Annotated in this window: 52 protein-coding genes, 2 tRNA genes and 2 pseudogenes (1 of these 56 only partly in view); 21 read left to right on the forward strand and 35 right to left on the reverse strand. The window is 60.8% G+C overall.

The window, feature by feature from the left end; genetic code table 11:
- Window positions 1-35: 35 nt before the first annotated feature.
- From D0N36_RS20200 to D0N36_RS02440, 3 genes are all read right to left on the reverse strand, one after another.
- Window positions 36-230: a UvrD-helicase domain-containing protein gene (locus tag D0N36_RS20200; RefSeq protein WP_116939464.1), complete on the reverse strand. Its 195-nt coding sequence runs from the start codon at window positions 228-230 to the stop codon at window positions 36-38.
- Window positions 231-321: 91 nt separating this feature from the next.
- The gene (locus D0N36_RS02435; RefSeq protein ID WP_116939465.1) at window positions 322-939 is read right to left on the reverse strand and encodes a hypothetical protein; all 618 of its coding nucleotides are present in this window, start codon (window positions 937-939) and stop codon (window positions 322-324) included.
- A 47-nt stretch (window positions 940-986) separates the two neighbouring features.
- Complete coding sequence (locus tag D0N36_RS02440; RefSeq protein ID WP_116939466.1) at window positions 987-1409, reverse strand: acyl-CoA thioesterase; 423 nt, start codon at window positions 1407-1409, stop codon at window positions 987-989.
- A 238-nt stretch (window positions 1410-1647) separates the two neighbouring features.
- Between D0N36_RS02440 and D0N36_RS02445 the strand changes: the two genes are divergently transcribed.
- Together D0N36_RS02445 and D0N36_RS02450 are read left to right on the forward strand one after the other, a co-directional pair.
- Window positions 1648-1839 (forward strand): cold-shock protein, encoded by a 192-nt coding sequence (locus D0N36_RS02445; RefSeq protein ID WP_019947277.1) that lies wholly within the window; start codon window positions 1648-1650, stop codon window positions 1837-1839.
- Window positions 1840-2368: 529 nt separating this feature from the next.
- Window positions 2369-4261: a DEAD/DEAH box helicase gene (locus tag D0N36_RS02450; protein ID WP_317191427.1), complete on the forward strand. Its 1893-nt coding sequence runs from the start codon at window positions 2369-2371 to the stop codon at window positions 4259-4261.
- A gap of 171 nt (window positions 4262-4432) precedes the next feature.
- Here D0N36_RS02450 and D0N36_RS02455 read toward each other — a convergent pair whose 3' ends face one another.
- The 4 genes from D0N36_RS02455 to D0N36_RS02465 form a co-directional block, all read right to left on the reverse strand.
- On the reverse strand, window positions 4433-4879 hold the full coding sequence (locus tag D0N36_RS02455) for a PA2169 family four-helix-bundle protein (RefSeq protein WP_116939467.1): 447 nt from the start codon (window positions 4877-4879) through the stop codon (window positions 4433-4435).
- Between the two features lie 66 nt (window positions 4880-4945).
- Window positions 4946-5647, reverse strand: coding sequence for an aminoacetone oxidase family FAD-binding enzyme (locus tag D0N36_RS20050; RefSeq protein ID WP_317191428.1), 702 nt, complete (start codon window positions 5645-5647; stop codon window positions 4946-4948).
- Window positions 5575-6201, reverse strand: a complete 627-nt coding sequence (locus tag D0N36_RS20055) for an NAD(P)/FAD-dependent oxidoreductase (RefSeq protein WP_317191429.1) — start codon at window positions 6199-6201, stop codon at window positions 5575-5577. The genes D0N36_RS20050 and D0N36_RS20055 overlap by 73 nt, the downstream gene beginning before the upstream one ends.
- A gap of 35 nt (window positions 6202-6236) precedes the next feature.
- Complete coding sequence (locus tag D0N36_RS02465) at window positions 6237-7082, reverse strand: NAD(P)H-binding protein (RefSeq protein ID WP_116939468.1); 846 nt, start codon at window positions 7080-7082, stop codon at window positions 6237-6239.
- Window positions 7083-7259: 177 nt separating this feature from the next.
- Between D0N36_RS02465 and D0N36_RS02470 the strand changes: the two genes are divergently transcribed.
- Entirely contained in the window at window positions 7260-8141 is an 882-nt protein-coding gene (locus tag D0N36_RS02470) for an SDR family oxidoreductase (RefSeq protein ID WP_116939469.1), read from the forward strand.
- 91 nt (window positions 8142-8232) lie between these two features.
- Here D0N36_RS02470 and D0N36_RS02475 read toward each other — a convergent pair whose 3' ends face one another.
- The gene (locus D0N36_RS02475; RefSeq protein ID WP_116939470.1) at window positions 8233-9084 is read right to left on the reverse strand and encodes a DUF1571 domain-containing protein; all 852 of its coding nucleotides are present in this window, start codon (window positions 9082-9084) and stop codon (window positions 8233-8235) included.
- Window positions 9085-9269: 185 nt separating this feature from the next.
- On the opposite strand from D0N36_RS02475, the gene D0N36_RS02480 reads away from it, so the two are divergent.
- A complete protein-coding gene (locus D0N36_RS02480; RefSeq protein ID WP_116939471.1) occupies window positions 9270-10028 on the forward strand; it encodes a glycosyltransferase family 2 protein in 759 nt (252 codons plus the stop codon).
- 118 nt (window positions 10029-10146) lie between these two features.
- Here the strand turns inward: D0N36_RS02480 and D0N36_RS02485 are convergent, their stop codons facing one another.
- From D0N36_RS02485 to D0N36_RS02495, 3 genes are all read right to left on the reverse strand, one after another.
- Complete coding sequence (locus tag D0N36_RS02485) at window positions 10147-11424, reverse strand: metal-dependent hydrolase family protein (RefSeq protein ID WP_410504149.1); 1278 nt, start codon at window positions 11422-11424, stop codon at window positions 10147-10149.
- Between the two features lie 160 nt (window positions 11425-11584).
- Window positions 11585-13828, reverse strand: coding sequence for a S46 family peptidase (locus D0N36_RS02490; RefSeq protein WP_116939472.1), 2244 nt, complete (start codon window positions 13826-13828; stop codon window positions 11585-11587).
- A 255-nt stretch (window positions 13829-14083) separates the two neighbouring features.
- A complete protein-coding gene (locus D0N36_RS02495; RefSeq protein WP_116939473.1) occupies window positions 14084-14602 on the reverse strand; it encodes a YkvA family protein in 519 nt (172 codons plus the stop codon).
- A gap of 106 nt (window positions 14603-14708) precedes the next feature.
- Between D0N36_RS02495 and D0N36_RS02500 the strand changes: the two genes are divergently transcribed.
- Complete coding sequence (locus tag D0N36_RS02500; RefSeq protein WP_116939474.1) at window positions 14709-15239, forward strand: DinB family protein; 531 nt, start codon at window positions 14709-14711, stop codon at window positions 15237-15239.
- 286 nt (window positions 15240-15525) lie between these two features.
- On the opposite strand, the gene D0N36_RS02505 is transcribed toward D0N36_RS02500, so the two are convergent.
- From D0N36_RS02505 to D0N36_RS02525, 6 genes and pseudogenes are all read right to left on the reverse strand, one after another.
- Entirely contained in the window at window positions 15526-16164 is a 639-nt protein-coding gene (locus D0N36_RS02505; protein WP_116939475.1) for an AlbA family DNA-binding domain-containing protein, read from the reverse strand.
- A gap of 83 nt (window positions 16165-16247) precedes the next feature.
- Window positions 16248-17123 carry an SDR family NAD(P)-dependent oxidoreductase gene (locus tag D0N36_RS02510; RefSeq protein ID WP_116939476.1) on the reverse strand — a complete coding sequence of 292 codons (876 nt, stop codon included), beginning with the start codon at window positions 17121-17123 and terminating at the stop codon, window positions 16248-16250.
- A 173-nt stretch (window positions 17124-17296) separates the two neighbouring features.
- Window positions 17297-17500 carry a hypothetical protein gene (locus D0N36_RS02515; RefSeq protein WP_199798297.1) on the reverse strand — a complete coding sequence of 68 codons (204 nt, stop codon included), beginning with the start codon at window positions 17498-17500 and terminating at the stop codon, window positions 17297-17299.
- A 99-nt stretch (window positions 17501-17599) separates the two neighbouring features.
- Window positions 17600-17770: pseudogene (locus D0N36_RS20205) on the reverse strand (hypothetical protein); the annotation flags it as partial.
- Between the two features lie 370 nt (window positions 17771-18140).
- Window positions 18141-18641, reverse strand: a pseudogene (locus tag D0N36_RS20210) (leucine-rich repeat domain-containing protein); the annotation flags it as partial.
- Window positions 18642-18817: 176 nt separating this feature from the next.
- Window positions 18818-19240 (reverse strand): DUF3127 domain-containing protein, encoded by a 423-nt coding sequence (locus D0N36_RS02525; protein WP_116939477.1) that lies wholly within the window; start codon window positions 19238-19240, stop codon window positions 18818-18820.
- 169 nt (window positions 19241-19409) lie between these two features.
- Here D0N36_RS02525 and D0N36_RS02530 point away from each other — a divergent pair, with 169 nt between their 5' ends.
- Window positions 19410-20375, forward strand: coding sequence for an isoaspartyl peptidase/L-asparaginase family protein (locus D0N36_RS02530; RefSeq protein ID WP_116939478.1), 966 nt, complete (start codon window positions 19410-19412; stop codon window positions 20373-20375).
- 182 nt (window positions 20376-20557) lie between these two features.
- Here D0N36_RS02530 and D0N36_RS02535 read toward each other — a convergent pair whose 3' ends face one another.
- A complete protein-coding gene (locus D0N36_RS02535; RefSeq protein ID WP_116939479.1) occupies window positions 20558-21487 on the reverse strand; it encodes a cyanophycinase in 930 nt (309 codons plus the stop codon).
- A gap of 209 nt (window positions 21488-21696) precedes the next feature.
- The gene (locus D0N36_RS02540) at window positions 21697-23523 is read right to left on the reverse strand and encodes a M1 family metallopeptidase (RefSeq protein WP_116939591.1); all 1827 of its coding nucleotides are present in this window, start codon (window positions 23521-23523) and stop codon (window positions 21697-21699) included.
- Between the two features lie 339 nt (window positions 23524-23862).
- Between D0N36_RS02540 and D0N36_RS02545 the strand changes: the two genes are divergently transcribed.
- The 3 genes from D0N36_RS02545 (at window position 23863) to D0N36_RS02555 (ending at window position 27837) form a co-directional block, all read left to right on the forward strand.
- Window positions 23863-25635, forward strand: coding sequence for a L,D-transpeptidase family protein (locus D0N36_RS02545; protein ID WP_116939480.1), 1773 nt, complete (start codon window positions 23863-23865; stop codon window positions 25633-25635).
- A gap of 417 nt (window positions 25636-26052) precedes the next feature.
- Window positions 26053-26622, forward strand: a complete 570-nt coding sequence (locus D0N36_RS02550; RefSeq protein WP_116939481.1) for a helix-turn-helix domain-containing protein — start codon at window positions 26053-26055, stop codon at window positions 26620-26622.
- Between the two features lie 1044 nt (window positions 26623-27666).
- A complete protein-coding gene (locus tag D0N36_RS02555) occupies window positions 27667-27837 on the forward strand; it encodes a hypothetical protein (RefSeq protein ID WP_190242483.1) in 171 nt (56 codons plus the stop codon).
- A gap of 95 nt (window positions 27838-27932) precedes the next feature.
- Here D0N36_RS02555 and D0N36_RS02560 read toward each other — a convergent pair whose 3' ends face one another.
- On the reverse strand, window positions 27933-28412 hold the full coding sequence (locus D0N36_RS02560) for a hypothetical protein (RefSeq protein WP_116939482.1): 480 nt from the start codon (window positions 28410-28412) through the stop codon (window positions 27933-27935).
- 236 nt (window positions 28413-28648) lie between these two features.
- Window positions 28649-30073 (reverse strand): DEAD/DEAH box helicase, encoded by a 1425-nt coding sequence (locus D0N36_RS02565; RefSeq protein WP_116939483.1) that lies wholly within the window; start codon window positions 30071-30073, stop codon window positions 28649-28651.
- A gap of 214 nt (window positions 30074-30287) precedes the next feature.
- On the opposite strand from D0N36_RS02565, the gene D0N36_RS02570 reads away from it, so the two are divergent.
- Window positions 30288-30800, forward strand: a complete 513-nt coding sequence (locus D0N36_RS02570; protein WP_116939484.1) for an NUDIX hydrolase — start codon at window positions 30288-30290, stop codon at window positions 30798-30800.
- A gap of 81 nt (window positions 30801-30881) precedes the next feature.
- Here D0N36_RS02570 and D0N36_RS02575 read toward each other — a convergent pair whose 3' ends face one another.
- Window positions 30882-31442, reverse strand: a complete 561-nt coding sequence (locus tag D0N36_RS02575; protein WP_116939485.1) for a hypothetical protein — start codon at window positions 31440-31442, stop codon at window positions 30882-30884.
- Between the two features lie 202 nt (window positions 31443-31644).
- Between D0N36_RS02575 and D0N36_RS02580 the strand changes: the two genes are divergently transcribed.
- Entirely contained in the window at window positions 31645-33666 is a 2022-nt protein-coding gene (locus tag D0N36_RS02580) for an OmpA family protein (RefSeq protein ID WP_116939486.1), read from the forward strand.
- Window positions 33667-33737: 71 nt separating this feature from the next.
- Here the strand turns inward: D0N36_RS02580 and D0N36_RS02585 are convergent, their stop codons facing one another.
- The 4 genes from D0N36_RS02585 to D0N36_RS02600 all read right to left on the reverse strand — a co-directional run bounded on the left by D0N36_RS02585 (window position 33738) and on the right by D0N36_RS02600 (window position 36072).
- Window positions 33738-34784 (reverse strand): S41 family peptidase, encoded by a 1047-nt coding sequence (locus D0N36_RS02585; RefSeq protein WP_116939487.1) that lies wholly within the window; start codon window positions 34782-34784, stop codon window positions 33738-33740.
- A gap of 289 nt (window positions 34785-35073) precedes the next feature.
- Window positions 35074-35358 (reverse strand): hypothetical protein, encoded by a 285-nt coding sequence (locus tag D0N36_RS02590; RefSeq protein WP_116939488.1) that lies wholly within the window; start codon window positions 35356-35358, stop codon window positions 35074-35076.
- Between the two features lie 214 nt (window positions 35359-35572).
- A tRNA-Asp gene (locus tag D0N36_RS02595) sits at window positions 35573-35646 on the reverse strand.
- 352 nt (window positions 35647-35998) lie between these two features.
- Window positions 35999-36072 (reverse strand) — tRNA-Asp (locus D0N36_RS02600).
- Between the two features lie 252 nt (window positions 36073-36324).
- Here D0N36_RS02600 and D0N36_RS02605 point away from each other — a divergent pair.
- The 5 genes from D0N36_RS02605 to D0N36_RS02625 all read left to right on the forward strand — a co-directional run bounded on the left by D0N36_RS02605 (window position 36325) and on the right by D0N36_RS02625 (window position 40460).
- Complete coding sequence (locus D0N36_RS02605) at window positions 36325-37272, forward strand: acetyl-CoA carboxylase carboxyltransferase subunit alpha (RefSeq protein ID WP_190242484.1); 948 nt, start codon at window positions 36325-36327, stop codon at window positions 37270-37272.
- A gap of 94 nt (window positions 37273-37366) precedes the next feature.
- A complete protein-coding gene (locus tag D0N36_RS02610) occupies window positions 37367-38215 on the forward strand; it encodes an MBL fold metallo-hydrolase (protein WP_116939490.1) in 849 nt (282 codons plus the stop codon).
- Window positions 38216-38298: 83 nt separating this feature from the next.
- Window positions 38299-39102, forward strand: a complete 804-nt coding sequence (locus D0N36_RS02615; RefSeq protein WP_116939491.1) for a patatin-like phospholipase family protein — start codon at window positions 38299-38301, stop codon at window positions 39100-39102.
- 135 nt (window positions 39103-39237) lie between these two features.
- Window positions 39238-39807, forward strand: a complete 570-nt coding sequence (locus D0N36_RS02620) for a 1-acyl-sn-glycerol-3-phosphate acyltransferase (RefSeq protein WP_116939492.1) — start codon at window positions 39238-39240, stop codon at window positions 39805-39807.
- 71 nt (window positions 39808-39878) lie between these two features.
- Entirely contained in the window at window positions 39879-40460 is a 582-nt protein-coding gene (locus D0N36_RS02625) for a hypothetical protein (protein ID WP_147320717.1), read from the forward strand.
- 113 nt (window positions 40461-40573) lie between these two features.
- On the opposite strand, the gene D0N36_RS02630 is transcribed toward D0N36_RS02625, so the two are convergent.
- On the reverse strand, window positions 40574-41245 hold the full coding sequence (locus tag D0N36_RS02630) for a DUF4159 domain-containing protein (protein ID WP_116939494.1): 672 nt from the start codon (window positions 41243-41245) through the stop codon (window positions 40574-40576).
- A gap of 113 nt (window positions 41246-41358) precedes the next feature.
- On the opposite strand from D0N36_RS02630, the gene D0N36_RS02635 reads away from it, so the two are divergent.
- From D0N36_RS02635 to D0N36_RS02645, 3 genes are all read left to right on the forward strand, one after another.
- A complete protein-coding gene (locus tag D0N36_RS02635) occupies window positions 41359-42063 on the forward strand; it encodes a hypothetical protein (protein ID WP_116939495.1) in 705 nt (234 codons plus the stop codon).
- 91 nt (window positions 42064-42154) lie between these two features.
- Window positions 42155-42871 (forward strand): hypothetical protein, encoded by a 717-nt coding sequence (locus tag D0N36_RS02640; protein ID WP_116939496.1) that lies wholly within the window; start codon window positions 42155-42157, stop codon window positions 42869-42871.
- A 91-nt stretch (window positions 42872-42962) separates the two neighbouring features.
- Window positions 42963-44396, forward strand: coding sequence for an RtcB family protein (locus D0N36_RS02645; protein ID WP_116939497.1), 1434 nt, complete (start codon window positions 42963-42965; stop codon window positions 44394-44396).
- Here the strand turns inward: D0N36_RS02645 and D0N36_RS02650 are convergent.
- Window positions 44363-45112 (reverse strand): 16S rRNA (uracil(1498)-N(3))-methyltransferase, encoded by a 750-nt coding sequence (locus tag D0N36_RS02650; RefSeq protein ID WP_116939498.1) that lies wholly within the window; start codon window positions 45110-45112, stop codon window positions 44363-44365. The two genes, D0N36_RS02645 and D0N36_RS02650, sit on opposite strands and share 34 nt — an antisense overlap.
- Before the next feature lie 145 nt (window positions 45113-45257).
- Between D0N36_RS02650 and D0N36_RS02655 the strand changes: the two genes are divergently transcribed.
- Window positions 45258-46523 (forward strand): SDR family oxidoreductase, encoded by a 1266-nt coding sequence (locus tag D0N36_RS02655; protein ID WP_116939499.1) that lies wholly within the window; start codon window positions 45258-45260, stop codon window positions 46521-46523.
- A gap of 130 nt (window positions 46524-46653) precedes the next feature.
- Here the strand turns inward: D0N36_RS02655 and D0N36_RS02660 are convergent, their stop codons facing one another.
- Entirely contained in the window at window positions 46654-47439 is a 786-nt protein-coding gene (locus tag D0N36_RS02660) for a S1/P1 nuclease (protein ID WP_116939500.1), read from the reverse strand.
- Window positions 47440-47593: 154 nt separating this feature from the next.
- A complete protein-coding gene (pckA, locus tag D0N36_RS02665; protein ID WP_116939501.1) occupies window positions 47594-49210 on the reverse strand; it encodes a phosphoenolpyruvate carboxykinase (ATP) in 1617 nt (538 codons plus the stop codon).
- A 257-nt stretch (window positions 49211-49467) separates the two neighbouring features.
- Between pckA and D0N36_RS02670 the strand changes: the two genes are divergently transcribed.
- Complete coding sequence (locus tag D0N36_RS02670) at window positions 49468-51090, forward strand: peptide MFS transporter (RefSeq protein ID WP_116939502.1); 1623 nt, start codon at window positions 49468-49470, stop codon at window positions 51088-51090.
- 168 nt (window positions 51091-51258) lie between these two features.
- On the opposite strand, the gene D0N36_RS02675 is transcribed toward D0N36_RS02670, so the two are convergent.
- From D0N36_RS02675 to D0N36_RS02695, 5 genes are all read right to left on the reverse strand, one after another.
- Window positions 51259-52098 carry an aldo/keto reductase gene (locus D0N36_RS02675; RefSeq protein WP_116939503.1) on the reverse strand — a complete coding sequence of 280 codons (840 nt, stop codon included), beginning with the start codon at window positions 52096-52098 and terminating at the stop codon, window positions 51259-51261.
- 149 nt (window positions 52099-52247) lie between these two features.
- Complete coding sequence (gene groL / locus D0N36_RS02680; RefSeq protein WP_116939504.1) at window positions 52248-53888, reverse strand: chaperonin GroEL; 1641 nt, start codon at window positions 53886-53888, stop codon at window positions 52248-52250.
- A 50-nt stretch (window positions 53889-53938) separates the two neighbouring features.
- Complete coding sequence (groES, locus tag D0N36_RS02685; RefSeq protein WP_092737305.1) at window positions 53939-54229, reverse strand: co-chaperone GroES; 291 nt, start codon at window positions 54227-54229, stop codon at window positions 53939-53941.
- Window positions 54230-54577: 348 nt separating this feature from the next.
- Complete coding sequence (gene secG, locus D0N36_RS02690) at window positions 54578-54940, reverse strand: preprotein translocase subunit SecG (protein WP_116939505.1); 363 nt, start codon at window positions 54938-54940, stop codon at window positions 54578-54580.
- Window positions 54941-55372, reverse strand: the end of a protein-coding gene (locus tag D0N36_RS02695) for a hypothetical protein (protein ID WP_116939506.1). 1032 nt of this gene lie beyond the right edge of the window; only the last 432 of its 1464 coding nucleotides appear in the window; its start codon lies beyond the right edge, outside the window; it ends in the stop codon at window positions 54941-54943. It lies immediately after the preceding gene.

Raw genomic sequence — 55372 nt, forward strand, 5'->3', positions numbered from 1 at the left:
GGGGGAGGATAGCATTGACTCTTTACCAATCTGCTTCACAGTTGCCGGCTACGGCTAGGGTAATAATGTCGGTCAATGGCGAGTAGTGCTGGCCCTGGGGGCAGGCGCCCAAACCGCCGCAGTGCCTCCAGAATCCGCTTTTTCATCTCGCCCGCCGCGTCGTTGGTGAACGTAATGGCCAGAATCCGCTTGAAATAGCCCGCGTCCTCCGAACCCAGCGCCAGCTTCAGGTATTACTTAGTGAGCTGGTAGGTTTTGCCCGAGCCAGCTGAGGAGGAGGAGATGCGGAAGGTGGGTTTATCGGGGTGGGGCATAGGGTGTTTATTTGTCGTCGTGGGCCGTTAGACGCTTCTTATTGAGGTTCTCTCGTCGCTCTGAGCGGATTTCTTGTTTTTCAGTTTGCTGCTTTTCTCTTTGTTGCTCTTCTCTTTCAAATTCTCTATCAAACCGCTTCCAATATTCCTTATTTAGTCCCTCCCACAATATTTTCCGCTCACTTACCAGAGTGTCTTGAGTGTACTGATAGCTTCCTTTATAATCTAGGAGCATACCGTCGACCACTTTATCAGTTCCTCCGGCGCATGCACACCGCCATGCGTATTCTGCCGTGTCAGATTGATGCTCAACTAACAGTGGAAGTAAGTCCACTTCCGGTTTTTCTGACAAAGCCCTGAAGGAATAGACTCGCACTGCGGGTGAACGATGCTTGAGTAGAGCAGTCAATTCGGCAGATGTACATCGATTTCGCAGCGAATCAAATCGAAGATATTGCTTGGGAGTATAAGCAGACTTGCTCACCAATATGCATTTAACAAGGCCCACATAGGCTATCTGCTTCGTTACTCTTTTGACGAAAGTCTTGTGGCTGGCTGTCGTTTGAGCTTGGGGCGAGTAGAACGGTAGCAATACGGTAATGAAGATAATAAAGCGAGTGAGCATAGTGCAAGATAGTCAGACACAGACGGAAATATAACGAACAGCCACCTCTAAACCGGCCCCCACAAATAGTCCCGCATGCCGGACTCAATCCGCATCGGCCGCTTGCTAATGGGGTCCAGTAGTACCCATTGCGTCTCGGCTTCGCAGAGCAGCTTGCCATCGGTGGCTCGCTCGATGCGGACGAACCGCTGGCACTGGGCGCCGCGTACTTCGCCAATCCAGGTGGTGCAGCGCAGCTCGTCGCCTAGCAGGGCCGGATGGCGGTACTGGATGCGGTGCTCGCGCACCACCCATATATAGGCGTGCCCGGGCGTGCCGGCGGGGTAGGCGGCGTGCCAGTGGGCAGTAGCCGTGTCCTGCACCCAGCGCACGTACTGCACATTGTTGGCGTGGTCGAGGTCGTCGATGTCGGCGGGCTGCACCGTTAGGGTGTGGGCGAAGCGAAAGGCGGGGGCAGTAGGCGTATCCATTGTTTCCAAAGGTACAGCCGCCGGGCAGTTAGCCTCAGAAGGCGGGCTAGGCACACTAAAAATTCGGGCTTGTCGTTGCGCCAGGCTTCCAGTTCTAAAATATACCTGTATATTTGATCCAAGTTAAGAAAAAGCGGCTTCGTTGCCCGGTTGAGTTCCTCCTAAAAAGATAGCCTAATCAAGTTCAGGCTGCTTTTCTTGCTACAAAATATCCATCATCATCAAGAGTAGAGTACCCATGCAGACAGGAACTGTAAAATTCTTCAACGAGACCAAAGGTTTTGGTTTCATCAAAGTGGACGAGACCGGCGAAGACGTTTTCGTACACGTGACCGAGTGCATCGACGAAATCCGCGACCAGGACAAAGTTGAATTCGAAATCGCCCAGGGCCGCAAAGGCCCGAACGCCGTTAAAGTAAAGCTCGCCTAAGCGAACTTTCTTTTCGGATAGCATCGAAAGCAGGCTCCCCCGGGGAGCCTGCTTTTTTCGTTAGCGGTTGGTAGAGCAGCCTTGAACGAGTGTCACGCTGCGCCTGTGGCGTATCGAGCCAGTGTCGGAGCGTAGGCAAAGCATCTCTACCGCTGCGTTGCAGTAGATAACCAAGCGAGTGTATTAGCGTTGCAGTAGAGATACTTCGGCTACGGCTTACGCCTTTACTCAGCAGAGCTATTCTTGAAAACCTGTAATTCATTCGCTTTTTCCGGTAAAAAACCATACCTTTGCACCCGCATTTGAGAACGGCCACGTTCCGCGCAGCTTAGAGCTGCCTATAGAAACTTGTTGGGCCGGCTTTGTCTTCCGTCCGTTATTCCGTCACTCGTCGTCGTTGTGGAGAGAGTGGGAGAAGAGCGTCGCTGAATCCGCTGTTTTCAGAGCTTATCTCTCTCACTCCATTAACACTGACATGGACCAGGAAACACCAAAAACCAAGTTCAGCGAGCTGACCCTCTCTGAAGAAATGCAACGCGCCATTGCTGAAGTAGGCTACGAAGAAGCCTCGCCTATTCAGGCCGCTGGTATTCCCGTGCTGCTCGCCGGCCGCGACGTAATCGGCCAGGCCCAGACGGGCACCGGCAAAACGGCCGCCTTCGCCATCCCTGCTATCGAACTGGTCGACACCGATTCGCGCGAAGTGCAGTGCCTCGTGCTCTGCCCCACCCGCGAACTGGCGGTGCAGGTTTCGGGCGAAATTCAGAAGCTCGGCAAGTACAAGCGTAATCTTGCGGTAGTGCCGATTTACGGTGGCTCGTCGTACGACCGCCAGTTCCGCGCCCTCGAGCGCGGTGTGCAGATCGTAATCGGCACGCCCGGTCGCGTAATGGACCACATCGAGCGCGGCACGCTGAAGCTGGAAAACTGCAAAATGATCATCCTCGATGAGGCCGACGAAATGCTCGACATGGGCTTCCGCGACGATATCGAGACGGTGCTCAAGAAAATGCCTGAAGAGCGCCAGACGGTCTTTTTCTCCGCCACGATGAGCAAGCCCATCCTGGAGATGACCAAGCGCTACCAGAAGGACCCACAAATTGTGAAGGTGAATCATCAGGAGATGACCGTCACCAACATCGAGCAGAGCTACTTCGAGGTGCGTGGTCCTCAGAAAAAGGACGTGCTGACCCGTCTCATTGATATGTACAATATCAAGTCGGGCATCGTGTTCGCCAACACCAAGCGCATGGTCGACGACATCGTGGGCGACCTGCAGGCCAAAGGCTACTTCGCCGAGGGTCTGCACGGCGACATGGGCCAGCAGCAGCGCCAGAACACGCTCGACAAGTTCCGCAAGGGCACGCTCGAAATTCTGGTAGCCACCGACGTAGCCGCCCGCGGCATCGACGTGGAGAATGTGGAAGTAGTAGTAAACTACGACCTGCCCGCCGACGAGGAGTACTATGTGCACCGTATCGGCCGCACCGGCCGGGCCGGCAAGCAGGGCAAGGCCTTCACCTTCGTGAGCGGCCGCGACATCTACAAGCTGCGCGACATCATGCGCTTCACCAAGGCCACCATCAAGCAGGAGCGCGTGCCTTCGTTTGAGGACGTGTCGGAGGTGAAAACCACGCTTATGCTCGCTTCGATTAAAGACGTAATTGAAAAGGGCAACCTCGACAAGTACGTGAGCCGCGTACAGCGCCTCATCGACCAGAGCATCGACGAAAGCATCACTTCCCTCGACATCGCAGCTGCATTGCTGAAGATGACGATGAAGGAGGACAAGCGGGCCCAGGAAAGCCTCGACGCCAGCCGCACCCAGGGTGCTGCCCGCGCCGGCTTCACCCGCCTGTTCGTAACGATGGGCAAGAAGGATCGTCTGCATCCCCGCGACATCGTAGACCTGATTGCCGAAAACACCAGCCTCACGGCCAGCAAAGTGGGCGACATCGCCCTCTACGACAAGTTCAGCTTCGTGGAAGTACCGAACGAGTTTGTGGAGGAAATTGTGGCCCAGCTTGGCCGCAGCTCCATCCAGGGCCGTCCGGTAGCCTTCAACATTGCTACGCCCGTTCAGGAAGGTGATGCCCAGCAGGAAGGCGGCAACCGCGGTGGCGGCGACCGTCCGCGCGGGGTCCCGGTGGTTTCGGTGGTGGTGAGCGTCGCGAAGGCGGCGGCTCGTACGGCGGTGGCAACCGCGGCGGCGGCTCCTACGGCGGCGACCGTCGCGAAGGCGGCAGCAGCTACGGCGGCGGTAAAAGTGGCGGCTCGTACAGTGGCGGCGGTAGCCGCTACGGCAGCAACCGTGAAGGTGGCAGCGGTGGTTCATATGGCGGCAACCGCGGCGGCAGCAGCTTCGGCGGCGGCTACAAAGGCAAGCGCCGCGACGAATAAATTATTGATCTACGCTGATTAATCAGCGTAGATTAGCTAAATAAAGCAAAGAGCCCCTGTCTTACTGAGATAGGGGCTCTTTGCTTTTAAGCTTTGTAAAGAATTGCTTGCCTACTCCAAAAACAAAAAGAGGACGCTTCCGGAGAAGCGTCCTCTTTTGCTTGGAACTGATAGCAGAACGCTAATCAGTAGTTTATTTGGAGGCGTCGCGGAGGCCCCGGATATGGTCGTGGGCTTCTTTGATGCCGGCGGCCTGCTTGTCGATAACGGTTTTAAGGGCGGCCGGCACGTCCTGCATTTTCGTGGCCTTCTCGTAGGCAGCTTTAGCGTAATCTTCGCCCCGCTCACACTCGGCCAGAATCGCGTGACGGTCCTTGCCGGTTACGAGGCCTTTGAGGTTGATGAAGGCGCGGTGCACGGCGCTGGTGATGGACGACTCCTCGTCGGGCTTGAGGTCGAGCTTGAACATCTGGTCTTCCAGCTCCGTGATGTAGCTGGCGCGCTGGGCAGCGTACTTCTTGAAAAGGTCTTTCAGGTCAGCGCCCTCTACGTCGGTTATTGCCTCGGCGTAGCCTTTCTGGCCATCCTTGAGGGTTTCGATGAGTTCGTTGAGGCCGGCTTGCATTACTTTAGCGTCCATAGGGAGGTGTTTTTAAGGTAAGGGTAGAATAGGATCCAAACGGAGAATCCTTGCCTTTACTTACTCCTAAACACCCGCCAGGGTTACCGGCGCGGCCACTTGGCTCATGGCGCGGCCGGCCAGAAAGCCGGTCGTCCAGGCGGCCTGGAAGTTGAAGCCGCCGGTGATGCCGTCGATATCGAGCACTTCGCCCGCGAAGTGCAGGCCTGGCACAAGGCGGCTTTCCATGGTTTGCATATTTATTTCGGCCAGCGAAATACCTCCGCAGGTCACAAACTCCTCCTTATAGGTAGTCTTACCTGACACGGGCAGGGCCGTGCGCAACAGGGCTTCAATCAGGCGATTCTGCAGCTTGGCCGGCAGCTCGTTCCAGCGGGTTTCGGGGCCGATGCCGGCCTGCTCGGCCAGCGTGCGCCACAGCCGCTGCGGCAGCCCCAGCAGCGGGTTAGATACCACCAGCTTGCGGCCGTGGGGGCCCCGGTGCTCCTGCAAATGACTACGCAGGGTGTCCTCCGTGAAATCGGGCAACCAGCTGACCAATGCAATGCTGCGGTAGTTGAGTTCGTGCAGCCGGCGCGCGCCCCAGGCCGAGAGCTTGAGCACCGCCGGCCCGCTCAGGCCCCAGTGCGTAATCAGCACCGGGCCCTCGTAATCGAGCTTTTCGCCGGCCACCCGCACGCGGGCCCGAGGCACGCTCACGCCCGGCAGCTCACGCAGTGGCGAGTTGGGCACGTTGAAAGTGAACAGGCTCGGCACGGGCTCCTGCACCGCGTGGCCCAGCTGCCGCAGCCAGTTGTACTGCTCCGATTTGGGCGCGCGCCGGTGGCTACCAGCAGCCGCGCCACGCGCAGTACCGGCGGGGCACTCGAACCGCTTAGCGTCAGCTCAAAGCCACCCTCTGGCAGCATCCGGATGCTGTCGGCCGCCGTGTGGGTCAGGACTTCGACGCCGGCCCGGCGGGCGGCATCGAGCAGGCACTGGGCCACGGTTTCCGACGAGTCGGTGACGGGGAACATGCGGCCGTCGGGCTCGGTTTTGAGCTGCACGCCGCGGTCGGCGAACCAGCGGACCGTGTCGGGCGCGCCAAATGTGTGGAAGGGCTGCTTGAGCTGCGCGCCGCCACGCGGGTAGTGCTGCACCAACTGGGCCGGCGTGTCGGCGGCGTGCGTCAGGTTGCAGCGCCCGCCGCCCGAAATCCGCACCTTGCTCAGCAGTTTGCCGGTTTTTTCGAGCAGCAGCACCCGTAGCGCCGGGTTTGCCTCGGCGCAGGCAATGGCCCCGAAAAATCCCGCTGCTCCACCGCCCAGCACTGCTATCGTCATCCGTTCATCTACCACGCTGCAAAGGTAAGCCGCCCTCAGCAATAGCTCAGCGCGGCTACCACATCATCGTGGCGGAACTGGTATTGGGTGAGCTGGCGGATGACCGATGAATCGACCTGTTTGCCGCCGCTGGTGCCCTCAGCAAAAGTAGGCGGCTCCAGGCCAAGCTGAGTGGCAGCGGCAGTAAAAAACGTGCGTCGGCTGGGGTGGCTGGCCGCGCAGCCGTTGAGCGTAAGGCCCCACAGCTCCAGCTCCAGTACCTTCAGTAGCAGCCCGATGCAATCCTGCAGATGGACCATATTAACTGGCGCTTCGCCGTGGGCTACGCCCGTACGCCCGGCCAGAAAACGGCCCGGCTGCCGGCCGGGGCCCATCAGGCCCGCCATCCGCACCACCGTATTGGTGGGGCCCTGAAACAGCGCTTCGGCCCGCAGCAAGTGCGAGTCTGCTTCGGTTGAGGCCTGGGCGTCGTCCTCGTGCATGGGGCGGGCCTCATCGGGGTACACGCCGGTGGAGCTGACCAGCAGCACATGGGCCACCCCGGCTTCGGCCGCCGCCTCGGCCACGTGGCTAAGCATAACCGGGTAAGCTTCGGGCTGGCCGGGCCCGCGCCCCGGTGGCACGTTCAGTAGCAGCACCTCTACGCCCTGTAGCAGCACGCGCAGCGTGTCGGCGTCGGTGGTTAGGAGAGTGGGGGCGAGGCGCAGCAGAAAGGGCTGGATGCCGATGTCGCGCAGGGTCAGGAGTTGGCTGGGGGTGGTAGTGGTGCCGCGCACGGGGTAGCCGGCGGCCATCAGCGCCTGGGCCAGGGGTAGCCCCAGCCAGCCGCAGCCCAGTACGGCCACGGTAAGGAGCGAGGCAGAAGAGACAGGTTGAGTCATGTGGGTTTAAAGGTGGCAAAAAAACCGGCGCAGGCAAACTCAACGAGTAATAACCGGCCCTGAAAATGACATCGGCCGGGCCAGAAAACGGAAGAATTGGTTTTCTTGTGAAAAACCGGCCGACCTTGCGGCTGGTTCTTATTCGTCTCCACTTTCCACTACACACTTTCTCTGCTTATGGCCTCCGCCCATCCCTACGCCCAGCCCATGCTCCGCGATAATGCCCTGCAGGGCAAAACCATCGTCGTAACGGGCGGCGGCACCGGCCTCGGTCGGGCCATGACGACCTATTTCCTCCAGCTTGGGGCCAATGTGGTCATCAGCTCCCGCAAGCTCGATGTGCTCGAAAAAACGGCCGCCGAACTGCGCGAACAGACCGGCAATGCCAACATCCTGGCCGTGCAGTGCGACGTGCGCAAGTACGACGAAGTAGAGGCGCTGCTGGCAAAAACCATCGAAACCTTCGGCGGTGTCGATGTGCTGCTCAACAACGCCGCCGGCAACTTTATCAGCCCCACCGAGCGCCTGAGCCATAAGGCCTTCGATGTAATCGTGGACATCGTGCTCAAAGGCTCTTACAACTGTACCCTAGCCTTCGGCAAGCGCTGGATTGCCGACAAAAAGCCCGGTACCATTCTCAGCATCGTCACCACCTATGCCTCGGTGGGCTCGGCCTACGTGGTGCCTTCGGCTGCCGCCAAAGCCGGCGTGCTGGCCATGACGCGCTCTTTGGCCGTCGAGTGGGCCAAGTATGGCATCCGGGCCAACGCCATTGCGCCCGGCCCCTTCCCGACTGAAGGCGCCTGGAGCCGCCTGTTCCCCGAGCCGTTGGCCTCCAAGCTCGACCCGGCCGCCAACGTGCCGCTCAAGCGGGTAGGCGAACACCAGGAGCTGGCCAACCTGGCCGCCTACATGGTGTCAGACTTTTCGGCCTACATGAACGGCGAAGTGGTAACGCTCGACGGCGGCGAGTGGCTCAACGGCGCCGGCGAGTTCAACAAGCTCGAAATCCTCACGCCCGAAATGTGGGACCAGATCGAGAAAACCATGCGCCGCTAAATCACAGATGTTGCAGATGCTGCAGATGAAAAGGATTCGTTCTAACACTAGAACGAATCCTTTTCATCTGCAGCATCTGCAACATCTGTGATTAAAGCTTATACCCTTTATAGTTCTTGGTGAACTCGGGGGCGGGGATGGGCTGGTTGGCGACGAGGTCGGAAAATTCGAACTTCTCGAACAGGCCTTTATCGTCGTTTACCTGCACGACGAGCGGTAGATAGAGTTTCTGGTCGATGCAGATGGTGATGCGGCTGCCATAGGCATTGGGAACCTGAATTGTTTTTCCGGCCGCCACGGTGGCGCCGGGACTCAGGTTGTTGCGCTCCAGAATGCGGTATTCTCCGCAGCCGAATTTCTCGGCAATGGTTTTGGTGGTTTCGGCCTTGGTAGGCTTGTAGCTAACGTAGCGGAACTGCGGGTACGAGGAGCGAAGTACGTGGGCCGGCCGGCCGACAACCGTGGTGTCGCCGGCGTAACGAAAGGTTTTCTCGAAGCCGGGGTTTATCCGTTGACCGGAGCCATCGAGCAGCTCAGAAATAGTGCCGTAGCCAGCCTCCATTACGCTGTGATGCTGCCCTTTGCGCATGATGGAGCCCTGCGGGTCGAGGCTCAGCGTTACGTAAGGGAAACTGTTGGGGTACACCCAGGCGTCGCCGCTGTTCTGGCCCGTTACGTAGAGCACCTCAATGCCCTGGTCGTTGCGCAGGTACACTTTGTAGGGGCTGAAATTCATCTTCATCGAAGTGCGGGCCTGCTGATATTTTCCCGCCAGGCGTTCTTGGGCCCGCACATTGCAGCGCAGGGTTTTCAGGTTGTCGATGGCGTTGGTCAGGCGGCTGATGAGCGTTTCGGTAGTGATGGCCGGGGCAGCGGGCAAGGCACTACTGCTTAGTAGACCTGCCAGCGCCAGCGCTGGCAGATAGTAAAAACGACGGGTCATAGAAAGAAACAGGGATTCGGTGATAAATGCGCAGACATAAACCGCGCCATACAGAACGCATGGCCGGCAGCCGTGCAGCAACAGTGCGGCAAAATAGCGCCAGCCCGTCAACCAATTTGCTGGGGGCGAAAATCAGCCCGTGAACCGGAACACAACTTTTTTCGGGGTTTGCCGGAATAGAAGCCATGCACTTCTCCGTTATCACCCCCACCCACAACCGCCACGCCTACCTGCCCGAAGCCGTGGCCAGCGTCCGGGCCAGCGTTTCGGCCCCGCTCGACTTCTCATTTGAGCACCTGGTCTGCGAAAACGCCTGCTCCGACGACACGGCCAGCTACCTGCGCGAGGCCGTCCAACAGCCCGGCCCGCCGCTGCGGGTGCGCCCCCAACCCGAGCTGCTGCGCGCCGGACCCGCCCGCAACCTGCTCATTAAGCACGACGCGCCCGCTGACGCCTGGATTGTACCGCTCGACGACGACGATTTGCTGCTCCAGCGCACCCTGTTTCACTACGGCCAGCAAATAGAGCAGCACCCCAACCGCCCCTGGCTGGTAGCCGATTTCCTGCGCGTCGACCAGAACCGCCGCTACCTGCCCGCTGACGACTATTATGCTTGGCAGTTCGACTCGCCCCAGGATATGCTGCGGGCCATTTTCCGGGCCGAGCACTTCATCCAGGGCAACGTCTGTTACGGCCGCGAGCTGTTCGATTCAGTGGGTGGCTACGACGAGCAAATCGAAATGGCCGAAGACCTCGACCTCTACGTGCGCTTTTTGCTGGCCGGCCATCTGCCCGTCATCTGCCCCCACATCAGCCACCTGCACCGCTTCCACGACAACAACGTCAGCATCGGCACCGATGCCGGCAAGCACGCCCAGGACTTACGGGTGATTTATGATAAGTACGCCGGGCAATTGGGCGAGATGGGGATGGAGCGGCCCTAGGGCTACAAATCAGAACGGTCATTCCGAGCGGAGTGAGGAATCTGGAGTGCAACGGGAACTCATATAATGGGAGTTTTTGCCGCGCTCCAGATTTCTCGCTCCGCTCGGAATGACAGGTCTATTTTTCCACCATAACCCCGCCCTTCACCACCAGCCGCACCTGCCGCAACGTGCTGATATCCTGGGTTGGGTCGCCCGACACGGCGACCATATCGGCCAGTAGGCCGGGGCGGAGCTGGCCACGGTCGGGGAGCTGGAAGAGGCGGGCGTTGGTGCTAGTGAGGCCGCGTAGGGCCTGTAGGCTCGTCAGGCCGTATTCGCGCACCAGCAGCTCGGCTTCACGCAGGTTGTCGCCGTGGGCAAACACGCCTACGTCGCCGCCAATGGCTAGCTCTACGCCACTTTGCAGCGCGGCCTTCATACTGAGGCGTTTCTGCTGAATACGTTCGGGCTCGGGACCAACGCCCTTCTGCCAGCCCCGATACTGGGCCACGGCGTCGCCGGCAGCTACGGTAGGGCACAGGGCCACGCCGCGCTGCTTCATCAGCTTGAAAATTTCCAGGGTGCCGCCGTCGCCGTGCTCAATGGTTTGCACGCCGGCCAGGGTGGCGCGGCGCATGCCTTCGGGCGTGCCGGCGTGGGCTACCACGGGCCGGCCGGCGCTGCGGGCGGTCTGCACAATCAGGTTCAATTCGTCCTGCGAAAACGTGGGCCGGCTGGGCTCGTTGGGGCCCCAGCGGTAGTCGGCGTACACTTTGATGATGTCGGCGCCTTTGCCGATTTGCTCGCGCACGGCCCGGATGAGGTTATCGGTCCCATCGGCTTCCTGGGCTCCCTGGGGCACCTCGATATCGACGGAAAGCTTGGGCCCGTAGGAGCCGGTGGCCACCAGGGCGCGGGTGGCTATCAGCAGCCGCGGCCCCGGAATCAGGCCCCGGTCAATTGCCTGTTTGAGGCCCACATCGGCGTAGCCGGCCCCTTCGCTGCCCAGGTCGCGGGCCGTGGTGAAGCCGGCTTCGAGGGTGGCGCGGGCGTGGGCCGTGGCCCGGGCCACGCGCAGAGCTTCCGATTCGAGCAGTACCTGGTCGTTCCAGGGCGTTTCGTTGTAAGGGTGCAGCAGCAGGTGGCTATGGCCCTCAATCAGGCCCGGCAGCAGCGTGAGGCCCGGCAGTTCCAGGGTGCGGGTGCCAGCCGGGGCCGTTAGCTGGCCCGCTGGCCCCACGGCCTTTATTTTGTCGCCCTCCGTCAGTACGGCCCAGCCGGGGTGCAGGGTCTGACCATCGAATACGGCGGCGGGCCGCAGCAGCAAAGCAGCGGGAGCGGCTGGGGTGGAGGGCTGGGCCAGCAGCGGGCCAGCAGTCAGCAGGGCAAGTACAAGGAGCGGGAGGGGGCGCACGGGCAGTAGTAAAAGCAGTGGCAGTGCTTAAAGCTACGGCTGCCGCAGGAGTTTTTACAGTAGCTGGCCAGCACAAAACGAAAGCAGCCCGCGGCGGGAGTTGTCGTAACAACTTCCACCACGGGCTGCCTGCCGGGCTACATATGAGTGCGCGGGGCTGCTAGGCCTTTTTGCGCTTCACTTTCACCTTCTTCAACTTCTTGTCCGGCGTAGCATCGGTAGCCGAATCCGAGGCCCCGACAAGGGTCATTTCCTTCACCAGATGGCCGGCACCGGCGTATTTATCCACCACGAACAGCATGTAGCGCACGTCGAGGGTAATGTTGCGCACGCGGTCGGGGTCGAACATAATGTCGGACATGGTGCCTTCCCAGTTACGGTCGAAGTTGATGCCAATCAGCTCGCCGTTGCCGTTGATGACGGGTGAGCCAGAGTTGCCGCCGGTCGTGTGGTTGGTGGCAATGAAGGCCACTGGTACCGAGCCCTTGTAGGCGTAGGGGCCGTAGTCCTTGGTCTGGTACAATTCCGCGAGGCGAGCCGGTACTTCAAACTCGGGGTTGGTGGGGTCGGCCTTCTCCATGATGCCGTCGAGGGTCGTGTAGAAATCGTACTTCACGCCGTCGGCGGGCTCGTAGCCGGCTACCTGGCCGTAGGCGAGGCGCAGGGTAGAGTTGGCATCGGGGTAGAATTTCCGCTCGGGCTGCTGCAGGCGCAGGCCGGCCACGTAGGTGCGCTGGAGCAGGGCAATCTGGTCGGTGGACACGTTGTAGTTGGGCAGAATGGCCGTGCGGTAGTTGTTCACAATGGCCGCCGCAAGCTTCAACGCCGGGTCCTGGCGCAGCGCATCAGACTTGCCGGCCGCTACCTCGTCGAGCACGACCTGCGCGCTGGCTTCCGAAGTCAGGCGCGACTTGCCGTAGAGCTGGGCCACGTAGGCGGCCCAGCCGGTTGTGGCGTACTGCTTCTGCAGCTCCTTCACGTAGGCCGGCAACAGCGCGGCCGGGGTGCCGTTGGCGTAGAGCGGTAGCAGCTGAGTAGCTACCTTCTGGTCGGTGGGGGCGCTGTAATTCTTAAAGAAACTGGTTGTACCCTTTTTGGCTTTTTCCACGGCGGTAGCTAGTTCGGCGGCGGGCACTTTGCCGCCGGCCAGCTCCAGCAGCGGCTGCAGGCTGTTGGCGTAGGCCACCAGCTCCACGCCCAGCGCGGCCTCGCTCACGTAGTCGCGGGCCAGAGTGTAGTCGCGGCCCTGGGCGTAGTTGCGCTGCAGTTCGGGCAGCAGACCGGCAAAAGTAGCGCGGCGGGCGGCATCACCCGATTCGGCCCAGCGCTGAAATTCGGCTTCGCGCTGCTGCTTCACGCGCACGGCGTCGAGCTTGCGCAGGCCGCGGTTCTCACCAATCCACTTTTTCCAGTAGTTGGCCAGGCTGGCATACTTGGCCGCGTACTGGATCCGCACCTTGTCAGAAGCCTTCATATCGGTGTCGAGCGCCTTCAGCTTGGCATCGCGAATGGCAATTTTGGCGGGGTTCGACAGCGAATACACCTCATCGACGCCCCAGCTGGTGAGGTACTCGTTGGTGCGGCCGGGGAAGCCGAACACCATCGTGAAGTCGCCGGGCTGCACGCCGGCCAGCGAAATGGGCAGGTGGTAGCGGGGCTTGAAGGGCTTATTATCGGGCGAGTAGGGGGCCGGCTTGTTGTCGGGGCCGGCATAGATGCGGAACAGGCTGAAGTCGCCGGTGTGGCGGGGCCAGGCCCAGTTGTCGGTGTCGCCCCCGAACTTGCCGATGCTGCTCGGCGGCGCGCCCACCAGCCGGATGTCCTGGAACACCTCAGTTACGAACATGTAATACTCGTTGCCATTGAACATGGGCCGCACGAAGGCCTGGTAGCCGGTGCCCTGCACGGCGGCCTGGGCCACGCGCTGGCTGTTCTGCTGCACGAGCTGCTCGCGCTGGGCCTCGGCAATACCGGTGGCCGGAACGCCAGCCAGCACCTGGCTCGTCACGTCTTCCATGCGCACGATAAAGGTGGCCGTGAGGCCCGGGTTGGGCAGTTCCTGACCGGGCGTCATGGCCCAGTAGCCCTTCGTGAGGTAGTCGTTTTCGACCGACGAGTGGCTCTGAATCTGGCCGTAGCCGCAGTGGTGGTTGGTGAGCAGCAGGCCCTGATCGGAGATGATTTCGCCGGTGCAGCCGCCGCCGAACTGCACGATGGCATCTTTGAGGCTGCCCTGGTTGATGGAGTAAATCTGCTCAGCCGTCAGCTTGAGGCCTTTTTTCTGCATGTCGGCCTCGTTGAGTTGCTTGAGCAGTAGCGGCAGCCACATGCCTTCATCGGCGCGGGCCGATAGGGTAGTGAGGAGGGTGAGGGCCAGCAGCGCCAGCCGGGAGCGTAAGGTCATGAAAACGGAAATGGATGGAAATATCAGGACGCTAAATTACGGTTTTAGCTGTTTGTGGTAGTGTTCAATAGCGCAGGCGTTGTTTCCCACAGAGGTGCGCAGAGTTTTCCGCGGAGGGACGCAGAGCAAACGACAAACGCCCACCCGGAAACCGGGCGGGCGTCAAAATAGCAGCGTGATCAATCTAATCAGCGAAAATCAGTGATTAGCAATCAGCGTACTCACCTTCATCTGAAGGTCCGCAATGTCTGTGATTTAGGAGTGACCTAACTCGGCTACGGCAGGTAGGTTTTCGGCCTTGGTGTATGATTCGTTGGGCTTTTTGTCGGCTGAAACCTCGTTGGTTTCGTCGGCGGCATGGGTATTTTCCCACTCGCGGAAGCTTTTCAGTTCGCCTTGGAACTTGCTGACGAACCAGCTAATCAGGGCTAAATCGTCCAAAAAGCCCACTACGGGGATGAAATCGGGAACCAAGTCAATCGGGCTAAGCACGTAAAGCAACACGCCCAGGCCCGAAACGATAGTGCTGGTTTCTACCTGCCGGTAGTCGCCGCTGACGTAGCGGCGCACGAGCCGCACCAGCGTGAAGGCCACCGAGAAGAGCTGCTTGAACTTGTTGTCGCCGCTTTCTTTGCTGGCGAGCTTGCTGGCCACTTCGTTGAGCACGAGGATGACCTTGAACGGGCGGCCCAGCAGCTTACCGGCTTTGTTGATGAAGACGCTGAAGAACGCGTTTTTGGAAATCGAAAGGCCCTTTTCGACAAGTGAAGACATAAAGCGAAAATAAGTTGAGATGACCCGGTGTACGCGCCGACGCGGGCCAGCGTTGCCGCCTGCGCCTCGTCAGCAGTCATTTGCCGTAATGCCCTATCTTCGGTCCATGAACCCGTTTCTGACCCCGCCCGCCGCCACCGAGTACGCCCCATTCTACGCCAACTACGTGCGCCTGGCTGGCCCCGACCCGCTGCAGGCCCTGCGCACCCAGCCCCCGGTGTTGCACCAGCTGCTGGCGAATCTCAGCGACGAGCAGGCCCTGTTCAGGTACGCGCCGGGCAAGTGGAGCATCAAGGAAAAACTGGTGCATATGATTGATACGGAGCGCATTTTCGTCTACCGCGCCCTGCGCATAGGCCGCGGCGATACCACCCCGCTGCCCGGCTACGAGCAGGACGATTACGTGCCCCTGTCGGAGGCTGATGCCCGCCCGCTGGCCGGTATTCTGGCCGAGTACGACGCTGTGCGGGCCGCTTCGCTCTGCCTGTTTGAGTCGTTTGGCACGGCGGCGGCCGAGCGGATTGGCACGGCCAGCGACCGGCCGGTGAGCGTGCGCGCCTTGGCGTATATGCTGGCCGGCCACGAGGCCCATCATCTGCAGCTTTTGCAGGAGCGGTACCTGCCCAATATGGCGTAACTTCGGGTTCTGCCCTGCCGCGCGGACCCGCAAATCCGCTTCCATTCCCGGCAAGGCCTTATCTTGAACGAATTCACCCCTAAAACCTACCACTATGGCTAAAGCCCAGGAACCCCGCAAAGAGAAAAAGAAGGAGCCCGCCAAGACTACCAAGGAGAAAAAGGCGGCCAAAGACGAGAAGAAGGCCCTTAAGTCCCGTCAGCAGGATTAGTCTGCTGCCACTGACAGGCCATAAGAAAGGCGCTGCAACTTTGGTTGCAGCGCCTTTCTGGTTTTCAGGCAGGTTTTAGAAGGTGTAGTAGACCTCTTTCTGCTTGTCGTGGTGCTTGATGTAGCCGTGCAGCGTGAGCTTGATGAGGTTGCGGTGGGCGCGGCGCTGACCAATGTTGAGCAGCTTCTGGTACTGGGCCAGCGTGATGCGCGGATGCTGGCGCAGGTACTCCAGCACGGCCAGCTCTTCGCGGTTGAGCGGAATCCGTTCGAAGCGGCCGGTTTCGGGGGCGGCTTCGCGTTCCAGTACTTTCTCGGTGAGCTGGCTGGTCTGCACACTCTGGTCATGCACCCGCACGTAGGCCCGCCAGTCGCCGTCGGCCACCTGGGCGCGGTGGGGCTTGGTGGCGCTTTCGGGCACGGTTACCACCAGCACCGTCCGGCCCTCGTGGTCTTCCACGGCCCGAAACTGCAGCTGCTCGTCCAGCGGCGGGTCGATGTAGTGGCGGGCGGCCTCGCGCAACTGGTAGAGTTCCTCCTCCACGTCGCGCACGCCCATTACGCGGCCTTGGTCATCAACGCCCACCAGCACCCGGCCGCCGCGGGTGTTGGCCAGCGAGGCCAGCGTACGGGCAATGCGCGTGGGGTGGGTGGTGCGCTGCTTGAATTCCAGCCGCTCGCCCTCGCCCTGCCGGATAAGTTCGAGTAAATCCATAGCGAGCAAACAGCCGGAAAGCCCAAAATGTCCGAAAATGCTATCTGCCAAACGTTGCTTTCGCCGTTGACCTGCCGGCGGCTTTATTCGATACCGGTTTCCTCGGCCGAAATCCGCCACAGGCGGCTGGCTTCGGTCGAACTGCTGGCCCGGTCGGAGCAGCGGGCTATCCGCCGGCCGGTGATATACTGCCCGTTGAGGCGGGCCGCTTCGGGTGCGGCGGCCAGGAAGAGGGTGGTTTCGGCGCCTTTTTCGGGCGCAATCATCAGGGGCCGGGCCATCCACCACATGGCCTTCATCACGGCCGAGGTGTCGGCGCGCATCAGGGCCGTATCCACCATGCCGGGATGCAGGCAGTTGGCCGTAATGGAGGTCAGGTCGAGGCGGTGGGCCAGCTCCTTGGTGAACAGGATGTTGGCCAGCTTGGAATCGGCGTAGGCCGTCAGCCAACTGTATTTTTCGGGTGAGTTGCGCGCCTCCTGTTCCGGCTCAATTTCGCCCACCCAGTGCGCCACCGAAGAAACGGTAACCACCCGGGCTCGTTTGGCCGCTTCGAGTAGCGGCAGCAGCAGGTTGGTGAGGGCGTAGGGGGCCAGGTGGTTGGTGGCCCAGCTCAGCTCGTGGCCTTCGTCGGTGAGGGTGAAGCGGCCGGGCATGATGCCGGCGTTATTTACCAGAATATCTAATTGGCTGAATTCCTGCTGCATCTGCTCGGCCAGCGTACGCACATTGCGCAGCAGCGACAAATCGAAGCACTTGACGTGTACCGCCGCAGCGGGCCCGGCAGCCTGCTGGATGGCCTCCTGGGCGCGGGCGGCCTTCTCGGTATCGCGGCCGACCAGCACTACGCGGGCTCCCTGGCGGGCCAGCTCGCGGGCCGTCACCAGGCCAATACCGCTGGTTGCGCCGGTTACCAGGGCCGTCTGGCCCGCCAGCGGCCGCAAGGAATCTGAACTCATAAAGGAATTATGCTAAAATGCTTGGTAGGCAGAGGAGCTAATACGGAAGCCAGATTGATGGGCTGGCCGGATTTCGCCCGGTTAGGTTGCCCGAAGGCAAACGCGTGGCCCGGCCGCCGGTCATCAACAATTGCGCCAGCGCAGATAGAACGTAGAAAACCCACTCCGGGGTTTCAGTCCACCAACCGCCGCTGCAATTCGGCCAGCCGCTGGCTTACCTCGGCCAGCCGGGGCCGCGCTGCTACCCGGGGCTGCTGGCAGCGGGCCTGCCAGTCGCGCAGCTCGGCTACGGTGGCGGCGGTTTCAGGCCGGGGCAGGCAACAGTCGAGCAGCTCTTCCAGCAGATTGCCGAAGGCCCGGCTTTCGAGGCGGGGCAAAAGATCGGCGGCCTCGGGGTTGGCTGGTGGCATGAAGCCGGCCGCCCCGAAGTCGCCCAGCAAGGCCGTGCCCGCGTCGGTTGCGAGAATGTTGTGGGCGTACAGGTCGCCGTGCATAATGCCGCGGCCGTGCAGGTGGGCCGCCGCCGCGGCAATGCCGCGGCCAGCCGCAGCAGCGCGGACAGCTCGAATTGGGCCGTGGGCGCGTACTCGTCGCGGGTGCAGCTGGCCAGGGTGGGCGGCCGGCCAAGTTGGTAAATCCCGGGTCAATCAGTTCCAGCACCAAGCCCTCGGTGTCGGCCGGGTGGCCGGTCAGCCTACCTTCCACAGCAATCAGGTTGGGGTGGAGGCCGGCGTTGAGGCAGGCTAGCATTTCGGAGTGCGGCAGCCCGTCGCTCGTCACGGCGCCCTTAAACAGTTTCAGCGCCACCGGCTGCGAGGCCGCTGAAGCAGTCTGCCATTCGGCGCGGTAAATCACGCCCGATGCGCCCTCGCCCAGCACTTCCCGAAGCTGCAGCTCGGTCCAAGCAATGGCCGGGCGGGCGGGGTGGACTTCGGCGGCGGCCTCGGCTCCGGCGGTCAGCGGGTTGCCGGCGAAAGCCAGCCAGCTCAGCCGCGGCATCGTCAGCAGCCAGGTGGGCAGCTCGAGCAGCTCGTTGGCGGCCAGGCGCAGCAGCTCCAGGTTGGTGCAGCGAGCCAGCTCGGGCGGCAGGGTATGCAGGCGGTTGCCGGCCAGCATCAGCTTCTGCAGGCGCGGGCAGTTGCCAATTTCCGGGGGCAGGGCCTCCAGAGCGTTGTCGGTGAGGATGAGCCAGCGCAGCTGCGGCGGCAGCGCCGCGCCCGGCAGCTCCCGGATGCGGTTGGCCTTGAAGCCCACCATCTCCAGGTTCGGGCATTGGCCCAGCACCTCGGGCACGCGCTCAAACTTGTTGTCGGAGGCGAACAGTACCCGTAGCCGGTGCAGGCGGGGCAGGTCGGCAGGCAGCTCGCGCAGGGCATTGCCCGAGAGGTTGAGCACTTCCAGCGTATCGGCTAGGGTAAATATTTCCTGCGGAAAATCGGTCAGGCCCTCAGCTAAATCCAGCCGGGTAGCGCCGGCCAGCTCGCCGGCTCGCAATTGCGTAAGCGTGTGCATAGACATATTGAGTAGGAGGGGACAGCAGCGCAACGTGAGATATTAGCCGCACGGCACGAAAAAGCCGCTGCCAGTTGCGGCAGCGGCTTTATTTTTTTCGGAATCTAAAATTTAAGGGCCAGAAGGGTAGAGCGCCAGAACAGATTCCAGCTTCTGACTCCTGTCTACTAGCTTCTCAGAAATTAGAAGGGCAGGTCGTTGTCGTCGTCCGAGGCAATCGGGGCGGCCGAAGCGCGCAGGTTGGGGTTCTGGTTCTGAGCGGGGGCGGCAGCAGCGCGCGGGGCGGCCTGCTGGTAACCACCCTGCTGAGGAGCAGCAGCGCCACCGGCAGAGTTTTCGATGCGCCAGGCTTCGAGGTTGGTGAAGTAAAGCATCTGGCCGTTCTTGTTGAAGCCGCGGCCGCGCAGATTAAACGACACCTTCACTTCGTCGCCCACCTTGTAGGGGTCGATGAGGGCCGTTTTGTCCTGTACCGTCTGAAATTTGATATGTTCGGGGTACTGGCCGTCAATGACTTCCAGCACGAATTCGCGCTTGCGGAATTTTTCGCTCACCTGCTGTTCGTCGAAAATTTCGTGCAGGCGGCCGGTAGCTTCGTAAGCCATAGTAGTAGGTCTGTTGGGGTGTTGAGGATGTTGAAAACAGTAAACCAAACCTACGAAAAAAAACGCGGTTGGTTCGGGCCCATTTGAGGCACTGGCCCGGCCGCCGGCCCCATCGGGCTGCCTACCTTTGCCTTGCGCTTTTCCCCGTCCACCCAAATATTTTTACCCCATGACTCCATCTTTCGCTCTGGCCCTGCACGGCGGTGCCGGCACCATTTCGCCCGCCCTGATGACACCCGAAAAAGAGCAGGCCTACCAGGCCGCCCTGCACGAGGCCCTGCGCAGCGGCTACGCCGTGCTGGCCGGCGGCGGCTCGGCTCTCGATGCCGTGGAGCAGGCCGTGCTCTGTCTCGAAGACCACCCGCTGTTCAATGCCGGCCGGGGCGCGGTCTTCACCCACGAAGGCCACCACGAAATGGACGCCGCCATTATGGACGGCCGCAACCGGGCGGCCGGGGCCGTGGCTGGGGCCCGGCAGGTACAAAACCCCATCCGGGCCGCCCGCCTGGTAATGGAGCAGACCGAGCACGTGCTGCTGGCCTGGCCCGGCGCCGACGAGCTGGCCCGCGAGCACGGCCTGGCCATGCAGCCGGCCGAGTACTTTTTTACCCAGCACCGCTACGACCAGCTGCAGGAGGCGCTGCAGGAAGGCCGCATGCGCCTCGACCACTCGCAGGCCCAGAGCCAAACCGGCGGGGGCGAAGACCCGAAAAAGAAAATGGGCACAGTAGGAGCCGTGGCCCGCGACCAGCACGGCAACCTGGCTGCCGCTACCAGCACCGGCGGCATGACCAACAAGCGCTACTCCCGCATCGGCGACTCGCCCATCATCGGCAGCGGCACCTTCGCCGATAATCGCACCTGCGCCATCAGCTGCACCGGCCACGGTGAGTTTTTCCTGCGAGCCATGGTAGCCCACGACATCAGCTGCCTGATGGAGTACAAAGGCCTTAGCTTAGCTGAAGCCTGCCGCATAGTAGTGCACGATAAGCTGGCGCCCATCGGGGGCGAGGGCGGGCTGGTGGCCGTAGATGCGGCCGGCAATGTGGCGCTGCCCTTCAACTCCGACGGCATGTACCGCGCCAGCCAGACCTCGCAGGACGTCGCCCCCTTCGTGGCCATTTACAAGAGCTGAGCCGCGTCGCTTTTCTGCGCCCTATATATAAGGAGTAGCCGCGCCAGTTGGCCTTCGCCGATACCCGGCCGCGCCAGCACCCGTCAAACAATAGAGGGGCAGCCTGTTGAAAATGTAAAAAAGACCTGTTTCTGGATCAGAAACAGGTCTTTTTTACATTTGGATAAAGTCTTCTAATCTGCCTATGCGGGTGCGTTAGCAGGTTGGTTGGCCGTAATGAGGGCCGATTCGGCCGCTTGCTGCCGCAGCTTCAGGTTGGGATAGAAGCGCCGCTCCTGCACATCGTAGAGGTTGCCCTGCACCAGCACGTGCAGCAGCATATTCTCCACCGAAATGCCTTCGCCCTTTTGGGCGGCGGCGGCGTTGCTATGCTCCAGCTGGTGTCCGTCCATAATCACGACCATATTCGAGCCGATGGTTTCGAGCTGGTTGCCCCCGGTGATGAGCATGCCCGTATCCTCGCCCAGCCCAATGCCGATGAGCTTGGGATGCAGGGCCACGGCTTCGATGAGCCGGCCGAAGCGCCCACGCTTCACGAAGTGTGAGTCGATGATGACGTTATCAATCAGGCCCAGCCCGCTGCCCATTTTCACGGCCCCTTTCATCAGGGCGTCGGGTACGCTGCCACCCTTAATCATGGTTTTCGACATGCCCATGGCTCCGGCCGAAGTGCCAGCCACCACAAAGTTGGGCGTCGTCTGGTAGCGGTGCCGGAGAGCGGCCAGAAACTCGGTGCCGCCGAAAATATCCGTCAGCCGCGACTGGTTGCCGCCTGACATCAGCACAATGTCGGCCTGACGGATGCGCTCCACGTAGTCGGGGCGCAGGGCATCTTCGCGGGTACGAATGTCGAGCACGTTCACGTTGTTGCAGTTAAGCATCGTGAACGAGGAAATATAAACGCGGGCCACCTCGTCGGGAATCATCGAGGCGGTGGTGATAACCTCAATGCGCGGGTCTTCGTGCCCCGATTCGAGCACTACACGCTTGAGGATACCCAGCTCAAAGAAGTTGAGGTAGTATTTCTTCTTGGTGCGGGGATTGGGATAGGTACCCTTATCCTCGTTGCCACCAATGGCAATAAGCTTGCCGAGCGGTCGGACGTTTTTCAAAACAGAAAGCAACTTTAAACGGCGGAAAAAAACAGCATCCGGAGCCCAAACCTGAGCAAGGTTCGGGCCACGCGTACTTCTTCCGGAAAACAAAACAACAATTTCGTACCCCGATAGGGGAACTCGGAGGCCCCCAATTGGGGCACGGCGAAGGGGTAATAAACAAAAAAGCGCCGAAAAGGGTCCGCTGCTTTGCTAAAAAAAATGAATTACCCGCCGTTCGGGCGGCCCAGCAGCGCATCGAGGGTGCTGGTGGCAACGGTGTGGTAGTTGGGGCGGGCCTCGGCGTACAGTCGGCGGGCCCGGGCGGGGCCGTCGGTGGGGGCGGCCAGCAGGGCTTTGTAGAGCGGGGTGAGAAACTTGCGCCGGCCCACCCGGATCAGGAAGCGGTGCAGGGCCTGCTCGGCCGGGGCATAGCCGGCCGCAATGGTGCGTGGCAGCCAGGCGGCCAAAATTTCGGAATTGCCCGAATCGGTAAAGCCGAAGGCGGCGTCCAGCTCGCCGAGTTGCGCCGCGCTTGCCTCGGTGGGCAGGCTGTGCAGAAACCGCACCCACTCGTGGCTGCTCCAGTCGGCAGTGGGCAGGCGGCTGGCGGGGGTGCCGGCTTGCCAGCTTTGGCCGGCTGCGTCCACGGCCGCAAACCGCTCCGAGCTAACCGGCGGCGCATTATCGGGGATGCCGGGACCGTAAATCCAGGCTTCGGGCCGGAGCCGGGCCTCCAGGCCGGGGTGTTTATCGAGCAGCTCGCGGTGGAGGTAGCTCAGAAACGAGGCCGTGTCCATGCTTTGGAAGGCGTGGCGGCCGAAGTACTCCTTAATAAAGGTGTCGAGGGCGGGCCGGCCCACCAGCTGTTCCAGCGTCAGTAGGAAGTAGTCGCCCTTCTCGTAGGCAATGTCGGTCAGGCCCTCATCAGGGTCGCGGCCGGCCAGATTCAGGTGCAGGTGCGTGTCGGAACTGTCGGGGCCGAGGTCGGCCAGGGTGTGTAGCAGTCCGGCGTGGCCCAGGGCCTGGAGCATGTCGGCGTAGGGCCGGCCGTAGAGGCGCTCCATAATCCGCCGCTCGAAGTACACCGTAAAGCCCTCATTGAGCCAGAAGTCGTTCCAGGTGGCGTTGGTGACCAGGTTGCCGCTCCAGGAATGGGCCAGCTCGTGGGCTACGAGGCTGGTCAGGCTTCGGTCGCCGGCCAGAATGGTGGGCGTTACGAAGGTGAGGCGCGGGTTTTCCATGCCCCCGAACGGGAAGGAGGGCGGCAGCACCAGTAAATCGTACCGCTCCCAGCGGTAGGGCCCGTACAGCTCCTCGGCGGTGGCCACCATCTGCTCCAGGTCGGCAAACTCATCGACGGCCCCCGGCAGCGTGGCCGGCTCGGCGTACACGCCCGTGCGCGCACTCAGGGATTCAAACTGCAAATCGCCCACGGCCAGCGCCATCAGGTAGGCCGGAATAGGTTGCTCCATCCGGAAGTGGTAGCGGCCGTCGGGACTGAGCTGCTGCGGATTGCTGGCGCTCATCAGGGCCAGCAGCTCGGCCGGCACCGCAATCTGGGCCTCGTAGGTGAAGCGCACGCCCGGCGAATCCTGGCAGGGCAGCCAGGTGCGGGCCAGAATAGCCTGCGACTGCGTGAACAGGAACGGCTGGGTGCCGGCCGTCTGCTCGGGCCGCAGCCACTGTAGCGCCGCCGCGCCCGGTGCCGTGCGGTAGCGTACGGTTACGGCCGTAGTGTTGGGGCGCAGCGCTATGCGCAGGGCCTGGCCCAGCACCGAGTCGGCGGGGCCCAGCTCGAAATCGGTGGGCGTGCCGGCATCAGCGTCGCCGAGCAGCACTTCTTCGATGAGCAGGTCGCGGGAGTCGAGCACCAGCTCGGTGGCCGCCGCGTTGGAGCGGTTCAGCTGCCAGGTGGCGTGGCCAGTCAGGGTCTGGGTGGCGAAGTCTACCGTCAGGTGCAGGGCCAGGTGCCGGACGCTGACTTCGGCGGGGCGGGCGTGGCTGTGCGGGTCGATGGGGACGGAAGATTGAAGGCCGGAAGAATCAAGCATTGGTTCGGAAAGTCGAAAAGTGAAATCGAAGGCGTGCGGCGGAGCGCGCATAAAGTAGGAGCGGGGCCGCATGGCAGCAATAGCCGGGTGCGTGACCCGGCCCGCCGCCTCGCAGACCTAATACGCCCGCTGCGGCAGAATCGATGCCGCGGGCCGTGGGAAGGTGATAAGCCGTGGCTCGAGTCAGGCGAATTCTGTTAACTTGCGACACTGGGAAAGATGCGCCTCAGTGGCAACTCCGCTGTCCTAAACGCAGTAGAAAGCCCGAACTTCATTCGCTGGCTTCATTGGCACGAAAGTGGTTCTTGTTTCGCTGTTTCTTTCCCGATTTCCTTTCTCATGATTCCATCCTCTCTTTCTCTTTTTCGTACCTCTTTCGGTGTCTGGCTGCTTGCCTTGTTCGTGCTGACGGCCACCACTTCGTGCAGCCAGGATCAGCAGGCCCGCGTGAAGGAAGGTGTTCAGGCCGCCCTGCCCGACGCGCTGCGCAAGCCCGCCGGCCTCCAGCCCACGCTCGACAGCGTGTACATCGTCCGGTACATGACGACCGAGCCCCGCTTTAAGCCACAGATTGATTGGGCCAAGAAGTTCTACAAAGCCCGCGAATTCCAATTGGGCTGGTTCCGCGACCACGAGCTCGTGCCCCAGGCCGAAACTATGCTTGGCGTCATCGGCAAAGCCGCCGAAGAGGGCCTTAACCCCAAGGACTACCAGGTGGTAAACTTCGACCCGCTGCTGAAGGAGCTGGAGGCCGCCCGGAATGATACGACCCGCCGCAACGCGCTGGAAAAGAAGATTGACGTGGCTTTATCGGCTACGTACTTCAATTACGCCTCCGACTTTTACAAGGGCACCGTGGATCCGCGGGCCGTTAAGGCCATTGATTGGGATGTGAAGCGCAACAAGGTGAAGCTGCACAAGGCCCTGATGACTATTCTGAAGGAGCGTGAAAGTACCTATGGCTACTATGATTTCGAACCCCTGCACCCGGAGTATGACCGGCTGAAAAAGGCCCTAGCCGACTACCGGGCGATGGAGCGCAAGGGAGGCTGGCCGGCCATTCCGGCGGCTACCAGCCTCAAGCCCGGCGCCACCTCGCCGGCCGTAGCAGCATTGCGCGGTCGTTTGCTGGGCCCCGAGGCTACTGCTCCGGCAAGCGAAACGCCCGCCGTGGCCGTAGCCAACAAGCCCGGTCAGCCGGCTGCTCCGGCTCCAGCTGCCCAGGTCTACGACCCACAGCTGGTAGCTGCCGTAAAGGAGTTTCAGAGCCTTAACGGCCTCAAGCCCGATGGGGTAGTGGGAGGTGAAACCCTGCGCGAGCTCAACGTGCCCTTGGGGCAACGTGTTCAGCAGATTATGATGAACATGGAGCGCTGGCGCTGGACTCCGAAGAAATTCGAACCCGACTATCTGCTGGTGAACATTCCCGAGTACACGCTGCATGTGGTGGAAGATGGCAAGGAAGCCTTCAAAATGCCCGTTATCGTGGGCAAGCGGCTGAACGCTACGCCCATCTTTTCCGACAAAGTGGAGTTCGTAGTGATGGCACCCTATTGGAATGTGCCCTTCAGCATCATCGATAAGGAGCTGCGTCCGAAGCTGGCGGCTAATCCCCAGGGCACCCTCGACCGCCTCGATATGGAAGTGGTGAAGGGCTGGGGTGCCAAGGCCACGCCCGTTGACGCCAGCAGCATCGACTGGGCCAACCTGCAGGAGAAGGACTGGAAATATACGCTGCGCCGCCGCCCCGGTCCCAAAAACGACCTAGGCGACGTGAAGTTTATCTTCCCCAACTCCAATGACATTTACCTGCACGACACCCCCAACGACGAGCTTTTCAGCCAGACCAAGCGGGGCTTTAGCCATGGTTGCGTACGAGTAGCCGAACCTCTGCGTCTGGCCGAATACCTGCTGCGCAACAAGGCCGGCTGGGACGCCCAGGCTATTGAGGATGCCATTGCCACCCGCGAGGAGAAGTATGTAACTCTGCCTGAGAAACTACCCGTGTACCTGGTGTATTTCACTACGTGGGTAGACGATGATGGTAAGGTGCACTTCCGCGACGATATTTATGGTCATGATAAGGCCCTGGCCAAGGAGTATTTCAACTGATAAGCTGCCGCCCTTTAAGGCGACGAATAAGTAAGTCGAAAGCCCCCGCCCCGCGACAAGCGCAGGGTGGGGGCTTTTTCGTGTTGCCTTCTGGTTGGCAGCAACGCCGCTGCTTGCTGGTACAAGTAAATAGCATGGGCTTGTAGAAGGAACAGCAAGCATATAGCCGAGCGGCAGGAAGGTGTCTGGCTTCGAAAAATTTCGCACAGCTACGTACCAATAGTCCAGACATGCGAAGAAGAGAGATAATATGCGATGGTAACATTTGTTTAGTATGGAAGTGTATTGTTTAACATTATTTACTATTCTAAACTTGATATTACAGGTGTAAATAGGGGTGGCAGATGAACCGAGGGTTGGCAGGGCAGTTGGTGGTTCACTTCGAATGGCTACATTTGTAAACCAGCTGAATTGCTTATGCTCGACCGGATTCAGGAGTTGTTGCGCGTGCGGGAGCTCAGCTCCTCGCAATTTGCCGATGCTATCGGCGTATCCCGGCCCGTTGTGAGCCACATCCTGAGCGGGCGCAATAAGCCCAGCCTGGAGGTAGTCCAGAAGATTATTGCGGCCTTTCCCGACCTCTCGCTTAGCTGGCTGCTGAATGGGGTCGGGCCAATACTGGAGCGCCCTACAGCGCCTCATGCCGCAAAACCCACTGCTGCCGCCGGCCCAGCGGGGGCTAGCGCCCGGCCGGATACCGAGCCGGCTTCAGCGGTAGTGCCAGTACCCACCCCGGCACCGATAGCCACCCTTGCACCCCCAGCGGTAGCTGCGGAGCCTGTAGAGGCCCCTAAGCAGCCCACATGGCCCCTCCCGGCAGCCCCGGCAGCTCCAGTAGCCTCGGCACCGCTTGCCACGCCCGCTGCTACGCCCGCCGGAGCCGACCTGGCCTATGCGCTGGCGGAGCCGGGTAAGAGTATCCGCCGGATTGTGCTTTTCTACCAGGATGGCACGTTCACAGATTTCCGGCCTGAAACCGGGGCCTAGAATACCCTGAGAGCCGGAAGAATCGGGCTCCCCTTTAGCTGTTGGAAGTTTAGGCAAGTGCTGGTGCAGTGCAGGCTGTGGCTTTGTAGCTGACGTATTGTTACAGGACTTACCCAAGGGGGCTGTAGGGCGAAGCTTCAGCTTTACGCATCGTCGCTGAAGGCCAATAGATTAGTCTCAACGAATACGCAAAGCTGGAGCCTCGCGCTAGGTACTTGCGCAACCATTTAGCGCAAGTCCTGGGTTGGTTTTATTGCTCGTGCGCCAAGCTGTCAATGGCTACTTCATTGTCCGTGAACGCACGAAAACGCAACTGCATGTTTTCCGTGTTGGTTGCTTGGGCCGCACACCCTAAAAACCGGTCTTAAGGGTGGAATACAATTTGGCAGTATGCGTTTGTTCCGGCTGATAGCATACTTCGCCGGGCGCTGTTTTATTAGCTACTTATGCCCGGTGAAGTGCTGTGTTATATTAGAAATATCCTGATATATATTCTGCTAACATGATTACTAGCATTGTTGTATCACGTAATGCAATCATCTGTTATTCAGATTATAATAGCGTAAGTGGTGAACCAGTGGTAAAGGTGTTAGTCTTTGGTATAGTATAGTGTCATTATGCCTATAGCTACATATTAAGTGCAAAGAATATACCTACCGGATTCCAACTGCTAGCTGCGCTTGCTTGCTAATAAGTTTGTCGGTAGTCTGAATCTATAAAGTGCTACTTGCAACTGCCGCGGTGCCGCTAATACACTTAGTGAAGCTTGGTCTGTCCCTGCTATATCCAACGAAGGCCATGATCAGGTGGCAAGCGGCAGTTCACCCCCACGTTTCAGCTCCAAAAATTGTTACGGGGTAGCTAGTGGCAGCCTCATGTCCTGTTGTTAATTGTAAATAGACCCGATAGCAAGCCAGTCGGGTTGCCGTACTGGATGGTCGGTTTACATCCGTTATATAAGCCGAGTGCCTCACCATGCATAGGGTACGGAAAGGAGGCAATGATGGATTTGCCCGGTTTAGGTCTGGTGCGTACCTTTGGGACATGAAAAATCTTCGTCTGCTCGTTCTCCTCGCCGCTGGCGCTTCGCTGATTCTGTCGTCCTGCACCCAAGCCCCCGACCCGGAAAAGGACCCCAATGCCGATGCGGCCTATAAGCGTAGCCACCGCTCCGAACAGTACCGTGAGGCGCAGCGGAGCAACGTCAATTACTAATACTCCTTCCGCTACGGAAATCAGGTCAAATTAAAAGCCCCGCCGGCAGCTGCCAGCGGGGCTTTTGTGCTTATGCTATTATAACTCTCCCGGGCCTAAGCCTGCGCAGTTACCAGAGCTGCTACCGGCACCAGGCTGGGCAATTCAATGGTGGCCAGCAGCTCAGTCTCCAGCAGATCAGCCCAGGTACGTAGGTAGAACACCACGTCGTCGCGCTGATTGTGGCGCAGGGCGTTGCGGCGCGCGAACGGAATAGCCGCCCGGATGGCCGGGTCGGAGAGGCGCTCCAGGTGCGTCAGATCAGCGCGGCTGAAGCCCAGAGCCAGCATCTCGTCGATAGTCTCATCAATGGGCAAGCCGCTGGTGGGGCAGTAGTCAAGCAGCTGCCGCTCCCAGTCGCCGTAGCGCTGCATAGCCCGGGTATGGATTTCGGCTTTGGTAAGACGAGTAACAGTCTGGGCCAGATGGCCGCAGTTGCAGCTGCCCATATGGCCCCACTGGTAGGGGGCTTGGGTAGCAAGGCGCTGAGCCGTATCGCGCAGGGCCTGAATAACGGGAAGGGTGCGTTGAGCCATAACGGAGAAGAAAAAACGGTTCTGGAGCGGGAATATATACTATGATAAGCTGCCGGCTACCTTTTTGTTTGCCGGCCTCGGCTAAACCTGCTCAACTGGTCTGACCACATCCATCCTCTACGCACCAAACCCCACCGCTGCCCGCTAAACGGGCAACAATGGGGCTACAATGCTGGGAGTTGCGCTACTGCCGGACCAAAAAACACCTGGCAGCAGCGGACAGGGTATTGCGGAGCCTACCGGCTGCCGCCCCGACCCCGACCGCTACTGCTACCGCCTCGCGACGAGCCTCCGCTAGCCGGGTTGCGCTGGCTTTCCCCACGGCCGGCCTGGCTGCTGGTCTGGCTGCGCGGGCTGCTCTCACGGCTTCCTCCGCTGGCGGGGCGCTGGCCCTCACGGCCACGGCCACCACCGCCCTGCTGGCCACCTTCACGACCCGGACGGGCCGGACGACCAGCCGGGCCCTTAGGGCGCTTGATGGGCGGCCCGCCGGTTAACGGCACGGGCTGCACCGCCGATGTGGCGTAGGGGTGGCTCTGCACTACCGGCACCTGCCGGCGGATGAGCTTCTGAATGTCCTGCAGGTAAGCGCGCTCCTCATCTTCGCAGAAGGAAAGGGCCGTGCCATCGGCGCCGGCGCGGCCGGTACGGCCGATGCGGTGCACGTAGGTTTCGGGCTCGTTCGGGATTTCGTAGTTGATGACGTGGGTCAGCTCATCTACGTCGATGCCACGGGCGGCAATGTCGGTGGCGACCAGCACGCGGGTCGAGCCGGCCTTGAAGTTGGACAGGGCCCGCTGGCGGTGGTTTTGCGACTTGTTACCGTGAATGGCTTCGGCCGGAATGTTTGCCTTGGCCAGCGTTTTCACCACCTTATCGGCTCCGTGCTTGGTGCGCGTGAACACCAGCACGCGGCGGATGTTCTTGTCCTGGAGCACGTGTTCGAGCAGGTCGGCCTTGTCGTTCTTATCGACCATGTACACGGCCTGCGTCACGGTTTCGGCAGTGCTCGAGATGGGCGTTACGGCCACCTTCACGGGGTTGGGCCGCAGAATGCTGCCGGCCAGCTCCTGAATCTGGCCGGGCATGGTGGCCGAGAAGAACAGCGTCTGGCGGCTGGCGGGCAGCTTGGGCAGAATGCGCTTGATGTCGTTGATGAAGCCCATGTCGAGCATGCGGTCGGCTTCATCGAGCACGAACACCTCCACCTGGCGCAAATCCACGAAGCCCTGGCTCATCAGGTCGAGCAGGCGGCCGGGCGTGGCAATAAGCACCTCGACGCCCCGCTTGAGGATTTGTACCTGCGGGTGCTGGCCCACGCCACCGAAAATAACGGTAGAGCGCAGCTTGGGCAGGTGGCGGCCGTACGATTTAAAGCTCTCCCCGATCTGGATGGCCAGCTCGCGGGTAGGAGTAAGCACCAGGCACCGGATGCGGCCGGGCGCGTGGCGCTCTACCTGGGCCGTTTGGTGCAGAATCTGAAGAATGGGCACGGTGAAAGCGGCCGTTTTACCGGTGCCGGTCTGGGCGATGCCCAGCAAGTCGTGGCCTTCCAGCACCTGCGGAATGGCCTGCTGCTGAATAGGGGTAGGGGTAGTGTAACCTTCCTCGTGCAGGGCACGGAGGATAGGCTCAATCAGGTTGAGTTCGTCGAACGACATCTAAGGGAAAAAAAGCAGCCGCCAGTAGGCGGCGAAAATGACACGGGAATATATCCGCCGGCAAAGATCGGGCTTTTTAGTTTTACAGCGCCGATAAAGACGTATAATGGGCCTCTGATGGGCGAGCCGGCGCGGCACAGGACGTCCGGCCGCTGCCCCGGCTCGCCGCAAATAACCGGCCACCTTTTCTTAACACCCTGACCTAGCGTAATTCATGCACATTATCGACTGCAAAACAGCCTACGACGGCCACTACAAACTCAGCCAATTACGGGTCCAGGATGGTGAGAAGGTGCTTAAGCGCGAGCGGTTTGAACCGGGCACGGCCGTGGCGGCGCTGGTGCGTCATACTGGCAGCGGGCAGTACATTCTGGCCCGGCAATACCGAGTAGGAGCCGAAAAAGAGCTGGTAGAGTTGGCTGCTGGTATGGTTGATGAAGGCGAGGAGCCGGCCACGGCCATCCGTCGCGAGCTGCAGGAGGAGTTGGGCTACGACGTAGACCAGCTGGAGCAGATTGCGCGCATCTTCCCTTCGCCCGGCAACAGCGCCGAAATAATTACCGTCTTCTACGCCGAAGTCAGCCGGCAGACGGGCCCCGGTGGGGGGCTGGCTTCGGAGAACGAACGGATTGAAGCAGTGGAATTCTCGGCCGGCGAATTATTCACCACCGAGTTTGAAGACGCTAAAACCATCATTGCCGTGCAGTGGGCCCGGCTACGGAAATAGCCGAATCAGGTAATATTCAAATGTGTAAAGCCCGCAACCATGACTGGTTGCGGGCTTTACACATTTGGTTGATACGTTGAATTACTGCGCTTTGATGATGTACTCGAAGTTCTGACGGGTCTTGGCGTCGTTGATAGTCAGGGAAACATCCTGCTCACTGGATACTTTAACAAATGGAATAACGCGCTTGCTCATGTACAGGTCGCGGTTCCAGAAGCGGCCCTGGCCGGCGGGTAGCTCGGGCAGGTTGAGGAGTTCTTCACCGGCTTTATTCTTTGCCAGCAGGCTCAGGTAGCTGGGGTCGGCATTCTTGGAACCCCGCCGATACATAGTTACGGTAAGCTGCCCACCAGCCGGGAGTTGAGTCAGGCGGCGCTGGTAAGTGGTGTCGGCCCAGCTGTTGATACGCTTAAGCTCGTTGATTTGGGCCAGCAGGTCGACGTAGGGTAGGTAGGCTACGCGGGTTACGCAGGCATCTACTTCGGCTTCTTCGTCGGTGTTTTTTGTCACGTTGAGCACGTAAGAGCTTTCTTCGTCTTTCTTCGGGAAGGCGTACTTCTTGCGGGGCTTGCCGGCCATGTACTGCGCCGAAGCCGCCAGCGTGCTCGACAAGAGCAGAGTGATGAGAAAAAGTTTTTTCATATGGGTAAGTGAGGAGCGGAGGCATTCCGCAAATAAGCGCGTAAAGGTACGCAATAAACCTGCTGCCTTTGAGGCCTGATATGGCTGGCCGGCGAGGGTATCTCTGTTTTTTTTAGGTGTCCTTGGTTCCTTCCTCCCTAAACCGGCGCAGTATGTCGGGCCGGAGCGGTAACATCCGGCCCGGCTGCCTATTTTTGAGGCAATGAGGTGGTTCGGACATTTGGCCTGGGGAAAGATTTGGCTACTGCTACTGTTGCTGGCCACGCCCGGCCCGGCGTGGGCCCAGAGCAATGCCGCCGGCCAGACCTACACCGACGCCCGCGGCGGCTACCAGCTTGGCTACCCCACGGGCTGGCAGGTGATGCCCGGCGAAAACCACCGCACCACGTTTTATGTGGGGCCCGACTGGGAAACCACGCCCGCCACGGCCTCCATCAGCCTGCACCTGCTACCCGACGCCCGCAAAGCCCTCAACCTGTTGCAGGCCGGCCAGCTCGACTCGGTGTGGCGCTACGTGGCCAGCCTGCCCCGGGCGCGGGTGTACCGCCTCGAAGAGCGCGACGAGGACCATTTCCAGGAGCTGCGCTATGACTATGCCTACGACGACGCAACGGCCCGCCCGGCCGGTGGGCGGCGGATGCGGGTACTGGGTCGCCGGCTCTGGCGCGAGGGTTACGAATACCGCCTTGAGTACCGCGGCCCCGACGGGCCCGACCCGCACCGCGCCGCCGCCCAGCAGTTGCTGGCCTCGCTGCGGCTCGTGAACCCCGGCCCGCCCAGCCGCCGCCCCCCACCGCCGCCACCCCAGGGCTGCGACGATAAGTTCTACGGCATTGCGGCCCTGCGCATCAACAACGATACCTGGGAAGACGACTGCCGCACGATTCACGAGTTTTCGAGCCTCGACCCGGCCCAGCCGCCCGTTATTCATCGGCGGGTGCTGCCGTTTCAGTCGTATGCCCTGGCCAAAGGCTTCGACAACTGCCTGTACGCCGTAACCAAGGCCCCCACCAACGCCCCCGAGTACGTGTATCGCTACAACCCCGCCACCCGCCAGGGCGGGTACACCAGCTGGCAGCTGCCGGCCCAGGGCTCCGGTGGCGTCTGGATTTCGGGCGGCACCGACGACCGGGGCGACCTGTACTTCAGCACCTCCGACGGCAACCTGTTGGTGCGCGTGAACCCGGCCAGCAGCAAAGTCAGCACCGTTTGGAGCACCGACCCGCTGCGGAAGGCCCGCTACTTCGGAGCCCTGGGTTTTGCCGGTGCCGGCACCCACGCCAACTTCTGCTTCGACGCCCGCCGCATGCTTTATCAGGTGTACAGCACCGACGGCTCGCTGCTGCGCATCAACATAGACACCCGCCAGCCGGCCCCCGATATTCTGCCCCTCGACGGGCTGCCCGAGCGGGGCGGCTACAGCGGTATTCTGCTGCAAAACGACGAATTCGGTAACCGCCGGCTGTTTCTGGCCGGACCCAAGGCCATTTATCAGGTAGATATGGAAACCAAGGTGGTGGCCCGGATTCGGCGGGGCGTGTACACCGACCTGGCCGGCTGCAACCTGTTTCGCAAGACTGCCACTGAGGAGCCGGCCCCCGCGCCGGTGCGGGCACCGTGGCGGGGCCGGGTGCTCGATGCCGTAACGCTGCATCCGCTGCCCCGCGCCGGCCTACGCCTGCGCCCCGTCACGGTTTCGGCCCGCGCCGATACGGCCCTGGCCCTCACGGCCGGTGGCGCGTTCATCTTCCCGGCCCGGCCCGCCAGCCTCTACGCCGCCCAGCTGCGCCTGCCCGGCTACGTGCCGCTCGATACCACCTTTGCCGCCGCCACCGGCCCCTATGCCCAGGACGTGCTGCTGCGCCCTCTAGGGGTGGGCTCGACGCTGGAGCTGGAAAACGTGCAGTTCTCGCGCGGCCAAGGCGAGCTGCTCACTACTTCATTTCCGGCCCTCGATACGCTGGCCACATTACTTACGGCCTCGCCCGGCCTCACCATTGAGCTGCGCGGCCACACCGATAACGTGGGCGACCCGCAGAAGAACGTGGAGCTGAGCCAGCGCCGGGTAGCGGCCGTGAAGGCCTATCTGGTAAAGCGCGGCGTGGCGCCCGGGCGCATCAGCGGCGTGGGCTTGGGCGGAAGCGAGCCTCGAGCCAGCAACGCCCAGGAAAACACCCGCCGCCTCAACCGCCGCGTCGAGTTCCGGGTGACGGGGGTGCAGTAGGGGAACGGGATGCCCAGCTCAGGAACTGACCGGGCACTGGAGCCAGACCAGGGTTGGCTTTACCGGATGCCTTATTTCCGCCTGCCTTTTGGCGCTTTCTGCAGCCACTGTAGCGCCGCCGTTACTTTGGCGTCCTGGCGCAGGTCGATGAAGTTGTCGCCGCCCGTAATGAGTACATCGGGGGTGAGGCTGGATTTATAGACTGTGCCGGTGCGGTCGGCGTCCTGCGAGCCCGCGATGGTGAGGTAAGCCCCGCCGCTGATGGGGTAGCTTTCGTTGGCGGTGGTAGCCCCGTAGGTGGGCTCGCCAAAAAAGCGGGTGGCCGGCCGGCCCTTAAGGCTGATAGCCACGATTTCGCCGGAGCTGGCCGTCCGTCCGCTCAGCAGCACGGCAATGGGCAAGTCGGAGCGGCGGACGGGGCAGCGCTTCTCCAGGGTCGTCACCTGCATCGAGTCGACGTAGAAGTTGCCCTGGCGCAGGTACCACTGCTGCTCGGGCTGGCCGTTGCTGTTCACGAAGCCGCCCAGGTGCCCGTCGCCGAGCAGCGGCGCAATGCCGGCCAGCATGGGCGCCATGGCCCCACCGTCATTGAGGCGCAGGTCGAGAATCCAGGCCCGGGCCCGGCCGGGGGGCAGGCGGCAGAGCGAATCCTGCACCACCAGGGCCGCCGCGCGCATGGCTTCCAGGCTGCCCCCGGCGTTGATGCCCGGTAGCTTGATGTAGCCCACGCGCCCCGGCAGCATCTTCACCAGCACGCCGGGCTGCTGCTTTAGCGCGGCCTTCACCACCTCATTGGCATAAGCCGGGCGGGCGGGGTTGCGCCATTTGTAGGTCTTGCCCCGGTACGTGAGCCAGCCGTGGTCGTCTTTCAATTGCTCGAACAGGAACGGGTAGAGGGGCAGCAGGTCGCGCACGGTAGTAGCTCCCTGGGCCCGCTGATACATCGTCTGGCGCAGCTGGGGCCAGTTCACGGTGTTGCGTTCCAGCGAATAGGTCTGCAGCAGCGTGAGGCTTTTATCAAGAAAGCTAGCCACCGAATCGGGCAGGGCCATCGGAGGCTGGCAGTAAGCCGGCGCGCCCGCTCCGGCCAGCAAAAAGAGGATTCCCAGTTTCTTCATGGCGCGAAGATGCTGGTTTGCAGTGAATGGTTGGCTGGGTAGGAGTGCAGGCGTAGAAAATGCTGCAAATCTCCGGTGGACGCGCGCGAACGAAGGCCCCTCACTGGTCTGGCTTCAATCTGGCAGGCCTTTCCGTCCGTATCCAGCTACCGCATCAGGCCTTCCTGTAAATTATTCGATGCGCTCCTGATGTAATAGTTCATCATAGGCCGGCACAAAAAAAGCAGCCTTTCCCGCGCTGGTGCGGGAAAGGCTGCTTTGTCAGAACGCCGAAATCGGGTGCCCGGGGCTATTGCCCGATGCCGATAGTCGTGTTGCGGGAGCGGCGCGGGGCGCGCTGCTCGGTTTTCTTGCGCTTGCGCCAGAACTGGAACCAGCGCTGCCGGTAGCGGACGGTGCGTTTCATGCGGGCTTTGCGGCCTCCTCCTTTATAGGTGCGGTAATTGGGCCGGTGTACGTACACTTTGCCGCGCATTTTGGCGCGGGCGGCCGGGCCGGGAGGGGCGGCAAGCGCTGGGCTGATGTCGGCCAGGCCCATCACCAGCAGCATGAAGAAGAGAAAAAAACGGGTCATAACGAAAAGATAAAGCCGCAAAAGCCACACGAAGGTAAGCAGGCCATTGGCAAGTATTCAGCCAAAAACGGAATCCTGCGGCAAAAGATTAAAATTTTAGTTCCCGAGTGTCGCTTCCCATCTGATACTAGGGGCCATAACGCTGTGGTGCCGTGGGAACAGGGAAAAGGCCGAAAAAGCAAAAGGCCCTCCAGCAGCTGCTGAAGGGCCTTTGCGGTCCGGACGGGACTCGAACCCGCGACCTCCGCCGTGACAGGGCGGCATTCTAACCAACTGAACTACCGAACCGGTTACTGATTCGGGGCGGGCCGTGTGCCTTTCCCTTTTGATGATGCAAATATAGCAGAGTGGATTTGACTTCGGCAAGCCCGCAACAATAAAAAACTGCCCTGTTGGGCCGTGAAGGGCATTTATGTGAAGATATAGTTCTGTCAGTAAACAGGATAGCCGCTAAAAAAAAACTTGCTGGTTGTATTCAAGAGGAACGGCAGCGGTGTTCCAGGTAGCGTTTCAGGCTGGTCGTTCACTATGAACCACCGCGCCAGCTACTGCGAGTGCGCGGTCCTGCTTAAAGTGACGAGCGCAGTATGGGGCGCTGGGAAAAGCAAAAGGCCCTTCAGCAGCTGCTGAAGGGCCTTTGCGGTCCGGACGGGACTCGAACCCGCGACCTCCGCCGTGACAGGGCGGCATTCTAACCAACTGAACTACCGAACCAGGTTGTTCTACTTCGCTGCTCAGATAGCGTTGAAGTGGTGCAAAAGTAGTAGGCCGGCAGCAGGTGCGCAAGCGGTAGCGTGAAAAAACCGCAAAAAAATACCTGGGGCCGCGTGGCAGCCTGTTAGTCAGGCAGAAAGATTTTGATGTTTGCCGGTATAGGGGAGGGCTGGCCGGAATCGGCCCCGTCGCTTACCTTTGCTATCTTCCCGTTCTCCCCTCGCACCTCCAAAACCCGCCTCTGCCGTGGCCATGCTCCTCGATTTTGAACAACCCATTGCCGCCCTCGAAGGCAAGCTCCGCGAAATGCAACAACTGGCTCTCGACAGCCAGGTGGACGTATCGGCCGCGGTAACGGCCCTCGAAGCCAAAATCAACGCCCTCAAAAAGGAAACCTACCAGAACCTCACCCGCTGGCAGCGGGTGCAGCTTTCGCGCCACCCCGACCGCCCCTACACCTTCGACTACATTCTGGGCATGAGCCAGAAGTTTGTGGAGCTGCACGGCGACCGGACCGTGCGCGACGACAAGGCGATGGTGGGCGGTTTTGCCGAAATTGATGGCCGGACGGTGATGTTTATTGGCCAGCAGAAGGGTCGCAACACCAAGCAGCGCCAGTTCCGCAACTTCGGCATGCCCAACCCCGAGGGCTACCGCAAGGCCCTGCGCCTGATGAAGCTGGCCGAAAAGTTTAACGTGCCGGTGGTAACGCTTATCGACACGCCCGGCGCGTTTCCGGGCCTGGAAGCCGAGGAGCGGGGGCAGGGCGAGGCCATTGCCCGCAACCTGCGCGACATGTTCCTGCTCAAGGTGCCCGTTATCTGCATCATTATCGGTGAGGGCGCTTCGGGTGGGGCCCTGGGCATTGCCATCGGCGACCGGGTGCTGATGCTGGAAAATACCTGGTACTCCGTTATTTCGCCCGAATCGTGCAGCAGCATTCTGTGGCGCTCCTGGGATTACAAGGAGCAGGCGGCCGAGGCCCTTAAGCTCACGGCCACCGATATGCTGGGCAACAAGCTCGTTGATGGTATTGTGGGCGAGCCCCTGGGCGGCGCCCACACCGACGCGCCCACCATGATTCAAACGCTAAAAGAAACCATCCTCCAGACCTTGGCCGAACTCGACGCCCTCTCGCCCGAGGAGCGCATCAGCCAGCGCATCGACAAGTTCTCGGATATGGGCGTGGTACTCGAATAATCTTTTAAGCTGTTAGCTTATGGCCATTGGTTGATAGCTACCGCCAGCCGAAAAAAGCTATCAGTTAACAGCCATAAGCTAACAGCTCAGAAATATGACCGTTCATACGCTCGATACCGGCTTGTTTAAACTAGATGGCGGGGCCATGTTTGGCGTCGTGCCCAAGAGCATGTGGCAGAAGCTCAACCCGGCCGACGAGCACAATATGTGCACCTGGGCCCTGCGCTGCCTGCTGGTGGAGGACGCGGGCCGGCTGCTGCTCGTGGACACCGGCATCGGCGAGAAGCAGGACGAGAAGTTCCGCGGCCACTTTCACCTGCACGGCGACGATACGCTCGAAAAGTCGTTGCGCCGGCACGGCTACACTGCCGCCGACATCACCGACGTGCTGCTGACTCACCTGCACTTCGACCACTGCGGCGGCGGCGTGGTGCGCACTGCCGATGATGCCCTGCAACTGGCCTTCCCCAACGCCACCTACTGGAGCAACGAGGCCCACTGGAACTGGGCAACTGCACCCAACCCGCGCGAGAAGGCGAGCTTTCTGAAGGAGAACATCATGCCCATCCAAGAAAGTGGCCAGTTGCGCTTCATCGACCCGCAGGCCGGCGTACCGGCCGAGCTGGGCAGCCTGGCCGACCTGATTTATGTGGACGGCCACACCGAAAAGATGATGCTGCCGAAGCTGTCTTATAAAGGCCGCACCGTGGTATTCGCCGCCGACCTGCTGCCCAGCGCCCACCATGTGGGCCTGCCCTACGTGATGAGCTACGATGTGCGCCCACTGGTAACTATGGACGAAAAAGCCCGCTTTCTGCAGCAGGCCGCCGCCGAGAACTGGGTGCTGGTTCTCGAGCACGACCACCAGACTGAGTGCGTTACGGTTGAGCAAACCGAGCGCGGCATCAAAGTAGCCGAGAAGTTTTCGCTGGCGGAACTGTAAAATAGCGGTGAGATGGTGAGACCTGAGATGCTTCGCTTCACTCTGAATGACGTTGCATCTCAGGTCTCAATTCCCTCAATTCCATGTCTGAAAAAACGTTAGGGCTGGCACTTTCCGGGGGAGGGGCGCGGGGCATTGCGCACCTGGGCGTGCTGGCGGCGCTCGATGAGCTGGCGCTGCCGGTGGGGCGGCTGGCGGGCGTGTCGTCGGGGGCCATTGCGGCTACGTTTTACGCCGCCGGGGTTCCGCCGCGCGAGATTATGCGGCTGTTGCAGGGCGTCAGCATTCCGCGCCTGACGCGGGTGGCCCTCAGCCGCTACGGCCTGCTGCACATGGACGCGGTGGGGCGGCTGTTCGAGCAGCACCTGGGGGCCGGGGCCACATTCGAGCAGCTGCGGCTGCCCGTTACGCTGGTAGCCACCGATATTGAGGCGGGCGAGTCGGTGCGGTTTTCGAGCGGGCCGCTGGTGCCGCCGTTGCTGGCCTCGTCGGCCGTGCCCATTCTGTACCGGCCGGTGGTGTACCAGGGCCGGCAACTGGTCGATGGCGGCCTGCTCAACAACCTGCCCGTGGAGCCGCTGCTGGAAGCTGGCCATCCGGGCCTGGGGGTGGTGGGCGTGCACTGCAACCCGCCCAACCCGGCCGCGCAGGTCAGCAATATGCGCGGGTTGGTCGAGCGTACGCTTAACCTGGCCATTGCCGGCAACACGGTGCTCAGCAAGCAGCTGTGCCACCTGCTAATTGAGCCGCCCGAGCTGCGGGCCTACCGCACGATGAGCTTCAGGCAGGCCAGCGAAATATTCGATATCGGCTACCGCCACACGCTGGCCCGGGCGCCGGAGCTGGTGGCGCTGCTCGAAAACGAGCTGCCCGGCCAACCCGGCTAAGCCAGCCAGGCTGGTGCCCCGCCCCGAAGTCCGGGTATTTAGACGCTGCAGGCGCTTCGGTGCGGCAAATTATCTAGCTTTGAACTCTGGTAGCCCGTAAGTGGCGCCGCACTTTTCGTTTCCTGTTTCCCGCTTATGGCGCGTCGTACTTCTACTTTCTGGTATCTGTTTTCGAAATTCCTGTTCTGGGTTTCCGGCTGGCGTTTGGGTTCGGTGGTACCGCCCAACATCAAGCAGGGAATGATGATTGCCGCCCCGCACACCAGCAACTGGGACTTCCTGTTTGCCCGGGCCGCGTTCTTTCTGATGGATGTCGACGTGAAAGTGACCATTAAGAAGGAGTGGACCACCATTCCGGTACTCGGGGCGCTGGTGCGCAGCCTGGGCGGCCTGGCCGTGGACCGTAGCCGCAACAACAGCCTCGTGGATGGTATGGTGCAGCTGTTTAAGGAGCGCGAGGAACTGGTGATTCTTATCACCCCGGAAGGCACCCGCAGCTACCAGCCCAAGTGGCGCAAGGGCTTCTACCACGCCGCTGTGGGGGCCGGCGTGCCCATTATGCTCGGCTACCTCGACTACAAAAACAAGGAAGCCGGCGTGGGCCCCGTGTTCTGGCCCACCGGCGACTACGAGAAGGACGTGGAGGAAATCAAGGCCTACTATCGCACCAAGACGGGCCGCTTCCCCGAAAAAGGCGTACGTTAGAACATCCGGCGGCTTAATCCGGCGGCCGCAACGCCCCAGTGACTAGTACTGGCGGCCATTCATTCTCTCGTATGGAAGATATCAAAGGATTTGTCTGGGTAATTGGGGCCATCGTCTTCTTTATCTGGCGAATGGTGCAGAAGGCTGCCGAAAAGGCTAAAGAGGCCCACGACCGGCAGCAGGCCCACCAGCCCGGCAGCGCGCCGGTGCGTCGGCCTGCCCCGTCGGCGCCGGCCGTGTCGTTTGAGGAGTTGCTGGCCCAGATGCAGCGCCAGAATCAGCCTGCCCCGCCGCCCTTGGCCGAGCGCGAACCACCCCAGGCGGAGTGGGAACAGGAGGAACAGGAGCAGGAGGCCCGGCCGGCCCGGCCTGTGGCCGCCGCCCGTTTCCCTCGCCCGGAAAACACCGAAGTCGAGCTACACTCCCAGGAACTGCCCGCCGCCGAAGCCCGCTCGCTCGAAGTCCCAAAGCGGGTGTTACGCCGCGGCTCGGCCCTGCCCCGCACCAGCACGCAACATGGTACTGAGGATTTCTGGAGCCAGAAGACAATTTCGCCTAAGCAAACCCGTCGCACCGTGAACGAGTTGCTACAAAACCCGGCCAACCTGCGCGCTGCTTTCGTGCTCAGTGAAATTCTGCAGCGGAAGTGGTGAGACGGTAGAAGGTGAAATCAAAGAGAGAAAGTCAAAAGCAAAAGCCGCTGAACGAGCCGTATGGCGTTGCTCAGCGGCTTTTACATTTGGCTTTCTCTCTTTGATTTCTAAGGTTAGTCTTGCGTGAGGGCGTAGGAAACCAGGTTGGCGCCCATTTTGAGGGCGGCTTCGTGGGTGGCGGGGGTGTCTTCGGGGTAGGTGCCCATATCTTCCCAGCCGTTGCCTAGGTCGCTCTCGTAGCTGTAGAAGCACACCAGCCGGCCCTTGTACAGCAGGCCAAAGCCTTGGGGGCGCTTGCCGTCGTGCTCGTGGATTTTGGGCAGGCCCCTTGGGAACTGGAATTTCTGGTGGTAGATGGGGTGGGTGAAGGGCAGCTCCACGAACTCCAGGTCGGGAAATACCTTCTTCATCTCGGGCCGGATGAACTTGTCGAGGCCGTAGTTATCATCAATGTGCAGAAAACCGCCCCCAATGAGGTAGCGGCGCAGATTGCGGGCGTCGGTGTCAGAAAACGTGACGTTGCCGTGGCCCGTCATATGCACAAAGGGGTAGGTGAGCAGCTCGGGCGAATCGAGCTCCACGGTGGCCTCGGCAGGGGCAATGTTGGTGTTCAGCGTCTGGTTGCAAAAACGGATGAGATTGGGCAGGCTGGTTTTGTTGGCGTACCAGTCGCCGCCGCCGCCGTAGTGCAGCTTGGCGATGCGGAAGCTGGGCGCCGGCGCCACCGGCGCGGCGGCCGTGAGCGAGAAGAGCAGGAGCAGCGAAACAAAGACGTATTTGGACATTATAGCAGAAGCAAAAGCTGGCGGGACTTGCCTATAATTGCGGGCCGACCGGGAAAGTTCGGCTTGCCGTGCAAGGTAAGCACTGCCCACGCTTTACTACTGCTGCCTCGCCCATGCCCCCGGTTCCGCTCGCCCTCGACCTAGCCTTCATCCTGACTGCTTTGGCCCTGGGGCTGCTGTTGCGGGCCGCGCCCCGGCATCGGCTGGCGTTAATGGCGAGCCTGGGGCTGTGGCTGCTGGGGCAGGCCGCGCTGGCGCTTAGCGGCTTTTACACCGTCACCGATACGCTGCCGCCCCGGTTCGCGCTGGTGGTGGGGCCGCCGCTGCTGGGGCTGCTGGCCCTGCTGGCCATGGTCCGGGGGCGCCGCTTTCTCGATGGGTTGCGCCCCGATTGGCTGACGCTGCTGCACGTGGTGCGAATACCCGTGGAGCTGGTGCTGTGGGCGCTGTACTACTACCGGGCCGTGCCCCGGCTCATGACGTTCGGGGGCCGCAATTGGGATATTCTGATGGGAGTAACGGCCCCGCTGGTCTATTACCTGGCGTTCCGTCGGGGTAGGTTTGGGCGCGCCGGTCTGGTAGTCTGGAACGTGGCGGGGCTGCTGCTACTGGGCAACATCGTGCGGCTGGGGCTGCTGTCGGCACCGGGGCCGTTCCAGCAATTCTCGTTCGAACAGCCTAACGTGGCGTTGCAGAACTTTCCGTACGTGTGGCTGCCCGCTTTCGTGGTGCCGGTCGTGCTGCTGGCGCACGTGGCCGCGCTGTGGCAACTGGTTAAAGGAGGGGTTTCGTCAAAGGAAATCAGTAAGCGAAAATAAACTACTTACATTAGTTAATTGGCTATATTGAGCATGTTACTTCGTTGCGTTATGCGCTCGGGGGCTTGTTTAAACTGCTAGGTTTACTATTATGAATAGTAGAATTCGTCGGCTGATTGCTTATTACGAAATGGAGCAGGCCAGTCTGGTCAAGCAGATTGAGGAGGAGCTGTCAGAATATGAATATCCTGCCTACCGAATGGCCCAACGACTCAATAAGGGCCTCAACGGAGTCAACCAGCAACTCCACATCCTGCATAATCTGCTCGATAAATTTTACGGGCAGAAGCAGCTTCTTACCGATACAGTGGCAGGACTAAAAGATGTGCTGGCCGCTGATGAATCCTTTCGGGATGCGGAGTACTTACGGGAAATGATACAGGAAAAGCAGGCGCAGCTGCTGCAACTGGAGAAACAGAGCCGGACACCCCATCAAAAGTCCGATATCCTACGCAATACTTTGAGTAGGCTATTGAAGCAGGAGATAGCCGGTTTCGAATTCGTTTTCAGCCGTTCAGAAAAGGTAAGCTGCTACGTCCGCTTAGCCCGCCGAACCATTATTCTGACGCTGCCCCGGCTCCGGGAGCTACGGGAAAATAATAGGCTGGGCAGAAAAGCGCGGGCCCGGCTCCGCTCGTTGGGATTCCGTTATTATGACCACCAGGATAAGATGCTGCTCTTTCTGCACTTCGCCGACGCTACCGATTTGCAGCGGGTGTGGGAAGTGTTTATGAAACTAGCATTTGAGGTTTTCTACTACAGAGGTCTTGAGCCAACCGGGGAAATCTGTTATTTCGAAATTGAATAAGCCTAAGTTGAGCCGCACAAAATAGGTGGCTCAATATAAGTGCAGGGTAAATCCCCTTTCTTGCCGAACAAACCTATACCAATTACCAAAAATGATAACGGGTCAAGACTTAATAGCTAGAGGATTACAGCCCGGCAAGTGGTTTAAAGACGCGCTGGAGCACATCAACGCTCAGGGCCTGGAAGGGGAGTCATTGGAGGCCTACCTCGATACGATGAAGCCTGCTCCGACCATACCGCTGCTAGCGCAGGCCGTGCCATTTTATGAGAATATCAGCGCCGATACGCCTATCGAGCAGGACAACATCGACTATGTGCGGCAGTCGATGCTGCGGCTGATGCGCACGCCCACGGTGGTGGCGGGCGCCATTATGCCCGACGCCTGCCCTGCTGGCCCGCTGGGCACTATTCCGGTCGGGGGCATCGTGGTGGCGCGCAACGCCATCCATCCCGGCATGCATAGCGCCGATATCTGCTGCTCGGTGATGCTGACCAACCTGGGCAAGTCCGATCCTAAGCAGGTGCTCGATGTGGCCCAGCAGCTCACCCATTTCGGGCCCGGCGGCCGGCCCGAAGGCCAGCAGTTCGCGCTTCCCGCCGAAATTGAGGCCGAGTTCCGCGACAATTCTTATCTGAATTCCCGGCGCAGCCTGAGTATGGCCCGCGAGCACCTAGGCACCCAGGGCGACGGCAACCACTTCCTGTACGTGGGCGTGTCGCGCAACACCGGCGACACCATGCTCGTCACCCACCACGGCTCGCGCGGTCCGGGGGCTTTGCTCTACAAGCAGGGCATGACGGTGGCCGAACGGTTTCGGAAGGCTATTTCGCCTGAAACCGACCCGAACAATGCCTGGATTCCCAGCGAGTCGGAGGAGGGCCGGCGGTACTGGGCGGCGCTGCAAACCATCCGCAAATGGACCAAGCAAAACCACCTATGCTTGCACGAGGCCGTGATGGAGCAGCTGGGGGCTACCGTGCAGCAGCAGTATTGGAACGAACACAACTTCGTGTTTCGCGACGGCGACTTGTACTACCACGCCAAGGGTGCTACCCCGATGGACCCCAAATTCATGCCCGACATCACCGGGCCGCGCATCATTCCGCTCAACATGGCCCAGCCCATCCTCATTGTAGAAGGCTCGACCACCAAAACCAACCTGGGATTTGCGCCCCACGGTGCCGGCCGTAACCTGAGCCGCACCGGCCACAAGCGCAGCAAGCTCGGCCAGACCAAGGAGGAAATCTTTGCCGAGGAAACCCAGGGCATCGACGCCCGCTTCTTTTTCAACCAGATTGATATTTCGGAGCTGCCCAGCGCCTATAAGAACGCCGAGCAGGTGCAGCAGCAGATTGTGGATTTCGACCTGGCAACTATCGTGGATGAAATCCGGCCCTACGGCTGTATAATGGCCGGCGACTGGGAGCAGGAGGCGCCCTGGCGCAAGAAAAAGCTGGCCAAGGAAGCCGCCCGGCTGGCTGCCGCCAACGCTCAGGCCGACGGCTCGGCGCTGGCGGCGGAGTAGGAACCAGCCAGTTCCCGCGCCACGTGCACGGTGTGCACGGCAGCCAGGGCGGCCGTTTCGGTGCGCAGACGCGAACTGCCCAGCGTTACGGGCCGGATGCCGCGGGCGAAGGCGGCGGCAATTTCGTCGGGCGTGAAGTCGCCTTCGGGACCGATGAGAACGGTGCAGCCGGCCGGGGTGGCAGCCACGCGGCTCAGCGGCGTCCGCTCGCCATCTTCAAGGTGGGCAATGAAGGTGGTGGCCGGCTCGGTGGTGGGCAGGAAGTCGGCCAGATTCGTCAGCTCCGTGAGGCACGGCAGCCACGCCTGGCCCGACTGTTTGAGGGCGCTGACGGCTATTTTCTCCAGCCGCTCCAGCTTAAGCTCGCGCCGCTCGGAGCGGGCGCAGCGCAGAAACGTAATCGTATCGACCCCGATTTCGGTAGCCTTCTCGACCAGCCACTCTATGCGGTCGAGGTTTTTGGTGGGCGCCACGGCCAGGTGAATGGGAGCGGGGCGGGGCGGCAAGTGGGTATGGCCGCTGATGCGCAGGGCACAGCGCTTGGGGTTGGCATCGGCTACTTCGGCCTCGAACACGTCGCCCCGGCCATTTACCAGCACCACGGCCGCGCCAACGCTCAAGCGCAGCACCCGCACGGCGTGCTTGCTTTCGTCTTCGGGCAGGGTGTAGCCGGTGGCGTCGGCGGCAAGGTCGGGGGCGAAAAAGGTGTGGGGCATGGGGCAAAGGTAAGCGGGAAGTCGGCGGTTCGGGCCGGTTTTGGTGGGTTGCGTGCTGGGGCCGGGATAACGGCCCGCGGGTTTTTCGCGTAAGCCAGTCATATTCCTTCCGCGGGCCCCCGGGTCCATCTAATCAGCTAATCAGATGAAAACCAAGCTCAAAAAACTTTCCGACCAGACCATTGTCATCACCGGCGCCTCGTCGGGCATCGGCCTCGTAACGGCCCGACACGCGGCCAAAGCCGGCGCTAGGCTCGTGCTGGCCGCCCGAAGCGAAGAGGCATTGCGCCAACTCACCGAAGAGCTCAGCCAGCAGGGTTGCGAGGTTATCTACGTGGTGGCCGACGTCAGCAAGCAGGCCGATGTGAAGCGCATTGCCCGCGAGGCCAAGCAGAAATTCGGCTCTTTTGATACCTGGGTAAACAACGCCGGCGTGTCGATGTACGGCAAGGTGGTCAACGAGTCCATCGACGACATGCGCCAGCTGTTCGAGACCAACTTCTGGGGTGTCGTGTACGGTTCGCTCGAAGCCACCGAACACCTGCGTCACCGGGGCGGCGCGCTCATCAACGTGGGCAGCGTGCTCTCCGACGTTACGGCCATCCTGCAGACCATGTACAGCGCCAGCAAGCACGCCGTGAAGGGTTTCACCGACGGGTTGCGTACCGAGCTGGAAATGGAAGGCGCGCCGATTTCGGTTACCCTGATTCAGCCGGCCGCCATCGACACGCCTTACCCGCTGAACGCCAAGAACTACCTGGACAAAGTACCCCAGCACGCGCCGCCCGCCTACGCCCCCGAAACGGTGGCCGAGGCCATCCTCAGCTCTGCTACTTCGCCCCAGCGCAATATTCTGGTAGGCGGGGCCGGCAAGCTGTTCAAGGGCATGGAAGAGTGGACCCCGGCGCTGCTCGATAAGTTCATGGAAAAAGCCTTCGCGCCCATGTCGAAATCCGATAAGGCCGACCACCGCAACCGCCCCAGCGGCTTGTACGAGGGCGCGGGTCAGCTGCAGGAGCGCGGCAACTACCCCGGCCGCACCCGCGAAATCAGCACCTACACTAAGGCCAAGCTGAACCCCGCCGCCACGGCCGCTATTGTGGCCGGTACGGGCCTAGCCGTGGCCGCCATCATCAATGCGTTCAGCAAAGACGATGGTAATGGCAAAACTCCGGACAAAGCCAGCAAAAGCCCGCGCCGCGACCAGGATGAGAAGGCGACATCGACCTCTGGTAAAAGTATCGGCCGGGCTTCTGCCCAGAATTCCGACAATGTGGAGGACACCGGCAAAGGCGCCAACGGCTTCGGCCGCGCCCCGCGCGCCGGCTCGGCCGAAGCCACGCCCAGCGACGTCAGCGGCCCGGTAGCCGACAAGTCCAAGCAAGGCAAGCAGTCTGGATCCAAAAGTTAGGCCCAGAGCGGCTACGCCTGAATAAAAAGGAAGTCCCGCCCGGCAATTGCCGGGCGGGACTTCCTTTTTATTCAGGCAACAGACTTGACTTTGCTAGCAACCGCGGGCGGTAGCGAGTTTGCGCTAAGCGCTAACCCAAAATGTTGTTCAGCATACCGGCGAGGCGGACGCCGGCTTCCTGGATGCGCTGGCGCATCAGCACGCTGTGGGCGGGGTAGTAATCGTACTTCACCTCGGTGCCGTCGGGGGTGAGGGGGTAAAGCAGCTCAGAGGCCTGGTACGACTCCCAAAGCCATTCGGCGGGCTCAGTGGCTTGCATGCGGCGCACCTCCGGGCGACTTATGCCGCAGTTGTACTGCTGAGCCATTTCGGTGTAGGTGAGACCCTGGTAGTCGAGCAGGCCCGAATCCCAGAGGCTGTGCAAATTGGTATCGCGGCCGCGGAACTTGAGCTTGATGTCGTTGCCGCCCTTGTCTTCGGCGTGGCCCGTGTGCAGGGGCTGGTGAATATCGCCCACGATGTGGATGACGTATTTGAGCGCGTCGCGTCGCTGGGCTGTGGTCTTGCTTTTATCGGCCACAATGGCCATCTGGGTTTGCAGGGCGGTGTAGGCGTTGGGGCCAACGTTGGTGCGTAGCTCCGTCAGGTACTGGGCGTGGTCGAGGCCGGAGGGCGAGTTCACGTAGTGCCAGGGGCCGGTTTCCTTGCCTTCGGGATAGTAGCGGATTTCGTCGGGCCAGGTGCTGACCAGCGCCATGTTCTCGGTGCCCAGCAGCAGCTGCACCTGCTGGCGGGCGCGGCGCGAGAGGTGGTGTTCGGCAATTTTGGCAATGGCCCGGTGGCCGTCGGCGCCCCAGGCCCACAGGCTTAGCGGCGAGAGAAGCAACAGCAACAACGGAAGCAGAAGTTTACGCATGGGTAGGCGGCAGTAAAGTGTCGAACAAGGACGCAAAAGTAGCGCAAGTAAACGCAGCTAAGCATCCGGCTGGTCGAAAAACCTTTCAACCGCAAAAAAACCGCCCCGCCGGCACAAGGCCAGCGGGGCAGTTTCAGGGTAGGAGCACTAACGGTTAGGCGCCGGCGACTACCTGGGCTTTAGGTGCGCCGGCCAGAATTTCTTCGTTGGCGTAGTCGGCGTACTTGCCGAAGTTCTTCACGAACTTCTCAGCCAGCGAGGAAGCCGTCTTGTCGTATTCCTCCGAATTGCTCCAGGTGTTGCGTGGGTCCAGAATCTCGGTGGGCACGCCGGGCACCGATACGGGTACCTCCACTCCAAAAATGGGGTGCTTGGTGAACTCCACGTCGGTCAGCTCGCCGTTGAGGGCGGCCGTAATCATGGCCCGGGTGTAGGAGAGCTTCATGCGCGAGCCGGTGCCGTACGAACCGCCGGTCCAGCCCGTGTTGATGAGCCACACGTTCACGTCGGGGTTCTCGTCCATTTTCTGGCCCAGCATCTCGGCGTACTTGGTGGGGTGCAGAGGCAGGAATACCGCGCCGAAGCAGGCCGAAAACGTCGTCTGGGGCTCGGTGATGCCCATTTCAGTACCCGCCACTTTGGCGGTGTAACCCGACATGAAGTGGTACATGGCGTGGCTCTTGTCGAGCTTGCTGATGGGGGGCAGCACCCCGAAAGCGTCGGCCGTCAGGAAGAAGATGTTCTTGGGCGCATCGGCTACCGAAGGCTCGATGGCATTGTCGATGTAGTGGATGGGGTAGGCCGTGCGCGTGTTCTCGGTTACGCTCTTGTTAGCGTAATCCACGGTGTGAGTGCCTTCCACGAAGCGCGTGTTCTCCACGATGGAGCCGAAGCGGATGGCGTCCCAAATCTGGGGCTCCTTCTCCTGGCTCAGGTCGATAACCTTAGCGTAGCAGCCGCCCTCGAAGTTGAATATGCCCTTGTCGGGCGTCCAGCCGTGCTCGTCGTCGCCAATCAGGCCGCGGTTAGGGTCGGCCGAAAGGGTGGTTTTGCCCGTACCCGAGAGGCCGAAGAATACGGCCGTGTCGCCCGCTGCGCCCACATTGGCCGAGCAGTGCATGCTCAGCGTGTTGTGCTCGTGGGGGAGCAGGTAGTTGAGCACGCCAAAAATGCCTTTCTTCATCTCACCGGCATAGCCCGTGCCACCAATCAGAATCATCTTCTTGGTGAAATTGAGGATGGCGAAGTTCTTCTGGCGGGTGCCATCTACGGCCGGGTCGGCCTCGAAGCCGGGGGCGCAGATGATGCTGAAATCGGGCGTCCAGCTGGTGTCCGCGCCTTCAGTAGGGCGCAGGAACATGTTGTAGCAGAACAGGTTATGCCAGGCCAGCTCGTTCACTACGCGCAGCTTCAGCTCGTAGTCGGGGTTGGCACCGGCGTAGGCGTCGCGCACGTAAATCTCCTTGTCTTCCAGGTACTTCACCATCTTCTGGTGCAGCTGGTCGAACTTATCGGTCTCGAAGGGGATGTTGATGTCGCCCCACCACACGTTGTCGGCGGTGTTGGCGTCCTTCACCACGAAACGGTCTTTGGGCGAGCGGCCGGTGAAGGCGCCCGTGTCGGCCATCAGGGCCCCGTTGTCGGTGAGCGTACCCTCGTTGCGGCGCAATGCTTCCTCGACGAGGGCGGCGGGCGAGAGGTTGAGGTGCACCTGGGCAGCGGTGGAAATACCCAAGGGGGCGAGGCGGGCGTTGGCGGCAGAATCTAGCATACAGGGGCCGAAAACGGATGGGGGTTGGGTGGAAAAATCAGTGGGAATACAGGGGCAAAAGTAGCGAAAAAGCTGGCGAAAAACCGGGAAAAGCCAAAATGATAGCGAAAATTCGCCGTAAAATCGTATGCCCCGGTCAGGCGGCGGCGGCCGGTTTCAGCGGGTTTCGGGCGGTTTAGGAAACTTTTGTAGTTTTACCAACCCCATTCCGGTTGCAGCCGGGCTCGTATCTCTTTCCCCATTCTTAGTTCCTCTTCATGCACTCACCCTCCGCTGCCCAGCAGCCCGTGTCATCCTCCTCGTCGCACCCCAAGGGGCTATACGTCCTCTTCGCCACCGAAATGTGGGAGCGGTTCAGCTACTACGGCATGCGCGCCCTGCTCATTCTGTACATGACGCAGGCGCTGGTATTCGATAAGGAGTACTCCTCGCTCATTTACGGCAACTATACCAGCCTCGTGTACCTCACGCCGCTGCTGGGCGGCTACGTCGCCGACCGCTACTGGGGTAACCGCCGCTCTATTCTGGTGGGCGGCCTGATGATGGCTATTGGCCAGTTTGCTTTGTTTTTCTCGGCTTCCCTGTACACGGCCGGGCAGGCTACAGCGCCCCAAACGCAGCTGCTGCTGTTTATGCTGGGTTTAGGCCTATTGATTTTCGGTAACGGTTTCTTCAAGCCCAACATCTCCTCGATGGTGGGTTCGCTCTACCCGGCCGGCGACAACCGCATCGATACTGCCTACACCATCTTCTATATGGGCATCAACCTGGGCGCGTTTTTCTCGCCCCTGGTGTGCGGCACGCTGGGCGATACGGGCAACCCCGAAGATTTCAAGTGGGGCTTCCTGGCTGCTGGTATCGGTATGCTGATTGGCTCGCTCACCTTTGAGCTGTTCAAAAACAAGTACATCATAACGGCCGAAGGTGCGGCGCTGGGTGGCAAGCCCGAGCAGACCGTGGCCCACTCGCCGGTAGTGCCCGTGGGTACCGATGCTCCGGTACGCGCCGAAACCATCGACCAGCCCGCCGCTAAGAGCTTCGCCAGCAAGCTGCCCATGCTTATAGGTCTGTTCGTAGTAGTGTACGCCGCTATTGCCTGGCTCATGAACTACGACTGGGTGGGAGCCTTCGTGTTCGCGGCCATGATTGTAACGCCTATCGCCGTTCTGGCCGACGCCTCCATTACCAACCGCGAGCGGCAGAAAATCTACGTGATTCTGATTCTCAGCTTTTTCGTGATTTTCTTCTGGGGCGCGTTCGAGCAGGCCGGCGCTTCGCTCACCTTCTTCGCCAACGAGCAGACCGACCGTCAGATGGGCTCCTACACCGTGCCGGCTTCATACTTCCAGTCGGCCAACGCGCTGTTCATCATTCTGTTCGCCCCAATATTTGCAGTAATCTGGACGTTCATGGGCAAGCGTGGCATCGAGCCTTCGTCGCCGCTGAAAATGTCTATCGGCCTCATGTTCCTGGCCATCGGCTACCTCATCATTGCCTTCGGTGTGAAGGGCGTGGACGCCAGCACCAAAGTGAGCATGTTCTGGCTGATTACCATGTACCTGATGCACACCTTCGGCGAGCTGTGCCTGTCGCCCATCGGCCTGGCGCTGGTAAACAAGCTGGCCCCACTGCGCTTCGCCTCGTTGCTGATGGCCGTGTGGTTCCTGGCCACGGCCGCCGGCAACAAGTTCGCCGGCGTGCTGAGCGCCCTCTACCCCGAGCCCGGCAAGCCCGCCCCGTTCTTCGTCGGCTTCGAAATCACGGGCCTCTACGAGTTCTTCATGATTTTCGTGGCCCTCTCGGCCGCCGCCTCGCTGGTGCTGTTCGTCATCTACCGCAAGCTCACCCAGATGATGGCGGAGCCGGTAGTTGCTCGCTAAATCATAGCTGTTGCTGATGCAGACGTCATTCGTTCTGAATCATCAGCAAACAAAAAGCCCCGCTGGACTTCGGTCCGGCGGGGCTTTTCGTTTGATAAGGCCGCAGATGCAGACGTTTGCTGACTCATGCATCAGCGAAATCATGATTAATCAGCGTTAATCAGTGATTTAGAAATCGAAGTTATCCGGGTCGGGGCCGAGGCGTTGGTTACGGTCCAGGCCGTCGATGTAGGCCAACTCATCCGCGGTCAGCTCGAAATCGAACACGTCGGCGTTGCCGATGATGTGGGCCTGCTTCACCGATTTCGGAATCGTGACGACACCGCGCTGCAGGTCCCAGCGCACCAGAATCTGGGCCGGCGACTTGCCGTATTTGCGGGCCAGCTCGTTCACGATATCCTGCTCAAATACCTTCCCCTGCATCAGCGGCGACCACGCCTGGTACTGAATATCGTGCTGCCGGCAGTAGGCTTGTAACTCGGACTGCACCAGCCACGGATGAAACTCCAGTTGATTCACCATGGGCTTGACTTTAGCCTCGGGCATCAGTTCTTCCAAGTGGTGCTGCAGAAAGTTACTGACGCCGATAGCGCGCACCCTGCCGTCGGCATACAGCTTCTCCAGCGCCCGCCAGGTTTCCCGGAACTTGCCGGCCACGGGCCAGTGAATCAGGTACAGGTCGAGCGTTTCCAGGCCCAAAAGGTCTAGGCTCGTATCGAAGGCGCGCAGGGTGCTGTCGTAGCCCTGGTCGCTGTTCCAGACTTTGCTGGTGACGAACACGTCTTCGCGGGGCACGCTGCTTTCCCGGATGGCCTGCCCGACGCCCGCCTCGTTTTTGTACACGGCGGCGGTATCAATGTGGCGGTAGCCCGCTTCCAGCGCCCAGCGCACGGCCTGCTGCACTTCCGCGCCATCTTCGGCCTGCCACACGCCCAGCCCCAGGTAGGGTATCTGCACGCCATTGGCCAGCGGCCACGTACCGCCAATATCCGTTATTTTCTTCTCCATTTTTATCAATCAAGAAATGAACACTGCCACTATTTACGCGCAAAAAAGCCCCGCCGGATAAAATCCAACGGGGCTTTTGTACTAGCGCAATAGAACGGATGACGTTCGAATCAGCGTAATCAGCGCAAAAATCAGCGCTAATCAGTGATTTACATCATGCCGCCCATGCCGCCCATGCCGGCACCGCCGCCACCGTGGCCGGCGTCCTTATCAGCTTCAGGCTCGTCCGAAATCACGCACTCGGTGGTCAGGAGCAGGCCGGCAATCGAAGCGGCATTCTCCAGGGCCAGGCGCGTTACCTTGGTCGGGTCCAGAATACCGGCCGACATCAGGTTCTCGTACTTGTCCTCGCGGGCGTTGTAACCGTAGTCACCTTTGCCTTCGCGCACCTTCTGCACCACTACCGAACCTTCGCCACCGGCGTTGGCTACGATGGTACGCAGGGGAGCTTCCAGGGCAGTGCGGATGATGTTCACGCCGGTGCGCTCGTCGCTGTTGAGGGTATCAACGGCATCAAGCGAGTCGAGGGCGCGCACCAAGGCAACACCGCCGCCGGGTACCACGCCTTCCTCAACGGCGGCGCGGGTGGCGTGCAGGGCATCGTCAACGCGGTCCTTCTTCTCCTTCATCTCCACTTCCGTAGAAGCACCGATGTAGAGAATGGCTACGCCGCCCGACAGCTTGGCAAGGCGCTCCTGGAGCTTCTCCTTGTCGTAGTCGGAAGTCGTGGTGCCAATCTGGGCCTTAATCTCGTTGATACGGGCCGTAATGGTTGCCTTCTCACCCTTGCCATTGACAATCGTCGTGTTGTCTTTGTCAATGATGATTTTCTCGGCCTGGCCGAGGTATTCGAGGGTAGCTGCGTCAAGCTTGTAGCCGCGCTCTTCCGAAATAACGGTACCGCCGGTCAGCACGGCAATATCTTCGAGCATCGCCTTACGACGGTCGCCGAAGCCGGGAGCCTTCACGGCCGCAATTTTCAGCGAGCCGCGCAGCTTGTTTACTACCAGCGTGGCCAGGGCCTCACCATCCACATCTTCGGAGATGATTACCAGGGCTTTGCCGGTCTGTACTACCTGCTCCAGCACGGGCAGCAGCTCCTTCATGGTGCTTACCTTCTTGTCGTAGATGAGCACGTAAGGATTCTCGAACTCGGCCTCCATCTTCTCCGGGTTGGTCACGAAGTAAGGGGAGAGGTAGCCGCGGTCGAACTGCATGCCTTCCACCGTTTTTACTTCGGTTTCGGTGCCGCGGGCTTCTTCCACGGTAATCACGCCTTCCTTGCCTACTTTGTCCATGGCATCGGCAATCATCTGGCCGATTTCCATGTCGTTGTTGGCCGAAATAGCGCCTACCTGGGCGATTTCCGAGGAGTTCTCAATCTTCTTCGACTGCGCCTTCAGGTTGGCAACTACGGCATGCACTGCCTTGTCGATGCCGCGCTTCAGGTCCATGGGGTTAGCACCGGCGGCTACGTTCTTCGAGCCGGCCGCGTAAATGGCCTGAGCCAGTACGGTAGCGGTCGTGGTGCCGTCGCCGGCCTGGTCGGCCGTCTTGCTGGCTACTTCCTTCACCAGCTGCGCGCCCATGTTCTCCACGGGGTCGCTCAGCTCAATCTCCTTGGCCACGGTCACACCGTCCTTGGTGATGGTCGGGGCGCCAAATTTCTTGTCGATAACCACGTTACGGCCTTTCGGGCCCAAGGTCACCTTCACGGCGTTAGCCAGTTTATCTACGCCGCGCTTTAATTTGTCGCGGCCTTCGGTATCAAATTGGATGTTCTTAGCCATCTTATTTTCGAGAGTTAATAGAATTCAACGAAAGGAAACCAGCGTCCGGCCTAGAGTACGGCGAAGATGTCGGACTCCTTCATGATAAGCAGGTCCTGCCCATCCACGGTGATTTCGGTGCCGGCGTACTTGCCGTAGAGCACCTGGTCGCCGGTTTTAACCTGAGGCTTGATGGTAGTACCGTTGTCGGCCACTTTGCCCTCACCCACGGCCACTACTTCACCCCGCTGGGGCTTTTCTTTGGCCGTGTCGGGAATGATGATGCCCGATTTGGTTTTTTCTTCGGCGGCGGCCGGCGCGATGATAACGCGGTCAGCCAGCGGTTTGATGCTAAGCGACATAGTGTAAATTTTGGTTGAAAAGTTGAAAGAATCTGGAATTACCAGGTGGTAAAAGCTGTGCTACACCTTCTATGCCAGCCCGCTTAAACCTGACAGAATGAACGGTTCTGCTCCTTTTTCGGCCAGTTTTGCACTGTGAGCCTGCCAGCCGTGGCAGGAAATGGCCCGAATTGGTGCGGCTGTGGCACAGCGTGTAGCGCGTAGCCCGACAGTACTATTGATACTAAGTGGGATTACGGATTGTAAGCCAAGCCACGGTTTCAGGAGTTCGGATAAGCTGAAAAACGCAAAAAAGCCGGTGGCTTCCCATAGGAAACCACCGGCTGTCAGGCCGAAAACGGGCTGGTGCTAGTTGGCCGGAGCCGGAGCTACGGGGGCGGCCGGAGCCGGAGCGCCGGGCGCTACCGGGGCTGAAGTGGCAGGAATGCGGGTTTCGAGGGCGCGCTGCTGGTTGATGCTGCGTACGGGGCCCGACGGGGCATGACCGCCGACGACGTAGGAGCCCAGGCTGAGCACCATCAGGCCGATGGCGAAACCCCAGGTGAGCTTTTCGAGCAGGTCGCCGGTACGCTTCACGCCCATCATCTGGGCAGCGCCGCCACCTGCGCCGAACTGGCTGGACAGGCCGCCGCCTTTAGGGTTCTGGGCCAATACTACTATGGACAGCAGCACGCAAATGACGAGAATCAGGGCAATAATGGCGTAGTACATTTACTCCGGGGGTTGTTGCAGTTGTTGGATTTGCTCGGCAAAGTACGCCATTTTTCCGGGCTGCTTCGCCATTAGGCGCTCATAAATTTCAATGGCCTTGGCTGTCTTGCCCTGCCGGACCATGATCTTGGCCAGACTTTCGGATGCCAGGGCTGGTGCAGGCACACTGCTACGAACCGACAAATCAGTCTGTTCGGCAGTGGGTAGGGGCAGCCCAATTGTGCCCGCTTTAATGCGGGGCTGGGCTTTGAGGAAGCGGTTGATCAGGTCGAGCGAGGAGGTTTTGGCGGCCGGCTGGTGGGCGCGGGCATGGGCCAGCAGCAGAGCATCGGGCTCAAAAAAGGCCTCCAGGGGCAAATCAAGCGCGAAGCCGTCGGGGGTGCGGCCCTGCAGATCGTAGCCCAGGCGGCTGCCGCCGCCCAGCGCGTAGCC

The organism is Hymenobacter lapidiphilus, from assembly GCF_003417065.2.
Taxonomy (GTDB): Bacteria; Bacteroidota; Bacteroidia; order Cytophagales; family Hymenobacteraceae; genus Hymenobacter.

Bases quoted from the DNA above. Each gene is read 5' to 3' on its own strand.
- D0N36_RS02435 (WP_116939465.1), bottom strand. From the start codon at position 939: ATGCTCACTCGCTTTATTATCTTCATTACCGTATTGCTACCGTTCTAC.
- D0N36_RS02440 (WP_116939466.1), bottom strand. From the start codon at position 1,409: ATGGATACGCCTACTGCCCCCGCCTTTCGCTTCGCCCACACCCTAACG.
- D0N36_RS02445 (WP_019947277.1), top strand. From the start codon at position 1,648: ATGCAGACAGGAACTGTAAAATTCTTCAACGAGACCAAAGGTTTTGGT.
- D0N36_RS02450 (WP_317191427.1), top strand. From the start codon at position 2,369: ATGCAACGCGCCATTGCTGAAGTAGGCTACGAAGAAGCCTCGCCTATT.
- D0N36_RS02455 (WP_116939467.1), bottom strand. From the start codon at position 4,879: ATGGACGCTAAAGTAATGCAAGCCGGCCTCAACGAACTCATCGAAACC.
- D0N36_RS20055 (WP_317191429.1), bottom strand. From the start codon at position 6,201: ATGACGATAGCAGTGCTGGGCGGTGGAGCAGCGGGATTTTTCGGGGCC.
- D0N36_RS02465 (WP_116939468.1), bottom strand. From the start codon at position 7,082: ATGACTCAACCTGTCTCTTCTGCCTCGCTCCTTACCGTGGCCGTACTG.
- D0N36_RS02470 (WP_116939469.1), top strand. From the start codon at position 7,260: ATGGCCTCCGCCCATCCCTACGCCCAGCCCATGCTCCGCGATAATGCC.
- D0N36_RS02475 (WP_116939470.1), bottom strand. From the start codon at position 9,084: ATGACCCGTCGTTTTTACTATCTGCCAGCGCTGGCGCTGGCAGGTCTA.
- D0N36_RS02480 (WP_116939471.1), top strand. From the start codon at position 9,270: ATGCACTTCTCCGTTATCACCCCCACCCACAACCGCCACGCCTACCTG.
- D0N36_RS02490 (WP_116939472.1), bottom strand. From the start codon at position 13,828: ATGACCTTACGCTCCCGGCTGGCGCTGCTGGCCCTCACCCTCCTCACT.
- D0N36_RS02495 (WP_116939473.1), bottom strand. From the start codon at position 14,602: ATGTCTTCACTTGTCGAAAAGGGCCTTTCGATTTCCAAAAACGCGTTC.
- D0N36_RS02500 (WP_116939474.1), top strand. From the start codon at position 14,709: ATGAACCCGTTTCTGACCCCGCCCGCCGCCACCGAGTACGCCCCATTC.
- D0N36_RS02505 (WP_116939475.1), bottom strand. From the start codon at position 16,164: ATGGATTTACTCGAACTTATCCGGCAGGGCGAGGGCGAGCGGCTGGAA.
- D0N36_RS02510 (WP_116939476.1), bottom strand. From the start codon at position 17,123: ATGAGTTCAGATTCCTTGCGGCCGCTGGCGGGCCAGACGGCCCTGGTA.
- D0N36_RS02525 (WP_116939477.1), bottom strand. From the start codon at position 19,240: ATGGCTTACGAAGCTACCGGCCGCCTGCACGAAATTTTCGACGAACAG.
- D0N36_RS02530 (WP_116939478.1), top strand. From the start codon at position 19,410: ATGACTCCATCTTTCGCTCTGGCCCTGCACGGCGGTGCCGGCACCATT.
- D0N36_RS02540 (WP_116939591.1), bottom strand. From the start codon at position 23,523: ATGCTTGATTCTTCCGGCCTTCAATCTTCCGTCCCCATCGACCCGCAC.
- D0N36_RS02545 (WP_116939480.1), top strand. From the start codon at position 23,863: ATGATTCCATCCTCTCTTTCTCTTTTTCGTACCTCTTTCGGTGTCTGG.
- D0N36_RS02550 (WP_116939481.1), top strand. From the start codon at position 26,053: ATGCTCGACCGGATTCAGGAGTTGTTGCGCGTGCGGGAGCTCAGCTCC.
- D0N36_RS02555 (WP_190242483.1), top strand. From the start codon at position 27,667: ATGAAAAATCTTCGTCTGCTCGTTCTCCTCGCCGCTGGCGCTTCGCTG.
- D0N36_RS02560 (WP_116939482.1), bottom strand. From the start codon at position 28,412: ATGGCTCAACGCACCCTTCCCGTTATTCAGGCCCTGCGCGATACGGCT.
- D0N36_RS02565 (WP_116939483.1), bottom strand. From the start codon at position 30,073: ATGTCGTTCGACGAACTCAACCTGATTGAGCCTATCCTCCGTGCCCTG.
- D0N36_RS02570 (WP_116939484.1), top strand. From the start codon at position 30,288: ATGCACATTATCGACTGCAAAACAGCCTACGACGGCCACTACAAACTC.
- D0N36_RS02575 (WP_116939485.1), bottom strand. From the start codon at position 31,442: ATGAAAAAACTTTTTCTCATCACTCTGCTCTTGTCGAGCACGCTGGCG.
- D0N36_RS02580 (WP_116939486.1), top strand. From the start codon at position 31,645: ATGAGGTGGTTCGGACATTTGGCCTGGGGAAAGATTTGGCTACTGCTA.
- D0N36_RS02585 (WP_116939487.1), bottom strand. From the start codon at position 34,784: ATGAAGAAACTGGGAATCCTCTTTTTGCTGGCCGGAGCGGGCGCGCCG.
- D0N36_RS02590 (WP_116939488.1), bottom strand. From the start codon at position 35,358: ATGACCCGTTTTTTTCTCTTCTTCATGCTGCTGGTGATGGGCCTGGCC.
- D0N36_RS02605 (WP_190242484.1), top strand. From the start codon at position 36,325: ATGCTCCTCGATTTTGAACAACCCATTGCCGCCCTCGAAGGCAAGCTC.
- D0N36_RS02610 (WP_116939490.1), top strand. From the start codon at position 37,367: ATGACCGTTCATACGCTCGATACCGGCTTGTTTAAACTAGATGGCGGG.
- D0N36_RS02615 (WP_116939491.1), top strand. From the start codon at position 38,299: ATGTCTGAAAAAACGTTAGGGCTGGCACTTTCCGGGGGAGGGGCGCGG.
- D0N36_RS02620 (WP_116939492.1), top strand. From the start codon at position 39,238: ATGGCGCGTCGTACTTCTACTTTCTGGTATCTGTTTTCGAAATTCCTG.
- D0N36_RS02625 (WP_147320717.1), top strand. From the start codon at position 39,879: ATGGAAGATATCAAAGGATTTGTCTGGGTAATTGGGGCCATCGTCTTC.
- D0N36_RS02630 (WP_116939494.1), bottom strand. From the start codon at position 41,245: ATGTCCAAATACGTCTTTGTTTCGCTGCTCCTGCTCTTCTCGCTCACG.
- D0N36_RS02635 (WP_116939495.1), top strand. From the start codon at position 41,359: ATGCCCCCGGTTCCGCTCGCCCTCGACCTAGCCTTCATCCTGACTGCT.
- D0N36_RS02640 (WP_116939496.1), top strand. From the start codon at position 42,155: ATGAATAGTAGAATTCGTCGGCTGATTGCTTATTACGAAATGGAGCAG.
- D0N36_RS02645 (WP_116939497.1), top strand. From the start codon at position 42,963: ATGATAACGGGTCAAGACTTAATAGCTAGAGGATTACAGCCCGGCAAG.
- D0N36_RS02650 (WP_116939498.1), bottom strand. From the start codon at position 45,112: ATGCCCCACACCTTTTTCGCCCCCGACCTTGCCGCCGACGCCACCGGC.
- D0N36_RS02655 (WP_116939499.1), top strand. From the start codon at position 45,258: ATGAAAACCAAGCTCAAAAAACTTTCCGACCAGACCATTGTCATCACC.
- D0N36_RS02660 (WP_116939500.1), bottom strand. From the start codon at position 47,439: ATGCGTAAACTTCTGCTTCCGTTGTTGCTGTTGCTTCTCTCGCCGCTA.
- pckA (WP_116939501.1), bottom strand. From the start codon at position 49,210: ATGCTAGATTCTGCCGCCAACGCCCGCCTCGCCCCCTTGGGTATTTCC.
- D0N36_RS02670 (WP_116939502.1), top strand. From the start codon at position 49,468: ATGCACTCACCCTCCGCTGCCCAGCAGCCCGTGTCATCCTCCTCGTCG.
- D0N36_RS02675 (WP_116939503.1), bottom strand. From the start codon at position 52,098: ATGGAGAAGAAAATAACGGATATTGGCGGTACGTGGCCGCTGGCCAAT.
- groL (WP_116939504.1), bottom strand. From the start codon at position 53,888: ATGGCTAAGAACATCCAATTTGATACCGAAGGCCGCGACAAATTAAAG.
- groES (WP_092737305.1), bottom strand. From the start codon at position 54,229: ATGTCGCTTAGCATCAAACCGCTGGCTGACCGCGTTATCATCGCGCCG.
- secG (WP_116939505.1), bottom strand. From the start codon at position 54,940: ATGTACTACGCCATTATTGCCCTGATTCTCGTCATTTGCGTGCTGCTG.